The 55,330-nt window shown below is 63.1% G+C and carries 55 protein-coding genes and 2 pseudogenes (1 of these 57 cut by a window edge); 20 read left to right on the top strand and 37 right to left on the bottom strand.

Annotated elements, in window-relative coordinates:
- Positions 1–111 carry the 5' portion of a CesT family type III secretion system chaperone gene (locus ACQ4OD_RS03020; RefSeq protein WP_198753939.1) on the bottom strand. The gene continues 312 nt to the left of window position 1, outside the view, so the window shows 111 of its 423 coding nt (coding positions 1–111); the start codon lies at positions 109–111; the stop codon falls past the left edge of the window.
- Between the two features lie 40 nt (positions 112–151).
- Positions 152–913 carry a helix-turn-helix transcriptional regulator gene (locus tag ACQ4OD_RS03015; protein WP_146022595.1) on the bottom strand — a complete coding sequence of 254 codons (762 nt, stop codon included), beginning with the start codon at positions 911–913 and terminating at the stop codon, positions 152–154.
- A 375-nt stretch (positions 914–1,288) separates the two neighbouring features.
- Between ACQ4OD_RS03015 and ACQ4OD_RS03010 the strand changes: the two genes are divergently transcribed.
- The gene (locus ACQ4OD_RS03010; protein ID WP_139669959.1) at positions 1,289–1,657 is read left to right on the top strand and encodes a CesT family type III secretion system chaperone; all 369 of its coding nucleotides are present in this window, start codon (positions 1,289–1,291) and stop codon (positions 1,655–1,657) included.
- Positions 1,658–1,664: 7 nt separating this feature from the next.
- On the opposite strand, the gene ACQ4OD_RS03005 is transcribed toward ACQ4OD_RS03010, so the two are convergent.
- From ACQ4OD_RS03005 to ACQ4OD_RS02980, 6 genes are all read right to left on the bottom strand, one after another.
- Positions 1,665–2,249, bottom strand: coding sequence for a DinB family protein (locus ACQ4OD_RS03005; protein WP_102684865.1), 585 nt, complete (start codon positions 2,247–2,249; stop codon positions 1,665–1,667).
- A gap of 11 nt (positions 2,250–2,260) precedes the next feature.
- On the bottom strand, positions 2,261–3,361 hold the full coding sequence (gene zapE, locus ACQ4OD_RS03000) for a cell division protein ZapE (protein WP_430943860.1): 1,101 nt from the start codon (positions 3,359–3,361) through the stop codon (positions 2,261–2,263).
- A 65-nt stretch (positions 3,362–3,426) separates the two neighbouring features.
- Entirely contained in the window at positions 3,427–4,575 is a 1,149-nt protein-coding gene (locus ACQ4OD_RS02995) for a PQQ-dependent sugar dehydrogenase (RefSeq protein WP_139669957.1), read from the bottom strand.
- A 21-nt stretch (positions 4,576–4,596) separates the two neighbouring features.
- Entirely contained in the window at positions 4,597–4,917 is a 321-nt protein-coding gene (locus ACQ4OD_RS02990) for a hypothetical protein (protein WP_139669955.1), read from the bottom strand.
- A gap of 231 nt (positions 4,918–5,148) precedes the next feature.
- Entirely contained in the window at positions 5,149–6,114 is a 966-nt protein-coding gene (speB, locus tag ACQ4OD_RS02985; protein ID WP_139669953.1) for an agmatinase, read from the bottom strand.
- Between the two features lie 23 nt (positions 6,115–6,137).
- Complete coding sequence (locus ACQ4OD_RS02980; protein WP_102683281.1) at positions 6,138–7,217, bottom strand: extracellular solute-binding protein; 1,080 nt, start codon at positions 7,215–7,217, stop codon at positions 6,138–6,140.
- Positions 7,218–7,319: 102 nt separating this feature from the next.
- On the opposite strand from ACQ4OD_RS02980, the gene ACQ4OD_RS02975 reads away from it, so the two are divergent.
- Together ACQ4OD_RS02975 and ACQ4OD_RS02970 are read left to right on the top strand one after the other, a co-directional pair.
- The gene (locus tag ACQ4OD_RS02975; RefSeq protein WP_110700892.1) at positions 7,320–8,216 is read left to right on the top strand and encodes a LysR family transcriptional regulator; all 897 of its coding nucleotides are present in this window, start codon (positions 7,320–7,322) and stop codon (positions 8,214–8,216) included.
- A gap of 87 nt (positions 8,217–8,303) precedes the next feature.
- Positions 8,304–8,774, top strand: coding sequence for an LEA type 2 family protein (locus ACQ4OD_RS02970; protein WP_139669952.1), 471 nt, complete (start codon positions 8,304–8,306; stop codon positions 8,772–8,774).
- Positions 8,775–8,799: 25 nt separating this feature from the next.
- Here the strand turns inward: ACQ4OD_RS02970 and ACQ4OD_RS02965 are convergent, their stop codons facing one another.
- Positions 8,800–9,741, bottom strand: coding sequence for a carbon-nitrogen hydrolase family protein (locus ACQ4OD_RS02965; RefSeq protein ID WP_139669950.1), 942 nt, complete (start codon positions 9,739–9,741; stop codon positions 8,800–8,802).
- A gap of 67 nt (positions 9,742–9,808) precedes the next feature.
- Positions 9,809–10,072 carry a hypothetical protein gene (locus tag ACQ4OD_RS02960; RefSeq protein WP_023630897.1) on the bottom strand — a complete coding sequence of 88 codons (264 nt, stop codon included), beginning with the start codon at positions 10,070–10,072 and terminating at the stop codon, positions 9,809–9,811.
- A gap of 131 nt (positions 10,073–10,203) precedes the next feature.
- On the opposite strand from ACQ4OD_RS02960, the gene ACQ4OD_RS02955 reads away from it, so the two are divergent.
- Positions 10,204–10,524, top strand: a complete 321-nt coding sequence (locus ACQ4OD_RS02955) for a DUF883 family protein (RefSeq protein ID WP_031315252.1) — start codon at positions 10,204–10,206, stop codon at positions 10,522–10,524.
- A gap of 1 nt (position 10,525) precedes the next feature.
- On the opposite strand, the gene ACQ4OD_RS02950 is transcribed toward ACQ4OD_RS02955, so the two are convergent.
- On the bottom strand, positions 10,526–11,143 hold the full coding sequence (locus tag ACQ4OD_RS02950; RefSeq protein ID WP_046854995.1) for a tRNA-(ms[2]io[6]A)-hydroxylase: 618 nt from the start codon (positions 11,141–11,143) through the stop codon (positions 10,526–10,528).
- 157 nt (positions 11,144–11,300) lie between these two features.
- Between ACQ4OD_RS02950 and ACQ4OD_RS02945 the strand changes: the two genes are divergently transcribed.
- A complete protein-coding gene (locus tag ACQ4OD_RS02945; RefSeq protein ID WP_139669948.1) occupies positions 11,301–12,164 on the top strand; it encodes a universal stress protein in 864 nt (287 codons plus the stop codon).
- 227 nt (positions 12,165–12,391) lie between these two features.
- Complete coding sequence (locus ACQ4OD_RS02940; RefSeq protein ID WP_139669946.1) at positions 12,392–13,258, top strand: LysR family transcriptional regulator; 867 nt, start codon at positions 12,392–12,394, stop codon at positions 13,256–13,258.
- Here ACQ4OD_RS02940 and ACQ4OD_RS02935 read toward each other — a convergent pair.
- The 5 genes from ACQ4OD_RS02935 to ACQ4OD_RS02915 all read right to left on the bottom strand — a co-directional run bounded on the left by ACQ4OD_RS02935 (position 13,232) and on the right by ACQ4OD_RS02915 (position 17,237).
- Entirely contained in the window at positions 13,232–14,389 is a 1,158-nt protein-coding gene (locus tag ACQ4OD_RS02935; protein ID WP_430943859.1) for an HPP family protein, read from the bottom strand. The two genes, ACQ4OD_RS02940 and ACQ4OD_RS02935, sit on opposite strands and share 27 nt — an antisense overlap.
- A 240-nt stretch (positions 14,390–14,629) precedes the next feature.
- Positions 14,630–15,949, bottom strand: a complete 1,320-nt coding sequence (locus tag ACQ4OD_RS02930) for a sensor histidine kinase (RefSeq protein WP_430943858.1) — start codon at positions 15,947–15,949, stop codon at positions 14,630–14,632.
- Positions 15,946–16,614, bottom strand: coding sequence for a response regulator transcription factor (locus ACQ4OD_RS02925; protein WP_102683274.1), 669 nt, complete (start codon positions 16,612–16,614; stop codon positions 15,946–15,948). The genes ACQ4OD_RS02930 and ACQ4OD_RS02925 overlap by 4 nt, the downstream gene beginning before the upstream one ends.
- Positions 16,615–16,929, bottom strand: a complete 315-nt coding sequence (locus ACQ4OD_RS02920) for a PepSY domain-containing protein (RefSeq protein ID WP_023632694.1) — start codon at positions 16,927–16,929, stop codon at positions 16,615–16,617.
- Entirely contained in the window at positions 16,929–17,237 is a 309-nt protein-coding gene (locus ACQ4OD_RS02915; protein ID WP_139669941.1) for a PepSY domain-containing protein, read from the bottom strand. Before ACQ4OD_RS02915 ends, ACQ4OD_RS02920 begins: the two co-directional genes overlap by 1 nt.
- A 194-nt stretch (positions 17,238–17,431) precedes the next feature.
- On the opposite strand from ACQ4OD_RS02915, the gene ACQ4OD_RS02910 reads away from it, so the two are divergent.
- Together ACQ4OD_RS02910 and queD are read left to right on the top strand one after the other, a co-directional pair.
- Positions 17,432–18,511: a patatin-like phospholipase family protein gene (locus tag ACQ4OD_RS02910; protein WP_430943857.1), complete on the top strand. Its 1,080-nt coding sequence runs from the start codon at positions 17,432–17,434 to the stop codon at positions 18,509–18,511.
- A gap of 53 nt (positions 18,512–18,564) precedes the next feature.
- Positions 18,565–18,921: a 6-carboxytetrahydropterin synthase QueD gene (queD, locus tag ACQ4OD_RS02905; protein ID WP_023630589.1), complete on the top strand. Its 357-nt coding sequence runs from the start codon at positions 18,565–18,567 to the stop codon at positions 18,919–18,921.
- A gap of 114 nt (positions 18,922–19,035) precedes the next feature.
- On the opposite strand, the gene ACQ4OD_RS02900 is transcribed toward queD, so the two are convergent.
- Positions 19,036–19,515 carry a DUF1289 domain-containing protein gene (locus ACQ4OD_RS02900; protein ID WP_046854916.1) on the bottom strand — a complete coding sequence of 160 codons (480 nt, stop codon included), beginning with the start codon at positions 19,513–19,515 and terminating at the stop codon, positions 19,036–19,038.
- Positions 19,516–19,922: 407 nt separating this feature from the next.
- On the opposite strand from ACQ4OD_RS02900, the gene acnB reads away from it, so the two are divergent.
- A complete protein-coding gene (gene acnB / locus ACQ4OD_RS02895) occupies positions 19,923–22,532 on the top strand; it encodes a bifunctional aconitate hydratase 2/2-methylisocitrate dehydratase (protein WP_110700910.1) in 2,610 nt (869 codons plus the stop codon).
- Positions 22,533–22,715: 183 nt separating this feature from the next.
- On the opposite strand, the gene prpD is transcribed toward acnB, so the two are convergent.
- The 6 genes from prpD to ACQ4OD_RS02865 all read right to left on the bottom strand — a co-directional run bounded on the left by prpD (position 22,716) and on the right by ACQ4OD_RS02865 (position 31,251).
- Positions 22,716–24,200, bottom strand: a complete 1,485-nt coding sequence (gene prpD / locus ACQ4OD_RS02890) for a 2-methylcitrate dehydratase (RefSeq protein ID WP_258600358.1) — start codon at positions 24,198–24,200, stop codon at positions 22,716–22,718.
- Between the two features lie 68 nt (positions 24,201–24,268).
- On the bottom strand, positions 24,269–25,459 hold the full coding sequence (prpF, locus tag ACQ4OD_RS02885; protein ID WP_430943856.1) for a 2-methylaconitate cis-trans isomerase PrpF: 1,191 nt from the start codon (positions 25,457–25,459) through the stop codon (positions 24,269–24,271).
- Between the two features lie 164 nt (positions 25,460–25,623).
- Positions 25,624–28,212, bottom strand: a complete 2,589-nt coding sequence (gene acnD / locus ACQ4OD_RS02880) for a Fe/S-dependent 2-methylisocitrate dehydratase AcnD (protein WP_430943855.1) — start codon at positions 28,210–28,212, stop codon at positions 25,624–25,626.
- 156 nt (positions 28,213–28,368) lie between these two features.
- A complete protein-coding gene (gene prpC / locus ACQ4OD_RS02875; protein WP_110700918.1) occupies positions 28,369–29,496 on the bottom strand; it encodes a bifunctional 2-methylcitrate synthase/citrate synthase in 1,128 nt (375 codons plus the stop codon).
- Between the two features lie 151 nt (positions 29,497–29,647).
- Complete coding sequence (gene prpB, locus ACQ4OD_RS02870) at positions 29,648–30,538, bottom strand: methylisocitrate lyase (protein ID WP_038706441.1); 891 nt, start codon at positions 30,536–30,538, stop codon at positions 29,648–29,650.
- Positions 30,535–31,251: a GntR family transcriptional regulator gene (locus ACQ4OD_RS02865; RefSeq protein WP_102683264.1), complete on the bottom strand. Its 717-nt coding sequence runs from the start codon at positions 31,249–31,251 to the stop codon at positions 30,535–30,537. Before ACQ4OD_RS02865 ends, prpB begins: the two co-directional genes overlap by 4 nt.
- Positions 31,252–31,536: 285 nt before the next feature.
- On the opposite strand from ACQ4OD_RS02865, the gene ACQ4OD_RS02860 reads away from it, so the two are divergent.
- From ACQ4OD_RS02860 to ACQ4OD_RS02840, 5 genes are all read left to right on the top strand, one after another.
- Positions 31,537–32,073 carry an ATP-dependent zinc protease family protein gene (locus ACQ4OD_RS02860; RefSeq protein WP_102683263.1) on the top strand — a complete coding sequence of 179 codons (537 nt, stop codon included), beginning with the start codon at positions 31,537–31,539 and terminating at the stop codon, positions 32,071–32,073.
- Between the two features lie 5 nt (positions 32,074–32,078).
- Positions 32,079–33,614 (top strand): inactive transglutaminase family protein, encoded by a 1,536-nt coding sequence (locus tag ACQ4OD_RS02855; RefSeq protein ID WP_198753926.1) that lies wholly within the window; start codon positions 32,079–32,081, stop codon positions 33,612–33,614.
- Entirely contained in the window at positions 33,614–34,594 is a 981-nt protein-coding gene (locus ACQ4OD_RS02850) for an alpha-L-glutamate ligase-like protein (RefSeq protein WP_102683261.1), read from the top strand. Before ACQ4OD_RS02855 ends, ACQ4OD_RS02850 begins: the two co-directional genes overlap by 1 nt.
- Before the next feature lie 180 nt (positions 34,595–34,774).
- On the top strand, positions 34,775–36,118 hold the full coding sequence (gene pabB, locus ACQ4OD_RS02845) for an aminodeoxychorismate synthase component I (RefSeq protein ID WP_430943854.1): 1,344 nt from the start codon (positions 34,775–34,777) through the stop codon (positions 36,116–36,118).
- 113 nt (positions 36,119–36,231) lie between these two features.
- A complete protein-coding gene (locus ACQ4OD_RS02840; RefSeq protein ID WP_139669924.1) occupies positions 36,232–36,966 on the top strand; it encodes a phosphoadenylyl-sulfate reductase in 735 nt (244 codons plus the stop codon).
- Between the two features lie 37 nt (positions 36,967–37,003).
- On the opposite strand, the gene cysB is transcribed toward ACQ4OD_RS02840, so the two are convergent.
- From cysB to ACQ4OD_RS02825, 3 genes are all read right to left on the bottom strand, one after another.
- Entirely contained in the window at positions 37,004–37,978 is a 975-nt protein-coding gene (gene cysB, locus ACQ4OD_RS02835; RefSeq protein ID WP_011533140.1) for an HTH-type transcriptional regulator CysB, read from the bottom strand.
- Positions 37,979–38,104: 126 nt separating this feature from the next.
- Positions 38,105–38,602: a universal stress protein gene (locus ACQ4OD_RS02830; RefSeq protein ID WP_046854907.1), complete on the bottom strand. Its 498-nt coding sequence runs from the start codon at positions 38,600–38,602 to the stop codon at positions 38,105–38,107.
- A gap of 95 nt (positions 38,603–38,697) precedes the next feature.
- Complete coding sequence (locus ACQ4OD_RS02825) at positions 38,698–39,660, bottom strand: putative 2-dehydropantoate 2-reductase (protein WP_430943853.1); 963 nt, start codon at positions 39,658–39,660, stop codon at positions 38,698–38,700.
- 259 nt (positions 39,661–39,919) lie between these two features.
- On the opposite strand from ACQ4OD_RS02825, the gene ACQ4OD_RS02820 reads away from it, so the two are divergent.
- Positions 39,920–40,996, top strand: a complete 1,077-nt coding sequence (locus ACQ4OD_RS02820) for a 3-deoxy-7-phosphoheptulonate synthase (RefSeq protein ID WP_011533136.1) — start codon at positions 39,920–39,922, stop codon at positions 40,994–40,996.
- A 62-nt stretch (positions 40,997–41,058) separates the two neighbouring features.
- On the opposite strand, the gene ACQ4OD_RS02815 is transcribed toward ACQ4OD_RS02820, so the two are convergent.
- Entirely contained in the window at positions 41,059–41,340 is a 282-nt protein-coding gene (locus ACQ4OD_RS02815; RefSeq protein ID WP_031315036.1) for a GNAT family N-acetyltransferase, read from the bottom strand.
- Positions 41,341–41,830: 490 nt separating this feature from the next.
- Between ACQ4OD_RS02815 and oprI the strand changes: the two genes are divergently transcribed.
- On the top strand, positions 41,831–42,082 hold the full coding sequence (gene oprI, locus ACQ4OD_RS02810) for an outer membrane lipoprotei OprI (protein WP_003259780.1): 252 nt from the start codon (positions 41,831–41,833) through the stop codon (positions 42,080–42,082).
- A gap of 229 nt (positions 42,083–42,311) precedes the next feature.
- Here the strand turns inward: oprI and ACQ4OD_RS02805 are convergent, their stop codons facing one another.
- The 3 genes from ACQ4OD_RS02805 to ACQ4OD_RS02795 all read right to left on the bottom strand — a co-directional run bounded on the left by ACQ4OD_RS02805 (position 42,312) and on the right by ACQ4OD_RS02795 (position 44,327).
- Positions 42,312–43,286: a L,D-transpeptidase family protein gene (locus ACQ4OD_RS02805; RefSeq protein ID WP_430943852.1), complete on the bottom strand. Its 975-nt coding sequence runs from the start codon at positions 43,284–43,286 to the stop codon at positions 42,312–42,314.
- 95 nt (positions 43,287–43,381) lie between these two features.
- Positions 43,382–43,663: a hypothetical protein gene (locus tag ACQ4OD_RS02800; RefSeq protein WP_102683256.1), complete on the bottom strand. Its 282-nt coding sequence runs from the start codon at positions 43,661–43,663 to the stop codon at positions 43,382–43,384.
- A 58-nt stretch (positions 43,664–43,721) separates the two neighbouring features.
- Entirely contained in the window at positions 43,722–44,327 is a 606-nt protein-coding gene (locus tag ACQ4OD_RS02795; protein WP_173862436.1) for an arylesterase, read from the bottom strand.
- 10 nt (positions 44,328–44,337) lie between these two features.
- Here ACQ4OD_RS02795 and ACQ4OD_RS02790 point away from each other — a divergent pair, with 10 nt between their 5' ends.
- Both ACQ4OD_RS02790 and ACQ4OD_RS02785 read left to right on the top strand, forming a co-directional pair.
- Positions 44,338–45,021, top strand: coding sequence for an ABC transporter ATP-binding protein (locus tag ACQ4OD_RS02790; protein WP_139669916.1), 684 nt, complete (start codon positions 44,338–44,340; stop codon positions 45,019–45,021).
- Positions 45,021–47,528, top strand: coding sequence for an ABC transporter permease (locus ACQ4OD_RS02785; protein ID WP_198753922.1), 2,508 nt, complete (start codon positions 45,021–45,023; stop codon positions 47,526–47,528). Before ACQ4OD_RS02790 ends, ACQ4OD_RS02785 begins: the two co-directional genes overlap by 1 nt.
- 19 nt (positions 47,529–47,547) lie before the next feature.
- Here the strand turns inward: ACQ4OD_RS02785 and ACQ4OD_RS02780 are convergent, their stop codons facing one another.
- Positions 47,548–48,072: a hypothetical protein gene (locus ACQ4OD_RS02780; protein ID WP_430943851.1), complete on the bottom strand. Its 525-nt coding sequence runs from the start codon at positions 48,070–48,072 to the stop codon at positions 47,548–47,550.
- Here ACQ4OD_RS02780 and ACQ4OD_RS02775 point away from each other — a divergent pair.
- Positions 48,055–49,515 carry a PLP-dependent aminotransferase family protein gene (locus ACQ4OD_RS02775; RefSeq protein ID WP_430943850.1) on the top strand — a complete coding sequence of 487 codons (1,461 nt, stop codon included), beginning with the start codon at positions 48,055–48,057 and terminating at the stop codon, positions 49,513–49,515. The two genes, ACQ4OD_RS02780 and ACQ4OD_RS02775, sit on opposite strands and share 18 nt — an antisense overlap.
- On the opposite strand, the pseudogene ACQ4OD_RS02770 reads toward ACQ4OD_RS02775, so the two are convergent.
- Positions 49,491–49,768 (bottom strand): annotated as a pseudogene (locus ACQ4OD_RS02770) (GreA/GreB family elongation factor); the annotation flags it as partial. The gene ACQ4OD_RS02775 and the pseudogene ACQ4OD_RS02770 sit on opposite strands and share 25 nt — an antisense overlap.
- Positions 49,769–50,231: 463 nt before the next feature.
- Here ACQ4OD_RS02770 and greB point away from each other — a divergent pair.
- Positions 50,232–50,717: a transcription elongation factor GreB gene (gene greB, locus ACQ4OD_RS02765; RefSeq protein ID WP_139669909.1), complete on the top strand. Its 486-nt coding sequence runs from the start codon at positions 50,232–50,234 to the stop codon at positions 50,715–50,717.
- Here the strand turns inward: greB and ACQ4OD_RS02760 are convergent.
- The 5 genes and pseudogenes from ACQ4OD_RS02760 to ACQ4OD_RS02740 form a co-directional block, all read right to left on the bottom strand.
- Positions 50,613–51,008: pseudogene (locus ACQ4OD_RS02760) on the bottom strand (NAD(P)-dependent oxidoreductase); the annotation flags it as partial. The gene greB and the pseudogene ACQ4OD_RS02760 overlap by 105 nt on opposite strands.
- A 289-nt stretch (positions 51,009–51,297) precedes the next feature.
- Positions 51,298–53,034: a GNAT family N-acetyltransferase gene (locus tag ACQ4OD_RS02755; RefSeq protein WP_430943849.1), complete on the bottom strand. Its 1,737-nt coding sequence runs from the start codon at positions 53,032–53,034 to the stop codon at positions 51,298–51,300.
- A 17-nt stretch (positions 53,035–53,051) separates the two neighbouring features.
- Positions 53,052–53,837 carry a class I SAM-dependent methyltransferase gene (locus ACQ4OD_RS02750; protein WP_218571123.1) on the bottom strand — a complete coding sequence of 262 codons (786 nt, stop codon included), beginning with the start codon at positions 53,835–53,837 and terminating at the stop codon, positions 53,052–53,054.
- A 113-nt stretch (positions 53,838–53,950) separates the two neighbouring features.
- Positions 53,951–54,172 carry a hypothetical protein gene (locus ACQ4OD_RS02745; RefSeq protein WP_146022594.1) on the bottom strand — a complete coding sequence of 74 codons (222 nt, stop codon included), beginning with the start codon at positions 54,170–54,172 and terminating at the stop codon, positions 53,951–53,953.
- A 184-nt stretch (positions 54,173–54,356) separates the two neighbouring features.
- Positions 54,357–55,289, bottom strand: a complete 933-nt coding sequence (locus tag ACQ4OD_RS02740; RefSeq protein WP_198753915.1) for a ThiF family adenylyltransferase — start codon at positions 55,287–55,289, stop codon at positions 54,357–54,359.
- Between the last annotated feature and the right edge of the window lie 41 nt (positions 55,290–55,330).

The following is a 55,330-nucleotide window of genomic DNA, read 5'->3' as shown; positions in this document are numbered from 1 at the left end:
CTCGAGCGAAAGGGCACGTCCCTCGATGCACAACTGGTAGCCACCGCGCTCATTGGCCAACCAGGGAGGCATGCCCAACCGTCGGGCCATTTGCTGCAAAAGTGTGTTCATACGGGCATCGTCCGTGCAACGGAGGGAACAGAAGAGTTTGTCAGCCACGGCGAGCATCGCTGGGGGTGCGGCCGAACCGTCGGCGGTAGCTCTGGCTGAAATACGACTGGCTGGAAAAGCCGCTTTCCATGGCGATGTCGACAATGCTCATGCGCGTGTTAAGCAGCAGATGGTGCGCATGGACGATCCTGCGCTCGGTGATCCAGGCCCGGGGCGAGCAGTTGTAGAAGGTGTTGAACAAACTCTTGAACGCCGTCAGGCCCAAGCCGAAGGCCTGGGCGTACTGGTCCAGGCGCCAATCGCGCAGATAGTGCTGTTCCATGAATGCGTGCAGGCGATCGACATGGCGATTGCCCTGTTGCCGCAGTGCCGCCAGCAAGGTCCGCCCCTGCGCTCCGAAAATGAGCAGCAGCAACAACTCCTCCAGGCGCAACATCGCCAGCATCGACGAGGTACCTTCGCCCCCGAGCGCCGCCAGGCGGGTCACGCATTCCTGCGCCATCGTGCAGGGTCGCAGCCGGAGGGTACCCACACCTGGCTCGTCACGGCGTTCGAGGTGGGCAAGGTCATTGCCATGACGTTTCACGAACGCCTGCACGAAATTCACATCCAGCGGCAGCCAGAGCACTTCGCATGCCTGCCATTGGCTCGCCACCAGATAGGTGCCGCGCTTGACGAACAGCAGCTCGCCTGCCTGTAGGTGAATGATGTCGTCCTTTTCGCGAAGCGTCAGCTCCCCCACCATCACCGCGTAGAAGCCTTCCTGCCCCTGGGACGCGAACCCCGCCCCGACAACATCCAACTGCCGACCTTGCACACACCAGCCCTCAACTGGAGAAATCCCTTCCACGCGAGGCCATACTTCCCGTAGGACCCTTTACGCACCATCGAGCAGCAGATCGTGCAAGATTCGAATGACCTTGCAGCCCTTGCCCCCGCGATGCAGCCAGGACCACAGACTACGGCGCCTTCCCACGAATGAACGCAGGGATTGTCCTTGCCGAGAGGGAGGCTATTCGCCATCACTTGTAGGAAATTTATCGACTCTGTAAGGCAATGCGAAGCAAGCCTTCGCCGAACCGCAGGAAGCCCAGCAGTTAAAAAATGGCGACTACACCCAGTATCTTGCAGGGTATGCACTGACTACCGTGGCAAGCCCTTTGATCGAGAGCTCGCCATGTCAGGCACGAACTATGACTATGCATTGACCCAGCTGTACGCTGCCCTGAAGCTGGAGCCCCCAACGACCTTCGAGCCGGTGATCAGCCTGCGGGCAGGGCCTTATGTGTGCAACGTCACCGAGCACCCGGCGGACCACTTGCTGATGTTCATCGAACTTCCCGCAATCGACGACATACGCTGGGGCGAACAAAACCTGTTCTGCCAGGACACCTGCAAGCCTGTGATCGGTGTCGACCCGCTCACCGACATGCAAATACTGTGGAATCGCCAGCCCCTGGCGCAGCTGGACCGCGCCATGGTGCATCACCAGCTGGAGCAACTGGTGCAGGCCGCCCACGATCTGGTGGGTGACGAAACAGCCTGAACGCCGCTCAGTGCTGCCCCCAGACCTGCGCCTCGCTCCAACCCAGCGCAGCAAAATCCTCGGATCGCAGTGAGGCCTCCTCTTCACAGAAGAATTCGTCCAACTGCGGTGGCCTGATCGCCGTATCGCTGAGCATTGCGTGCACCTGGCCGCGATGGTGGATCTGGTGCTCGAACAGGTGTGACAGCAAGCGCAAACGTTGCTCCTGTTGCACCCGGTCCGGTCGCACGATGCTCACATAGCGCCGCAACTGGTCGTCGCGCAATTGCCGGCAATAGGTGATCAGGCGCTGGTCGGCCTGGGCCTGCTGGGCCTGCAGGTCGGTGCAGGTGGCGAAGGGCTGCTCGGGTTGGAAGAAGCGCTCGCCGTCCGGATCCGGCATTTGGCCGCGTTGCTCGCACTCCAGTGCATCCAGATAGAACCAGTCCACCGTCAACAGGTGGTTGAGGGTGGCCTTGATCGACGGGAAGAAACTGCAGCGCGGGGCGACGAACTCGTCCTGGGTCAATTGCAGACAAGCCTTGTACAGGCGGTGGTTGGCCCAGCCATTGTTGTAGGCCTGGGTCAGCAGATGATGCGACAGCGGCTCCATGGTCGGCTCCTTCAGGCGAAGCGTTGCAGTTGCATCTCCCGTAGCCGGCTCAGGGTCCGTTGGTACGGGAACGCCAGATACCCTTGAGTGTAGAGCGCTTCCAGCGGGACCTCGGCCTCCAGGTACAACAACACCCGACGGTCGTAGCATTCGTCCACCAGGGCGATGAAGCGCCGAACGCTGTCATCCTTCGGCGCCAGTGTCGGCAACTGGCGGTCCCCGGCCTCGACGCGGGTGGCCCCATCCTCGGTACCGCGGGCAATTCGCCCGGCCTGCTGGACACCGCCCAGGGCCGGAATGCCGCTGACCAGGATCGCCGGAAAGCGGTCGCACAAGGCCATGAAGTCCATGGCTGCCAGGGGCTGCTCGCACAATGCGCTGAAGTGGCACCAGAGGGCCTGCGTGCTTCGGCGCAGCACGCCGATCCGTCGGGAGCCAAGCTGCAGCGGCTTGTCGTTGCCTGGGTCGTCCGGGCTCAACTGGCCGAACACCGCCTCGAGCGCGCTCGACCGCCCCGGCTGGCCGACCCAGTAGCGCTGCTGTTGCAGGCCGGGGTGCAAGCGGTGATCCTGCTCCCCCGCCACCGCCAGCACGCGCATGTGCCGCTCGATGGCGGCGATGGCCGACAGGAACCGCTCGCGGTTGAAGCCATCGCGGTACAACTGGCCGGGCGGCTGGTTGGAGGTGGCGACGATCACCACACCGTGATCGAACAACACCTGGAACAGACGGCCAAGGATAATCGCATCGCCGATATCGCTGACGAACAGTTCGTCGAAACACAACACCCGTATCTCCTCGGCCAACGCCCGGGCCAGGGCCGCGAGCGGGTCAGCGGTGCCATTGAGCTGGAACAGGCGCTGATGAACCCATGCCATGAAATGGTGGAAATGCTGGCGCCGGGCTGGCAATTGCAGGCTGCGATGGAACAGGTCCATCAACCAGGTCTTGCCACGGCCGACCGGGCCCCAGAGGTACAGGCCTTGCGTCGGCTGGCCCTGACGCAGGGCGTCGAAGCAGTCCTGCAACGCAGCCACAGCCGCTGCCTGGGAGGGATCGGCGACGTAGCCACGCTCGGCCAGCGCCTTGTGATAAAGGGATTCAGGGGTCATGCCGCGCATGGTACGCCATCGCGGGGCAAGCCCGCTGCCACAACCTTGCTCCAGGCGAGGGACGATCAGCCCCCTGTCAGCCCCACCCTCAGCAAGGCACCATCCTTGGCATCGGTCAGCACGTACAGATAGCCATCCGGCCCTACCCGAACATCGCGAATCCTCGCCTTCAGGTCACCCAACAGTCTTTCTTCATGCACGACCTTGTCGCCATCGAGCTTCAGCCGGATCAACTCCTGTGTCGCCAGCGCGCCGATGAACAGGCTGTGGTCCCAGGCCTTGAACGTGGGGCTGTCGTAGAACGCCATGCCGCTGATGCCCGGCGACTTTTCCCACACATGATGCGGGTCGGCCATGCCAGCGACATGCTTGCCCTTGGCTTCGGGAATCGGCAGCAACGAATAGTTGATGCCGTGGGTAGCGATCGGCCAGCCATAGTTCTTGCCCGCCTTGGGGATGTTGATCTCGTCGCCGCCACGCGGGCCATGCTCGTGGGTCCAGAGCTTGCCAGTCCAGGGATTCAGCGCCGCGCCCTGCTGGTTGCGGTGGCCGAACGACCAGATCTCCGGGCGTACGTTGTCGCGCCCGACGAAAGGGTTGTCCTTGGGCACCTCGCCGTCGGGCAGGATGCGCACGACCTTGCCCTGTAGCTTGTCCAGGTCCTGCGACGTGGCGCGCTGGTTGTTCTCGCCCAGGGCGATGAACAGGTAGCCGTCACGGTCGAACACCAGCCGCGAGCCGAAATGGTTGCCTTCGGACAGCTTGGGCTGCTGGCGGAAGATCACCGTGAAGTTCTCCAGGCGCGACCGGTCCTGGGTCAGCTGGCCACGGCCGACGGCGGTACCAGCCTTGCCATCGTTGCCCTCCTCGGCATAGGACAGGTAAACGGTTCGATCCTTGGCGAACTCAGGCGAGAGCACCACATCGAGCAGGCCACCCTGGCCCTCGGCCCAGACCTTGGGCACGCCGGACAGCGGCGGCCCGACCTTGCCTTCAGCGTTGACGATGCGCAGGTTGCCGGGGCGTTCGGTGACCAGCATGTCCTTGCCGCCGGGCAGGAATGCCAGCGCCCAGGGATTGCGCAAGCCGTCAGCGACAGTACTGACGGTCAGTCGGCCCTCCTCGCTGGGGTACTGCTGTTCTGCGGCGGCCTGCGCCAGCAGGGGGAACAGGCTGGCGGCGGCCAGGGTGGTCAACCAGATGCGTGGCGTCATGCTCGCTTCCTTCGCAAGGGCTCACGGCACGCGCGGTGAATCGCGTGGTGGGCGGGTGGGTTCCAGGTTCGGGGTCTGCTGTTCGCGGCGCAGGTTTTCGCCGTTGCCGATGCCGCGATTATCGAGTGTGGGAGGTCGCGGGTTGGGTTGCGTGGACGGGCCGCGCACAGGCGGCATTGCCGGCACGCTGCCCTGACGGCTGTTGGGATTGGCGCGCATGATCGGGCTGTTGTACGGGTTGTTGCTGTCGTTGGCGGCAATCAGCGGCGGCGCCAAGGGAGCGGCCTGGAGTGGCAAGGCCAGCAACAGGCCGAGGCCCAGGATTGGCAGTGTGGGATTCATGCTTCACCTCCGGTACGAAAAGGCGCGCTCGAAGGTTGGATAGCCTACGGCGCGCAGGGTTCGACGCAAAAGGATGAATTTGGGTCCTGATGTTTCAGTATGCGCCCCCTGGGGCTGCCATGCAGCCCAATCGCCGGCAAGCCAGCTCCCACACCGTGCGCACCAGCCTTGAGCCCTACGCCTTCCTGTGGTAGTTGGCGTGCCGGCAATTGCCGCAGCGCGGCCCTGGCGTTACCCGGCCCTATCAACCTTGTGCCGCGCCGCATACAGGCACAGCATCTCCATCGCCAGGGTCGCGCCTGCCAGCGCAGTGATATCGGCATGGTCATAGGCCGGCGCCACCTCCACCAGGTCCATGCCCACCAGGTTGATCCCACGCAACCCGCCGAGTATCTCCAGCGCCTGTACCGTGCTCAGGCCGCCACATACCGGCGTGCCGGTGCCGGGTGCGAAGGCCGGGTCCAGGCAGTCGATATCGAAGGTCAGGTACACGGGCCGGTCGCCTACCCGCTGGCGGATGGCAGCGATGATCGCCTCGGTGCCCTGGCGATGCACCTGGCGAGCGTCGAGAATGGCAAAGCCCTGGCTATCGTCGTTGGTGGTGCGCAGGCCGATCTGCACCGAGCGCGACGGGTCCACCAGCCCTTCCCGCGCCGCGTGCCAGAACATCGTGCCATGGTCGATGCGCTGGCCCTCCTCGTCCGGCCAGGTGTCGCTGTGCGCGTCGAAGTGCACCAGCGCCAGCGGGCCATGCCGACGGGCATGGGCCTTGAGCAGCGGATAGCTGATGAAATGGTCTCCGCCCAAGGTGAGCATGGCGCAGCCGGCCTCGAGAATGTGCTCGGCATGCGCCTCGATGCTCTGCGGCACCGAGCGCGGCGTACCGCTATCGAACGCACAGTCGCCGTAGTCGATCACCGCCAGGTGGTCGAACGGATCGAACGCCCAGGGCCAGTGCCTGGCCCAGGCCTGTTGCACCGAGGCGGCGCGGATCGCACGCGGACCGAAGCGCGCGCCGGGCCGATTGCTGGTCGCGGTGTCGAACGGCACGCCGCTGACCACCACGTCGACACCCCGCAAATCGCGGCTGTAGCGACGCCGGGAGAAGCTGGTGATGCCGGCGTAGGTGCTCTCGGCGGCAGTGCCGTAGAGGCTGTCACGGGTGATGGCCTGGTCGTTGTCCTGGGCGAGGTCCACGGTATATCTCCTGTCGTTGTCATTCACTGCCGGCTGCGGAAGGCGGTCCACAGGCGGTTGCGCTGGCGCAGGTCGGCCAGCGCCATGCTGCGGTCGGCGAACAGGCGCTGGCGCACCGCGGCCGGGGGATAGATGTCCGGGTCGTCGCGGATCGCCTCGTCCACCAGCGGCGTGGCGGCCTGGTTGGCGTTGGCGAAGAACAGCGTGTTGGTCAGCGCCGCCACTGAGTCGGGGCGCAGCATGAAGGTGATGAAGGCGCGTGCAGCCTCGGGATGCGGTGCGTCCTTGGGGATTACCAGGTTGTCCTGCCACACCAGTGTGCCCTCACGGGGGATGCGGTAGATCAGCTCGAATGGCTTGCCGGCGCGGCGCGCCTGGTCGGCGGCCATGGCGGCGTCGCCGTTGTAGGTGAGCGCCAGGCACACACTGCCATTGGCCAGGTCATTGATCTGGCGGCCGTTGGCCACGTAGCTGATCGACGGCTGCAGTTGCTGCAACAGCGCCTGGGCTGCGTCCAGGTCGGCCTTGTCCTGGCTGTAAGGGTCCTTGCCCAGGTAGTTGAGGGTCACGCCGATCACTTCCTGTGGCGAGTCCGGCATGGCGATGCCGCAGTCCTTCAGGCGGCTGGCGTACTCAGGCTTGAACAGCAGGTCGAGGCTGTCCAGGGGCACATCGCCCAGGCGCTGGCGCACGGCCTCGACATTCACCCCCAGCCCCAGCGTGCCCCAGGTGTAAGGCACGGCATGGCGGTTGCCGGGGTCGGCCTCGGCCAGCTTGGCCAGCAAGTCCGGGTCGAGGTTGGCATAGCCGGGCATCGCCTGCGCCTCCAGCGGCTGCAGGGCGCCGGCCTTGAGGGCTCGGGCCAACACCGTGGCCGACGGCACCACCACGTCGTAGCCGCTGCCACCGGTGAGCAGCTTGGTCTCCAGCACCTCGGTGGTGTCGAAGGTGTCGTAGCGGACCTTGTAGCCGGTCTCCTTCTCGAAACGCTCCAGGGTCTGCGGGGCGACATAGTCGGCCCAGCTGTACAGGTTGACGACCTTCTCTTCGGCCTGCAGCGGCAGGGCGATCAGCAATGAAAGCAGGCACAACGTCGAACGCATGGCGGACACCTCGGCATAGGGGTGGATGCCGCCAGCATGCCTGTCGGGTTACATTGCAAAAATGGCAACTTTGCGAAGCTGACATTCACCAGGAGCAATGTGATGCTCGGACAATTGCACGACCCGGACCTACACCTGCTGCGGCTGTTCGTCACTGTAGTCGAGGCCGGCGGTTTCAGCGCCGCCCAAGGTGTGCTGGGGCTCAGCCAGCCCAGCATCAGCCAGCAGATGGCGAAACTGGAGACCCGCCTGGGTTATCGCCTATGCAGCCGGGGCAAGGGCGGCTTCCGGCTGACCGAGAAAGGCGAGTTGCTGTTGCAGGCCACCCGCGGCCTGCTGCTGCAGATCGAGCAGTTCCGCCAGCAGGCCAACGGTGTTGCCGGGCGCTTGCTGGGCAGCGTGCGCATCGGCCTGGCCGAGAACCAGGACCGTGACGTCAGCCTGCGCCTGGCCCAGGCCATCGCGCGGTTTCGCCAGCGTGACGAGAGCGTGCGCCTGGAACTGACCAGCGCGCCACCGGCCGAACTCGAACGCTTGCTGCTGGAGCAACGCCTGGACTGCGCCATCAGCTACTTCTCCGGCAACCAGGCGGCGTTCGACTACCTGCCGCTGTTCGAGGAGCGCCAGAGGCTTTACTGCGGCAAGGGGCACGTCTTGTTCACCCAGGCCCAGGTAACCCGCGAGCAGTTGCTCGAGGCCGACCAAGTGAGCCACCCCTATCGTTTTCTCAAACAGGGCGAACTCTTCCAGAGCCGCCACAGCATGGCGGTGGCAGAGCAGATCGACAGCGCCTTGACGTTCATCCTTTCAGGACGACACATCGGCTTTCTACCGTGCCACTGCGCCGCGCCCTGGGAAGCCCAAGGCCTGTTGCGGGCGTTGGATACCGCGCTGGATTTCGTGGTGCCGTTCACCCTGGCCAGGCATCGCGGGCAAACACCCGGCGAGGCGCAGCAAGCCTTCATGGAAGACCTGCGCATGACATTCGGCTCGCGCTAGGCCCGGAACGTCGGCAGGCCCCGCTTTCATCACCACCGCGCATTTGCGACACTGCCGACTCGCCCGCGCCACGAGGCCTTGATCACCATGTATGCCCGCGTCTGCCTGATCCTGCTGCTGACCCTTGGCCTGAATGCCTGCGCCCTGTTCCAGGGTCGCGACCCGCTGAACATCAGCGTGATCGGCATCGATACCCTGCCCGGCCAGGACCTGGAGCTGCGCATGGCCGTGAAGATCCGCGTGCAGAACCCCAACGAAACCCCGGTGGATTTCAACGGCATCGCCCTCAACCTGGAGGTCAACGACCAGCCCCTGGCGGCCGGGGTGAGCGACCAGCGCGGGCATATCGGCCGCTACGACGAAGCGGTGCTGGTGGTGCCGGTGAGCGTCACCGCCTTCGCCTTCCTGCGCCAGGCCTACGGCCTGAGCCGGGTGGACTCGCTGCAGGGCCTGCCCTATGTATTGCGCGGCAAGCTGGCGGGAGGGCCGCTCGGTACCGTGCGCTTTACCGACAAAGGCAAGCTCGACCTGCCAACGGCCGCAGGCACTGCCTGGTAATCAGCTTTACCGGCAGGCTGGCAGATCACTCACCTGCGCCGGATGAACCGACGAAACGTACTCCGGGCCGCGGACGCTCGTCCACGCTGAGCTCGAACACATCCGGCCGCGCATAGTGGCCGACCACGTCGAAGTCGTAGCGCGCACGCACCAGTTCATCGGTATCGACCTCGGCGCAAAGCAGGCCACGCTCGCCCACCAGCGGCCCGGCCAGTACCTCCCCAAGTGGGCCGACGATCACGCTGCCGCCGTTGATCAATGGCCGTTCGGCCGGCCAGTTGGCCACCTCCAGGCCCAGTGCGGCGGGCGAATCCTGCACCTGGCAGGCGCTGATGACAAAGCAGCGCCCCTCGGCGGCGATATGGCGCATGCTCACCTGCCAAAGCTCGCGCTCGTCCACTGTCGGCGCGCACCACAGTTGCACACCCTTGGCGTACATCGCAGTGCGCAGCAGCGGCATGTAGTTCTCCCAGCACACTGCCGCGCCGATGCGCCCGGCACGGCTTTCGATTACCGGCAGTGTGGAGCCGTCGCCCTTGCCCCAGATCAGCCGCTCGGTACCGGTGGGCATCAGCTTGCGGTGCTTGGCCACCAGGCCGGTGTGCGGCTCGAAGAACAGCACCGTGCAATACAGGGTATTGCCGCTGCGCTCGATCACGCCGATCACCAGGCTCGCTCCGGTACGCGCCGACAAGCCGGCCAAGGTGTCGGTCTCGGGCCCCGGTACATCAATGGCATTGGCGAAATAGCGGGCGAAGGCTTCACGCCCCTCGGGCAGGCGATAGCCGAGCTGGGTGCCGAACCCTTCGCCTTTCGGATAGCCACCGAGCAAGGCCTCGGGCATCACCACCAGGCTGGCGCCGACATCATGGATGGCCTGCTCGTAGTCGAGGATCTGCGCCAGGGTGGCGGCCTTGCCGCCAGGCAGGGAACCGATCTGCAGGGCGGCGACGATGGACTTGGGCATCGAGGGAACTCCAGTCTGGAAGGTCTGTTGGATTCTCCAGCGCAGGCGTTCGGGGTGTTCGCCTGGCTCAGCGGTTGGCGCTGGCGGCGGCCATCATCTTGTTCACTTCGCTGCGCACCAGCTGGTTGAACTCCGGCGGCGACATGCCGTCGAGTTCGGCACGTACCCATTCCGCCCACTTGCCCTTGCGCCGCGGCTTCTCTGCGATCAGTCGCGCCGCCTCGCCCTTGGCCTTGCCCAGGTTGTTCTGCCAGTAGTCGAACAAGCGGGCCTTTTCTGCCTCGATCTGCGCCCGTTCCTGGAAGCTCATGTTGGCCAGATTGAAACTCATCGGGTATTACCTGCCGCTGGAAAATGGGCGCTATCTTACACTGCGTCGACGCGCCACCGGTACGCCACTGCAACTTTCCCGTCACCGTGGCATCCACTGTTCAACGCCCAACCCTTCACGAGGATGTGTACATGGCCAGGAAAACCGCTGCGCAAGGCAACAACGACCAGATCAAGGATCAGGTGTTCAGCGAACTGCAGGCATTGATCGAGGAATCCGAGAAGCTGCTCAGCGACAGCGCGTCGCTGGTCGGCGAGGAAGCCGAAGGCATGCGCGCGCAGTTGGGGCTCAAGTTGCGCCAGGCGCGCGATGCCACCAGCCGCCTGGGCCAGAAGGCGCAGCCGGTGGTCGAGGCGACACAGGAGTATATCGGAGGCCACCCCTGGCAGACCGTGGCGATTTCCGCAGGCTTCGGCCTGGTGGTCGGGTTGCTGCTCGGTCGCCGGCAATAACTCAGGCGGCTTGCGCCTGGGGAATGCCGCTGTGGAAGCGCAGTTCCTGGTCGGGCGAGGTGATCAGCCCGACCTCCGCTTCGCGCACCTGCTCCACAACCCTGGCAATGTCCGCTTCGTCGCCATACTGGTGAGCCAGCTTCAGATAACCTTGATAGTGTCGCGCCTCGCTTTTGAGCAGGCCGTGATAGAAGGTACCCAGCTCCTCGTCCAGGTGCGGCACCAGGGCGGCGAAGCGTTCGCAGCTGCGCGCCTCGATGAAAGCCCCCACTACCAGGGTGTCCACCAGCTTCACCGGCTCGTGCGCCCGCACCAGCCGCCGCAGCCCAGAGGCATAGCGCCCTGCCGACACCGGCCGTAGCGGCACGCCGCGGCGCTTCATCAGACGCAGCACTTGCTCGTGGTGCACCAGTTCCTCGCGGGCCAGGCGCGACATCATGTTGATCAGGTCGAGATGGGTGTTGTACTTGGCGATCAGGCTCAGCGCCGTGCTGGCGGCCTTGAACTCGCAATTCTTGTGATCGATCAGCAGGGTTTCCTGGTCGGCCAGTGCCGCCTCGATCCAGGCGTCAGGGGTGCGGCAACCCAGGAAGGCATCGATTTCAGGAATCAGGGACATGGTACTCACAATCACACGGGACATCGGCGGGACCGGCGATTATACCGGCGGCGGTGGCGAGCGCCAGTGACTATGCTTGATGCAGATCAACCGGCAACAGCCGCCGCGCCGTCTATAGTCAGGCATTGGTCGCCATCCGCGAAAGGAGTTCACGTCCATGCAAGCCGTGCGCAGCATCCTCGTCGTCCTCGACCCCGAGCACGCCCATAGCCGGGCCCTGACCCGGGCCAAACTGATTGCCGGGGTGACCGGTGCGCGCCTGCACCTGCTGATGTGCGACAAGAAGCAGGACCACAGCGCGCTGTTGAGCCTGCTAAGCAGCCAGTTGCATGATGATGGCTACGACAATGTCACCCATGAACAGAAGTGGAAGGACAACCTGCACCAGTCGATCATCCATGTGCAGCAAGCGGAAGGCTGTGAACTGGTGATCAAGGAGCACCGCCCGGAAAACCCCTTGCGCAAGGCATTGCTGACCCCCAGTGACTGGAAGCTGCTGCGCGCGTGCCCCTGCGCGGTGCTGATGGTCAAGAGCGAACGCCCCTGGACCGGCGGCGTGATCCTGGCGGCGGTGGATGTGGGCAACCAGGACGAGGCCCATCGTCTGTTGCACGCCAGCATCATCGATCACGGCTATGACATCGCCAGCCTGGCCAAAGGCCAACTGCACGTGATCAGCGCCCATCCATCGCCGATGCTGTCGGCTTCCGACCCGGTCTATCAGCTCACGGAGACCATCGAGAAACGCTATCGCGAGGCGTGCACGGCGTTCCAGGCGGAATTCGATATTACCGATGACAGGCTGCATATCGCCGAAGGACCGGCCGACGTACTGATTCCCTATACCGAGAAGAAACTTGACGCTGTGGTGACCATCCTCGGCACCGTGGCCCGCACCGGCATCTCCGGGGCGCTGATCGGCAACACGGCGGAAGTGGTCCTGGATGCGCTGGAAGGCGATGTGCTGGTACTCAAGAGCGAAGAGGCCACGGCACACCTGGCTGAGCTGGCACGTGGCTGAACCAGCGCCCCAAACAGGTGCAATAGATCTAGTGTGGTGTTTCACAAATAACGACCATAACTCGCGGCGCTTTTTGCGCTCATGCAGCGTTGTCGCTCCTCGCCGTAGCTGGGCTACGACTCGTCGCGACGCCTTGCCTGAGCGCAAAAGTCGCTCGCGATTTATTGGTCGTATTTGCAAAACACCACACTAGAATAGGCCGCCTCTCCAGCCACAGAAGCAGCACCATGGACATCGATCAGGCCCGCACCTTCCTGGAAATCGTCCGCTGCGGCAGCCTGGTCGCCGCGGCTGAACGGCTGTTCGTCTCGCAGACGGCAATCAGCGCCCGTGTGCAGCGCCTGGAGCAGCAACTGGGCTGCCAGCTGTTGGTACGCAGCCGCAACGGCGCCAGCCTGACCGCTGACGGCGAGGCCTTCGTCAGCTATGCCAACCAGCTGGTGCAGACCTGGGAGGCGGCGCGCCGTGACCTGCCGCTGCCCCAGGGCTGCCAGCTGGTGCTGCATGTGGGCGCCGAAGTGAGCCTGGGCAATCCGATGCTGCTCGACTGGGTCAGCGCCTTGCACAAGGGCCTGCCCAGCCATGCCATCCGCAGCGAGGTCAGCGATGGCGAAGCACTGCTGCGCAAGGTGGAGATGGGCTTGCTCGACGCCGCGCTGGTCTACCAGCCGACCTATGGTCCTGGCCTGCAAGTCGAGCAATTGATGGAAGAGAAGCTGATCCGTGTGCGCCGGGTCGATGCGCCCGATCCGTACATCTACATCGACTGGGGCGAAGCTTTCCGCCGCCAGCACGACGCCGCCCTGCCCGAGCTGTCGCGCCCGGCCCTGAGCTTCAACCTCGGGCCCCTGGCCCTGCAGTTCATTCTCGAGCACGGCGGCAGCGGCTATTTCCGCACCCGGGTGGTCCAGGCCTACCTGCAAAGCGGGGTGTTCGAGCGCGTGCCCCAGGCGCCGGAGTTCACCTACCCGACCTTCCTGGTGCATGCCCGCGAGCGCGACAGCGAGGCGTTGCAGCAGGCCTTCAGCGTGTTGCGCCGGCTGGTGGCCGCTGGCGAAAGCGACTGGTCACAGCGCTGGGACCCGGTGATCTGAGCCCTGCGCCGCGGCAGTGAGCAGGTGCCGCTTGAGGCCGGCGATCAGGTCGGTCTGGGTGATCACCCCCACCAGCTTTTCATCGTCGAGCACCGGCAGGCAGTGCAGCCCCTGCTCACTGAGCAACGGCAACAGGCGCTCCAGCGGATGCTGGCTGCCGACGCTGACCACCCGACGGCTCATCACCTGTTCCAAGCGCACCACCTTGCGCCGGAACAGGCCACGCCAGCTGAAACGCCCACGCGCCATGGCCGGGCCGACCAGGTCGCTGAGGCTGACGACCCCCACCAAGCGCCCCTCTTCCAGTACCGGCAGGGTCTTGAGGTGATGGCCGGACAGCAGCTTCCAGGCCTGTTCGAGGGTGGTGCGCGGCGTTGCCCACTGCACGTCGCGGGACATCACCGAGCTGGCGGTGATGCCGCCCAGGCTACGGTGCAGGGCGTGTTGCTCGGTGGCCAGGATGATCCGCTCCAGCTCGTCACGGGTGACATCGACGAACTCGCCGATCTCCTCCAGGGCCTGGTCCAGGTCTGTGGCGCAGATGCCGACCCGCTCGCCCGGCAGCGCGTCGTGGGTGTGGTGCAGGTCGCGGCGCGGGGTCGCGCCCTTGGGGTAGCGCACGCCGGTCAGGCGGTTGTAGAGCACGGCCACGCCGACCAGGATCAGCGCATTGAGCAATACCGGCTCGAGCAGGTGGTCACCCATGGCCACCAACCCTGGGTCGGCCAGCACGGCGCTGGCCGCCACGCCGCCACCGGGCGGGTGCAGGCAGCGCAGCAGGCACATCGCCAGGATGGCGATGCCCAACGCCGCGGCCGCGACCCACAACCCATCGCCGAATGCGTGACGCATGGCCAGGCCCACGGCAGCCGCCAACGCATAACTGCCCAGTACGGGCCAGGGCTGGGCCAACGGGCCCGAGTGCACGGCGAACACCAGCACCGCCGAGGCTGCCAGCGGCCCCAGCAAATGCAGGGCGATCGATGGCCCATAGGCCAGGCTGCACAGGTAACCCGCAAGAAACAGTCCAAGCAGCGCGCCTAGGCCTGCTCGCAACCATTCTCGGGGAGGGATGTTCAGGGGCGCCGGCAGCAGGCGCTGCAGGCGGGATTCGGGACGCGAGACAGACATCGAGGTGATTTTGATCGTGTTCTTCTGATTGTAAAAAGAAAGCCCAGCGCGACCGGCCTGGGCCCTGTGTTGCGCAATGCAGTGGCGCAAGGGGCTCCGTCCTTGGAGAGATGGAAACCGCAAGGTTTCGTGGCCGGCATTGTGCCGGGCGCGGGTGGCGCTGGGCCAATTCAAAAAACTGCGGCTGTACTGCAATTTTTTTGCAGGCTTGATCCGGTTCCTCGGCAGGAACGGATTGATTCAGCGGACCTTGCGGGGCAGCTCGATACTCACTCGCAACCCGCCCAGTGGGCTTTCCAGCAGCGCAACGCGCCCACCCCAGGCCTCGACGATGTCGCGCACGATGCCCAGCCCCAGGCCATGGCCATCGACCTGCTCGTCCAGCCGCGAGCCGCGCTCGAGCACTTGCAGGCGTTGCGCCTCAGGGATGCCCGGGCCATCGTCATCGACCATCAACTGGTAGCCCTCGGTGGTGGGCGCGATGCCCAGGCGCACCTCGCTGTCGGCCCATTTGCAGGCGTTGTCCAGCAGGTTGCCGAGCAGCTCCAGTAAATCCTCGCGGTCCCAGGGCAGCAACAGGCCGGGCGGCGCGTCGCGTTCGAGCAGCAAGCCTTCACCATGGATCATCCCCAGCGTCGCCAGCAGCCCGGGCAGTTCAGCGTCACAATCGAACTGCGCGCCAGGCAAGGCATCGCCGGCCAGGCGCGCGCGGTTGAGTTCGCGGGCGAGGCGTTGCTGGATCTGCTCCAGTTGCTCGCGCATCTGCGCGCGCACCTCGGGCAGCGCCTGCAGGCGTTCGCTGGCAGCCAGGCTGATCAGCACCGCCAGCGGCGTTTTCAAGGCATGACCGAGGTTGCCCAAGGCATTGCGCGAACGACGCAGGCTGTCTTCGGTATGAGTCAGCAGGTGGTTGATCTGGTCCACCAGCGGTTGCAGTTCGCTGGGCACTTCGGCGTCCAGTTGCGAGCGCTGGCCCTGCTGCAACTGGGCGATCTGCTGGCGCGCCCGCTCCAGCGGGCGCAACGAGCGGGTCACGGTGAGGCGTTGCAGCACCAGTACCAATATCAACGCTACCAGCCCCAGGCCCAGGCCGATCTGTTGCATGCGTCGAAAGCCCTCACGCACCGGTGAGTAGTCCTGGGCCACGCTGATTGAGATGTCCTGGCCGAGCCGCCGGTAGTCCCCGCGATAGGCCAGCAGTTGCTGGCCGTCGGGACCGAGTTCGTGGCCATCGTCCAGGCCGGGCTTGCCAGGCTTGGGCATGTCCATGTCCCATAACGATCGGGAGCGCCAGGTACCCTGGTCGAAATCAATACGGAAGTAGTAGCCCGAGAACGGCTGCTGGTAGGCTGCCGACAGCCGTCGCTCGTCCAACTGCAGGCCGGACGGACCACGCACCAGCGCCACCAGCAGGTTTTCGCTTTCCTTGCGCAGGCCAGCTTCCAGGTAACGCTGCAGGCCCGCCTCGAACAGCCACAGGGTCAACTGCGCCAGGGCCAGCCCAACCACTACCAGTACCGCCACCAGGCCCAGGCTCAGGCGCGCCTGGATCGACTTCACGCGGCGCTCCCGGCATACACGTAGCCCTGGCCGCGGCGGGTCTCGATCACGCTGCGCCCCAGTTTGCGCCGCAGGTGGTTGACGTGCACTTCCAGCACATTGGAATCACGCTCGGTTTCCCCGTCGTAAAGGTGCTCGGCCAGGTGGCTCTTGGACAGCACCTGCCCCGGATGCAGCATGAAATAGCGCAACAGGCGGAACTCGGCGGCGGTGAGCTGGACATCGACACCCTCACGGCTCACGCACTGGCGCGACTCGTCCAGATGCAGGCCGGCCGCTTCCAGTTTCGGCTGGTTGGCCAGCCCCTTGGCCCGGCGCAACAGGGCCTGGATGCGCAGTTGCAGCTCCTCGGGGTGGAAAGGCTTGCTCAGGTAGTCGTCGGCCCCGGCCTTGAGTCCCTCGATACGCTCGGCCCAGGAGCCACGGGCGGTGAGGATCAGCACCGGGGTGGCCAGACCGCTCGCGCGCCATTGCCCCAGTACTTCGAGCCCCGGCAGCCCAGGCAGGCCCAGATCGAGGATGATCAGGTCGTAGGGTTCGCTCTGGCCCTGGTACACCGCATCGCGGCCATCGGCCAGCCAGTCCACGGCATAACCCTGGCGCTGCAGGGTGGCGGTCAGTTCATCGGCCAGGGGGACATTGTCCTCGACAAGCAGCAGGCGCATTCAGTCGTCTTCCTCGTCTTTGAGCAGCGCGCCGGTGCGGGCGTCGAGCTTGATCTCGCGCACCACGCCTGCCGGGGTCAGCAGTTCGACCTCGTACTCGTAGCGCTCGTGCTTCTCTTCCAGTTCCGCCTCCAGCAGCCGTGCCCCGGGGTAACGCCCCAGGGCGGCTTCGAGCAATTGCTCCAGTGGCAGGATGATGCCCTTTTGCCGAAGCTCCAGGGCTTCATCCTGGTCCAGGTCGCGCGCGGCGGCCAGCGAACAGACGGTCAACAGGGCCAAGGCCAGGTAGCGTGCCGTTCGCGGTAGTGCAGGCATCAGTTGTCTCGCTCGTCCTTCAGGACTTCACCGGTCTTGGCGTCCAGGGCCACGTCCCATTCGACGTTCTGGGCATCACGCAGGTCGACCTTGTAGATGTAGCGGCCGTACTCATCCTCGAGCTCCGAGTCGGTCACGGTGGCGCCGGGGTGCTTGGCCACGGCGGCGGCCTTCAGATCGTCCAGCGACTTGATGGTCTTGGCGTTCACCAGCTTGACCACTTCATCGGGCTGCACATCCTTGGCGAAGGCGGCATTGGCACCGAAAGCGAGGGCGGCGGCGGTGAACAGGGCAGTCAAAGTTTTCATGAGGTTCTCTCCTGCGAGATGTGCAATTTGTCTACGGGGTTAAGATTAACCACCGGTCCTTAACTCAACCTGAAAACAGCTGGCCGCATGATAGCGCAGCTTGCGGCCTTGTCGCGGCCACGTGGGGCGGTGATGGCATCGCCGCCTCGCGATAAAGCCCTATACTGCCCGCCTGCCCTGCCCGAGACCCCGCCATGAGCGCCATCCACATCAAGTACCCCGCCCTGACCTTCAAGGCCGGCCAGCGCGCCTTGCGGCAAATTCGCGAGCGCGGCCTGCTGGCCGCCGATGTCGGCGTGCTGCCGGGCGCCGCCGGTGGCCCCAAGCCCTTGGGAATCCAGGGCCTGGACCTGGCGCTGTTCGGTGAATGGCTGCCGACGGCACCACGGCAACGGGCATTGATCGGCGCCTCGATCGGCTCCTGGCGTTTCGCCAGTGCCTGCCTCGACGACCCGGTGGCCGGCATCCGACGCCTGGGCGAGCTGTATACCGAGCAGGATTTCGCCAAGGGCGTGACCCCCAGGGAAATCAGCCAGAGCTGCCAACGCATGCTCGACGACCTGCTGCAGGGCCGCGATGGGCAGATCCTCGCCAACCCGCACTATCGCCTGAACATCCTGGTGGTGAAGAGCCACGGCCAACTCGCCCACGACCAGCGCGCACGCCTGGGGGTGGGGCTGGGCTCGGTGATCGCCAGCAACCTGCTGGGCCGCTCGCGCCTGGCGCGGCACTTCGAGCGGGTGATCCTGCACGATGAACGTGCCGCGCCGCCGCTGGAGGCGCTCACCGACTTCCCCTCGCGCAGCCTGCCGCTGGACCTGGCCAACCTGCGCCACGCCCTGCTCGCCTCGGGCTCGATCCCGATGGTCATGGAGGGTGTGCGCGACATCCCCGGCGCGGGTGCCGGCACCTACCGCGACGGCGGCTTGCTCGACTACCACCTGGACCTGCCCTACCGGGGCGACGACCTGGTGCTCTACCCGCACTTCACCGACAAGGTGGTGCCCGGCTGGTTCGACAAGGCCCTGCCCTGGCGCAAGGGCAATGCCACACGCCTGCAGAATGTGTTGCTGATGACCCCGTCGCCGCAGTACCTCGCCGCCCTGCCCTACGGCAAGCTGCCGGATCGCAACGACTTCAAGCGTTTCATGGGCGATGCGCCGAGCCGCAAGCGCTACTGGTACAAGGCCATCGCCGAAAGCCGGCGCCTGGGCGACGAACTGCTGGAGCTGATCGCCACCGGGCGGTTGCAGGATCAGTTGCAAGCCTTGTAGCGGGCATGCTGGTAGACTGCGCGCATCGTTGATTCACACAGAGTTATGCCAGCGTGGAAATCTTTAAGGAATTTACCTTCGAATCGGCTCACCGCCTGCCCAACGTCCCGGCCGGGCACAAGTGCGGCCGCCTGCATGGCCATTCGTTCAAGGTCGCCCTGCACCTGACCGGCCCGCTCGATCCGCACACCGGCTGGATCCGCGACTTCTCCGAGATCAAGGCGATCTTCAAGCCGATCTACGAGCAACTGGACCATAACTACCTGAACGATATTCCCGGGCTGGAAAACCCCACCAGCGAAGTGATCGCCAAGTGGATCTGGGATCAGGTCAAGCCGCTGCTGCCGGAACTGTCGAAGGTGCGCATCCACGAGACCTGCACCAGCGGCTGCGAGTACACCGGCGACTGATCGAGCATCTGCATGGGCCCTATCGCTGGCAAGCCAGCTCCCACAGGTCTTGCGCACGTTCTTAAGACAGCGCGGAACCTGTGGGAGCTGGCTTGCCAGCGATGAGGGCAACGCTTATTTCTGATCTGCCGCCAAAGCATCACGCAAGAAGCTCGGGGCGATATAGCGCTGGTAATGCGCCTCGGAAAGCAAAAAGAATTCCCGGTCGATGGCGTCGCGCAGCTGTGGCAGCTCCCAGTCGCGGAACTCCGGCAGCAAGGCCATCCCGTAGGCCTCCAGGTCGCGAATCATCCGCGCCCCGCGGGCGATCAGCTGGTAGGCCCAGCAATATTCCGACTGCTGTGCCACATAGCGGATCGAACGCTGTTCGAGCTGCTCGCGCAAGCGCGCTTTGTCGAACACTTCCAGCTTGGCCATCATCACCTGCACCAGCAGTTGCTCCAGGCGCAGCCACACGGCGCGCTTCTGCTCGTCGTCGTAGCCGTTCCAGTGGATCACTTCGTGGTGGAAGCGCTTGCAGCCGCGGCACACCAGGTCTCCATACACGGTGGAGCAGAGGCCGACGCAAGGCGTCTTGATGGATTGGTTGGACATGTAAAAACAACGGCTTGGCGGTGGAACACGCCCCCATGTTAGCCCTTTGTCTAACCAGGGTCACCCGTTAAAGTCTTCTTCGCCGCCTTACTTTCGGCTAATTTTTGCCGTAGAATCACTCCGCCTTTTCAAGGCAACCATGTCCGTTGGAAGCTGTTTTCAAAGCGTCACGAGCACAGTTCATCCGGTAGAACGGCGTTGGCCCTGTCCATGCTAGCGCATGGCCACGGCCAACCCCTCATCAGCCTTCCGTTCTACAGGCGTAAAACTTTGAAAACAGCTTCTGTAAGGATTCTCTGCGACCCTGGCTTGCCGGCTCAAAAAGCCGTCTTCAGCGCATGGGTGCAGGAGAATGCTGGATGAGCGTCCCGGACTCCCTTTAGGGACCACTGATGAGGGTAATAACTGTGCTTGAAGCCTACCGCAAACATATCGAAGAGCGTGCCGCTCTGGGTATCGTGCCCCAGCCGCTGAACGCCGAACAAACTGCAGGCCTGGTCGAGCTGCTGAAAAACCCGCCGGCCGGCGAAGAAGCCTTCCTCGTAGACCTGATCACCAACCGCGTTCCGCCAGGAGTCGACGAAGCCGCCTACGTCAAGGCCGCTTTCCTCTCCGCTGTCGCCAAGGGTGAAGCCAAGTCGCCACTGATCGACCGCAAGCACGCCACCGAGCTGCTGGGTACCATGCAGGGCGGCTACAACATCGAAACGCTGGTCGCGCTGCTGGACGACGCCGAACTGGGCGCCGTCGCGGCCGAACAGCTCAAGCACACCCTGCTGATGTTCGATGCCTTCCACGACGTGGCCGAAAAAGCCAAGGCGGGCAATGCCCACGCCAAGGCCGTGCTGGAATCCTGGGCTGCCGGCGAGTGGTTCACCTCGCGCCCGGCGATCGCCGACAAGTACACCCTGACCGTGTTCAAGGTGCCTGGCGAAACCAACACCGACGACCTGTCCCCTGCCCCGGACGCCTGGTCGCGCCCAGACATCCCGCTGCATGCCCTGGCCATGCTGAAGATGGCCCGCGACGGCATCGAGCCTTCGCAGCCTGGTTCGGTCGGCCCGCTGGCGCAGATCGAAGCGGTCAAGGCCAAGGGCTTCCCGGTCGCCTACGTCGGTGACGTGGTCGGTACTGGTTCCTCGCGTAAATCGGCCACCAACTCGGTGCTGTGGTTCTTCGGCGACGACATCCCGTACGTGCCGAACAAGCGCGCCGGTGGCTTCTGCTTCGGCACCAAGATCGCTCCGATCTTCTACAACACCATGGAAGACGCCGGCGCCCTGCCGATCGAATTCGACTGCACCAACCTGGGCATGGGCGACGTCATCGACGTTTACCCTTACAAAGGTGAAGTACGCCGTCACGGCAGCGACGAACTGGTCACCAACTTCGAGCTGAAAACCGAAGTGCTGCTGGACGAAGTCCGCGCTGGCGGTCGTATCCCGCTGATCGTCGGCCGTGGCCTGACCGAGAAAGCGCGTGCCGAGCTGGGCCTGGCCCCTTCCGACCTGTTCAAGAAGCCTGAGCAACCTGCTGCTTCGACCAAAGGCTTCACCCTGGCGCAGAAGATGGTCGGCCGCGCCTGCGGTCTGCCGGAAGGCCAGGGCGTGCGCCCAGGTGCCTACTGCGAGCCGAAGATGACCACCGTCGGCTCCCAGGACACCACTGGCCCGATGACTCGCGACGAGCTGAAAGACCTGGCGTGCCTGGGCTTCTCCGCCGACCTGGTGATGCAGTCGTTCTGCCACACCGCGGCCTATCCGAAGCCGATCGACGTCACCACCCACCACACCCTGCCAGACTTCATCCGCACCCGTGGCGGCGTGTCGCTGCGCCCGGGCGACGGCATCATCCACAGCTGGCTGAACCGCATGCTGATGCCTGACACCGTCGGCACCGGTGGCGACTCGCACACCCGCTTCCCGATCGGTATCTCGTTCCCGGCAGGCTCGGGCCTGGTGGCCTTCGCCGCCGCCACCGGCGTCATGCCGCTGGACATGCCGGAGTCGATCCTGGTGCGCTTCAAGGGCAAGCTGCAGCCTGGCATCACCCTGCGTGACCTGGTCCATGCCATCCCTTACTACGCCATCCAGAAAGGCCTGCTGACCGTCGAGAAGAAAGGCAAGAAGAACGCCTTCTCCGGCCGCATCCTGGAGATCGAAGGCCTCAACGACCTGACCGTCGAGCAAGCCTTCGAGCTGTCCGACGCCTCGGCCGAACGCTCCGCCGCCGGTTGCACCATCAAGCTGCCGGAGAAGGCCATCGCCGAGTACCTGCAGTCCAACATCACCCTGCTGCGCTGGATGATCGGCGAAGGCTACGGCGATGCCCGTACCCTGGAGCGCCGCGCCCAGGCCATGGAAGCCTGGCTGGCCAAGCCTGAGCTGCTGTCGGCCGACGCCGATGCCGAATACGCCGAAATCATCGAAATCGACCTGGCCGACGTCAAGGAGCCTGTGCTCTGCGCGCCGAACGACCCGGACGACGCCCGCCTGCTGTCCTCGGTACAGGGCGAGAAGATCGACGAAGTGTTCATCGGTTCGTGCATGACCAACATTGGTCACTTCCGCGCCGCCGGCAAGCTGCTGGACAAGGTCAAGGGCGGTATCCCGACCCGTCTGTGGCTGGCCCCGCCAACGAAGATGGACGCCCACCAGCTGACCGAAGAAGGCTACTACGGCATCTACGGCAAGGCCGGCGCGCGCATGGAAATGCCAGGCTGCTCGCTGTGCATGGGTAACCAGGCACGTGTACAGACCGGTTCGACCGTGGTCTCCACCTCGACCCGTAACTTCCCGAACCGTCTGGGCGACGCCACCAACGTGTACCTGGCCTCGGCCGAGCTGGCTGCTGTCGCTTCGATCATCGGCAAGCTGCCGACCGTTGAAGAGTACATGCAGTACGCCAAGGACATCGACAGCATGGCTGCCGACGTCTACCGCTACCTGAGCTTCGACCAGATCGCCGAGTTCCGCGAAGCCGCGGCCAACGCCAAGATCCCGGTGGTTCAGGCGTAAGCAGCTGCAAGTGGTAAGTTACAAGCGGTAAGAAGAAGCCCCGGTAGAGATACCGGGGCTTTTTTGTTAGAGCCGCCGGCCTCATCGCTGGCAAGCCAGCTCCCACAAGATCGCGCAGTGCTCAAGGTCTGCGCTAAACCTGTGGGAGCTGGCTTGCCAGCGATGAGGCCGCAACAGACAACATCAAATCACGAACAGATCGACAAACCTGTGCACGGGCATGGCCTCCAGCCTCGCCTGGTCCTTGCACAACGCCACGATTTCCTCACAGCGCTGGCGCACGTAGCGCGTCGCCAGGTTCTCCTTGAACTTCGCCTCCAGCAACGGCATCCCCTCCTTCCGCCGGCGTCGATGCCCGATCGGGTACTCCACCACCACCTGCGGCGTGTGACTGCCATCCTTGAAGAACACCTGCACGCCATTGGCAATGGAACGCTTGTCGGCCTCCAGGTACTCACGGCTGAAGCGCGGCTCCTCGACGATCACCATCTTCTCGCGCAGGCGGTCGATGCTCGGGTGCGCGGCATGGAAGGCATCTTCGTAGTGCTCGGCCACCAGGTCACCGAATATCAACGGCACCGCCGTCATGTATTGCAGGCAGTGGTCGCGGTCCGCGGCATTGGCCAGCGGCCCTTCCTTGGAAATGATGCGGATCGCCGATTCGTGGGTGGTGATGACGATGCGGTCTATCTCGTGCAGGCGGTTGCGCACCTGCGGGTGCAGGATCACCGCAGCTTCGCAGGCCGTCTGGGCATGAAATTCGGCGGGGAAGCTGATCTTGAACAGCACGTTTTCCATCACATAGCTGCCCAGCGGCTGCGGCAGGCGCAGTTCACGCCGCGCCTCGGGCTTGAGCGCCAGGTCCTTGTTGGTGTGGCTGAACGACACGTCGTAGAACCCCCACTGCCTGGCGGTCAGCGCACCGGGCACACCCATCTCGCCGCGCAGCGCGATATCGGCCAGGCGCACGCCACGACTGGAGGCATCCCCCGCCGCCCACGACTTGCGCGAGCCGGCGTTGGGCGCATGACGGTAGGTGCGCAGGGCCTGGCCATCGACGAAGGCGTGAGAGAGTGCCGAAAGCAATTGTTCGCGGCTGGCGCCCATGAGCTTGGCACACACTGCTGTCGAGGCGACCTTGACCAACAGCACATGGTCCAGGCCAACCCGGTTGAAGGAGTTCTCCAGCGCCAGCACGCCCTGGATCTCGTGGGCCATGACCATGGCATCGAGCACCTCACGCATGGCCAGGGGCGCCTCGCCATTGGCCACGCGCTTTTGCGACAGGTGATCGGTGACCGCCAGGATGCCACCAAGGTTGTCCGAAGGATGGCCCCACTCCGCCGCCAGCCAGGTGTCGTTGTAGTCCAGCCAGCGGACGATGCAGCCGATGTCCCAGGCCGCCTTGACCGGATCGAGGCGGTAGCTGGTGCCTGGCACGCGGGCGCCGTGGGGGACAATCGTGCCTTCGACCAACGGCCCCAGGTGCTTGGTGCATTCGGGAAAGCGCAGGGCCAAAAGGCCGCAGCCCAGGGTGTCCATCAGGCAGTGGCGGGCGGTGTTCAGCGCCTCGGAGGACTCGACGCGGTAGCCGAGCACATAGTCGGCGAGGGTCTGCAGGACCTGGTCGTAGTCGGGACGGGTGTTGAGGTCTACATTTGCGCTCATTCGTGGCTCCTTGATAACAGGGGCCGCAAAGCGGCCCCGCTCAACGAATGCCGAGCACTACTGATGCCTTAGAAACTATCACCGGGCACGCGCACCCAGCCCTCCATCAGCACCCGAGCGCTTCGGCTCATGATTGCCTTGGTCACGGTCCATTGCCCGTCCACCTGACGCGCCTCGGCCCCGACCCGCAGTGTCCCGGACGGATGGCCGAAACGCACGGCACTTCGTTCTCCGCCACCGGCAGCCAGGTTGACCAGCGTCCCGGGAATCGCCGCGGCGGTACCGATGGCCACCGCTGCGGTGCCCATCATCGCGTGGTGCAGCTTGCCCATCGACAGCGCACGCACCAGCAAGTCGATCTCTTCGGCAGGCACGGCTTTGCCACTGGAGGCAGTGTAGGTGCTCGGCGCCGCGACGAACGCCACTTTCGGCGTGTGCTGGCGCCCGGCGGCCTGATCGATATGTTCGATCAGCCCCATGCGCACGGCACCATGGGCACGGATGGTCTCGAAACGCTGCAACGCGGCGGCATCGCCGTTGATGGCGTCCTGCAACTCGCTGCCGGTATAGCCGATATCAGCGGCATTGACGAAGATGGTCGGGATACCGGCATTGATCAGGGTCGCCTTGAAGGTACCGACGCCCGGCACCTCGAGGTCGTCGACCAGGTTGCCGGTGGGGAACATCGCCCCGCCTCCGCCCTCCTCGTCGGCGGCCGGGTCAAGGAACTCCAGCTGCACCTCGGCGGCCGGGAAGGTCACGCCGTCGAGCTCGAAAGCACCGGTTTCCTGCACCTCGCCCTCGGTGATAGGCACATGGGCGATGATGGTCTTGCCGATATTGGCCTGCCAGATCCGCACGGTAGCGATGCCGTTGCGTGGAATGCGGCTTGCATCGACCAGACCGCCACTGATGGCGAACGAGCCGACCGCCGCGGACAGGTTGCCGCAGTTGCCGCTCCAGTCGACGAAGGCCTTGTCGATCGAGACCTGGCCGAACAGGTAGTCGACGTCGTGGTCGGGCTTGATGCTTTTAGACAGGATCACCGTCTTGCTGGTGCTGGAGGTGGCGCCACCCATGCCGTCGATCTGCTTGCCGTACGGGTCGGGGCTGCCGATCACCCGCAGCAGCAGGGCGTCGCGAGCTGGGCCCGAGACCTGCGCGCGCTCGGGCAAGTCTTGCAGCCGGAAGAACACGCCTTTGCTGGTACCACCACGGATGTAGGTGGCGGGGATTTTTACCTGTGGTGCATGTGCCATTGCAGTGTTTCCTGATCTTTTCATTGCGACGCAAAGACTGGGGCTGCTGCGCAGCCCATTCGCCGCGGTTCGTCGTCACGACAAGCCGGCTCCCACATGAGCATGCCGCACCTACTGTGGGAGCCGGCTTGCCGGCGAAAGGGCCGCTCAGCGGCCCCGCTTATTCAGGCCGTGCCTTCCAGGAAGTCCTGGGCAAAGCGCTGCAACACCCCACCCGCCTCATAGATCGATACCTCTTCGGCGGTATCCAGGCGGCAGGTCACCGGCACCTCGACGCGCTCGCCGTTGCGCCGCGTGACCACCAGGGTCAGCGTCGCGCGCGGCTTGCGCTCGCCCAGCACGTCGTAGGTTTCGCTGCCGTCCAGGCCCAAGGTCTTGCGGTCGGTACCCGCCTTGAACTCCAGCGGCAGCACGCCCATGCCCACCAGGTTGGTACGGTGGATGCGCTCGAAGCCCTCGGCGACAATCGCCTCGACGCCCGCCAGACGCACGCCCTTGGCCGCCCAGTCACGGGACGAACCCTGGCCGTAGTCGGCACCAGCAACAATAATCAGCGGCTGCTTGCGCTGCATATAGGTCTCGATGGCCTCCCACATGCGGGTCACCTTGCCTTCCGGCTCGATGCGCGCCAGCGAACCCTGCTTCACGCTACCGTCGTCGTTGTGCACCATCTCGTTGTACAGCTTGGGGTTGGCGAAGGTGGCGCGCTGCGCGGTCAGGTGGTCGCCACGGTGGGTGGCGTAGGAGTTGAAGTCTTCCTCCGGCAGGCCCATCTTCGCCAGGTATTCACCGGCAGCGCTATCCAGCAGGATGGCGTTGGACGGCGACAGGTGGTCGGTGGTGATGTTGTCCGGCAGCACCGCCAGCGGGCGCATGCCGCGCAGGGTACGCTCACCGGCCAGGGCGCCTTCCCAGTATGGCGGGCGCCGGATGTAGGTGCTCATCGGACGCCAGTCGTACAGCGGCGCGACCTTCGGCCCCTTGTCTTCCTCGATGGCGAACATCGGGATGTACACCTGGCGGAACTGCTCGGGTTTGACCGAGGCGCGCACCACGGCGTCGATTTCCTCGTCGCTCGGCCAGATGTCCTTGAGGCGGATTTCCTTGCCGTCGACCACGCCCAGCACGTCCTTCTCGATGTCGAAACGGATGGTACCGGCGATGGCGTAGGCCACCACCAGCGGCGGCGACGCGAGGAACGCCTGCTTGGCGTAGGGGTGGATACGCCCGTCGAAGTTGCGGTTGCCCGACAGCACGGCGGTGGCGTACAGGTCGCGATCGATGATCTCCTGCTGGATCACCGGGTCGAGCGCGCCGGACATGCCGTTGCAGGTGGTGCAGGCGAAGGCGACGATGCCGAAGCCCAGTTGCTCCAGTTCCTGCTCCAGGCCGGCTTCCTTCAGGTACAGCTGCACCGCCTTGGAGCCCGGCGCGAGCGACGACTTGACCCACGGTTTGCGCACCAGGCCAAGCTTGTTGGCGTTGCGTGCGATAAGGCCAGCGGCGATCACGTTGCGCGGGTTGCTGGTGTTGGTGCAGCTGGTGATGGCGGCAATGATCACCGCGCCATCCGGCATCTGCCCCGGCACCTCTTGCCATTGTCCAGCAATGCCCTTGGCTGCCAGGTCGCTGGTGGCCACGCGGGCATGCGGGTTGGACGGGCCTGCCATGTTACGCACCACACTCGACAGGTCGAAGCTCAGGGTGCGCTCATAATCGGCCTTGGCCAGGCTGTCGGCCCACAGGCCGGCGACCTTGGCGTAGGTCTCGACCAGCTGCACCTGCTGATCGTCGCGGCCGGTCAGCTTGAGGTAGTCGATGGTCTGCTGGTCGATGGCGAACATCGCCGCGGTGGCGCCGTACTCCGGGGCCATGTTGGAGATGGTGGCACGGTCGCCCAGGGTCAGCGCGCTGGCGCCAGCACCGTGGAATTCGAGGTAGGCGCCGACCACCTTCTGCTTGCGCAGGAACTCGGTCAAGGCCAGTACCAGGTCGGTAGCGGTGATGTTCGGCGCCAGGCGCCCGGTCAGCTCGACGCCGACGATCTCCGGCAGGCGCATCCACGAGGCGCGGCCGAGCATGACGTTTTCGGCCTCCAGGCCACCGACACCGATGGCGATCACGCCCAGGGCGTCGACATGCGGGGTGTGGCTGTCGGTGCCGACGCAGGTGTCGGGGTAGGCCACGCCGCGGTCGTTGTGGATCACCGGCGACATCTTCTCCAGGTTGATCTGGTGCATGATGCCGTTGCCCGGCTGGATCACATCGACGTTCTTGAACGCCTGCTTGGTCCAGTTGATGAAGTGGAAACGGTCCTCATTGCGGCGGTCTTCGATGGCGCGGTTCTTGTCGAACGCCTGCGGGTCGAAGCCCCCGCATTCCACGGCAAGCGAATGGTCGACGATCAGTTGCACCGGCACCACCGGATTGACCGCAGCCGGATCGCCGCCTTTTTCAGCGATGGCGTCGCGCAGCCCGGCGAGGTCGACCAGGGCGGTCTGACCAAGGATGTCGTGGCACACCACGCGTGCCGGGAACCAGGGGAAGTCGAGGTCGCGCTTGCGCTCGATCAGTTGCTCGAGCGATGCATCGAGGGTGGCCGGATCGCAGCGGCGCACCAGGTTTTCGGCCAGTACGCGGGAGGTATAAGGCAAGCCGTCGTAAGCGCCGGGCTTGATCGCCTCGACCGCGGCACGGGCGTCGAAGTAGTCCAGGGCGGTGCCTGGCAGGTTCTTGCGGAATGCGGTGTTCATATCGTTATCAGGCTCACGGTATTCGGTTTGCAGGTCAGGCCTTGGGGGCGCTGCGCACCCCATCGCCGGCAAGCCGGCTCCCACAGCAACGCATGGACATTGTGGGAGCCGGCTTGCCGGCGAAAGGGCTGCATGGCAGCCCCAGCGGTCGTTGCCTCAGCGCTGCTCGATCGGCACGAACTGGCGCTGCTCGACGCCGGTGTACTCGGCACTCGGGCGGATGATGCGGTTGTTGGCGCGCTGCTCGAACACGTGCGCGGCCCAGCCGGTCAGGCGCGAGCAGACGAAGATCGGGGTGAACAGCTTGGTCGGGATGCCCATGAAGTGGTACGCCGAAGCATGGTAGAAGTCGGCATTGGGGAACAGGCGCTTCTGCTCCCACATGGTCTTGTCGATGGCTTCGGAGACCGGGTACAGGACCTTGTCGCCCACCTCGTCGGCCAACTGCTTCGCCCAGCCCTTGATCACTTCGTTGCGCGGGTCGGACTCTTTGTAGATGGCATGACCGAAGCCCATGATCTTGTCCTTGCGTTCGAGCATGCGCAGCAGCTCGGCAGTGGCTTCCTGCGGGCTCTGGAAGCGCTCGATCAGCTCCATGGCGGCTTCGTTGGCGCCACCGTGCAGCGGGCCGCGCAGCGAGCCGATGGCGGCGGTGACGCAGGAGTACAGGTCGGACAGGGTCGAGGCACAGACCCGGGCGGTGAAGGTCGAGGCGTTGAATTCGTGCTCGGCGTAGAGGATCAGCGAGACGTTCATCACCTTGACGTGCAGCTCGCTCGGCTTCTTGCCGTGCAGCAGGTGCAGGAAGTGGCCGCCGAGGGTGTCTTCGTCGCTGCTGCAGTCGATACGCACGCCGTGGTGGGTGTAGCGGTACCAGTAGCACATCACCGCCGGGAACAACGCCAGCAGGCGGTCGGTCTTGTCGCGCTGGGCGTCGAAGGTCAGCTCCGGCTCCAGAGTGCCGAGCACCGAGCAGCCGGTGCGCATCACGTCCATCGGGTGGGCATCGCGCGGAATGCGCTCGAGCACTTCCTTCAAGGCTTGTGGCAGGTCGCGCAGGCCCTTGAGCTTGTGCTTGTAATCGGCCAGCTCGGCCTTGCTCGGCAGCTCGCCGTAGAGCAGCAGGTAGGCCACTTCCTCGAACTCGGCGCCTGCGGCCAGGTCGCGCACGTCATAGCCGCGGTAGGTCAGGCCGGCACCGGCCTGGCCGACGGTCGACAGCGCGGTCTGGCCGGCCACCTGGCCACGCAGGCCCGCGCCACTGAGTACTTTTGCTTCGGCCATGGTGTTTCTCCTTTCTTGAATTTGTTATCGAAGTCTTTCTGGCTAATCCGGGTGGCTGTACCGGCCTATCGCCGGCAAGCCGGCTCCCACAAAAAGCAGGCTTGCGCAATCCTGTGGGAGCTGGCTTGCCAGCGATGAGGCCCTCACGGCCTCAACCTTTTTTCTGGGCGAACAACGCATCGAGGCTCTGCTCGAAGGCGTGATAGCCGATGGCATCGTAGAGCTCCATGCGGGTCTGCATGGTGTCGATCACGTTCTTCTGCGTGCCGTCGCGGCGCAGCGCGGTGTAGACGTTCTCTGCCGCCTTGTTCATGGCGCGGAAGGCCGACAGCGGGTAGAGCACCAGCGACACGTCGACCGACGCCAATTCCTCGGTGGTGTACAGCGGCGTGGCACCGAACTCGGTGATATTGGCTAGGATCGGCGCCTTCACCCGGTCGGCGAAGGTCTTGTACATGTGCAACTCGGTGATCGCCTCGGGGAAGATCATGTCGGCGCCGGCCTCGATGCAGGCGGCGGCGCGATCCAGCGCGGCGTTCAGGCCTTCCACCGCCAGGGCGTCGGTACGGGCCATGATCACGAAGCTGTCGTCGCTGCGTGCATCCACGGCCGCCTTGATGCGGTCGACCATCTCCTGCTGCGAGACGATCTCCTTGTTCGGGCGGTGACCGCAGCGCTTGGCGCCGACCTGGTCCTCGATATGGATGGCGGCGGCGCCGAACTTGCTCATCGACTTGACAGTGCGGGCGACGTTGAAGGCCGAGGCGCCAAAGCCGGTGTCGACATCCACCAGCAGCGGCAGGTCGCACACATCGGTGATGCGCCGCACGTCGGTAAGCACGTCGTCCAGGCCACTGATGCCCAGGTCCGGCAGCCCCAGGGAGCCGGCGGCGACACCACCACCGGAGAGGTAGATGGCCTTGAAGCCGGCGCGCTTGGCCAGCAGGGCGTGGTTGGCGTTGATGGTCCCGACCACCTGCAGCGGATGTTCGGCGGCGACCGCGTCACGGAAACGCTGGCCGGGCGTGCTCTTCACTGTCATGACTCACCTCGTGGGCTATTGTTGTCGGCACCCTGGTAGTGGCGCTCGATATTGCGTTTGGACGCGCCGATGTGGCGGCGCATCAGGAGTTCTGCAAGTTCACCGTCGCGGGCTTCGATCGCATCGAGGATACGGTGGTGCTCGGCGAAGGCCTGGCGCGGGCGGTTGGGCGTGGAGGAGAACTGGATGCGGTACATGCGCACCAGCTGGTACAGCTCGCCGCAGAGCATCTTGTACAAGGTCTGGTTGCCGCTGCCCTGGATGATCCGGTAGTGGAAGTCGTAGTCGCCTTCCTGCTGGTAATAGCCCTGCCCGGCCTGGAACGCGGCATCGCGCTCATGGGTATCGAGCACATGGCGCAGCTCGTCGATGGCGGCCTGGCTCATGCGCTCGGCGGCCAGGCGGCAGGCCATGCCTTCGAGCGATTCGCGGATTTCGTACAGCTCGATCAGCTCGGCGTGGCTTAGCGACACCACTCGAGCGCCGACATGGGGCACGCGCACCAGCAGGCGTTGGCCTTCGAGGCGGTGAATGGCTTCGCGCAGCGGGCCACGGCTGATGCCGTAGGTACGCGCAAGCTCAGGCTCGGAAATCTTGCTGCCGGGGGCGATCTCGCCCTTGACGATGGCGGCCTGGATACGCCGGAAGACATGCTCCGAGAGGGTCTCGGTCTCGTCCTGCGGCAGTGCCACGGCCTGGGATGCATCCAGCATGATTGTCGACACCTTTAAAATCAATTACGGCAAAACTAGCTAAACAGAGAGCCACAGTCAAAGACAAAAAGAACATTGTCGACAATCGTCTAATAACGAACTAACCAAGCCCACCCGCGGTCAGATCGCGGGCGCGCTGGCGTCAAGGCACCGGCGTGATAGAATGCCGCGCTCCTTCGGGAGCATGGATAGTGTGTCTGTCATCCTTTCATGCCCATGACAGATCAATGAGGACGCTTGGCCAGTCGCCTTGCCCTGAACTTTGCACAGCACCGCGCCAGGATTATGAGACTCAAACCCGCTTCATTGCTGCTCTGCCTGACCCTGCTGCCGGCACTCGCGCCCGCGGCCGAAAAGACCGTGTACGGTCTCAATGAATACGCCCGCCTGGGCGACCTTGACCTGGAAGTGGCAGCCAAGCTCGACACCGGCGCCAAGACCGCCTCGCTCAGCGCCCGCGACATCAAGCGCTTCAAGCGCAACGGCGAGAGCTGGGTGCGCTTCTACCTGGCCATCGACGCCGCGCACAAGCACCCCATCGAACGCCCTCTGGCCCGCGTCAGCAAGATCAAGCGCCGCGCCGGGGACTATGACGCCGATTCGGGCAAGGCCTACACTGCCCGCCCGGTCATCGAACTCGACATCTGCATGGGCCAGACGCGACGCACCATCGAGGTCAACCTCACCGACCGCAGCGCCTTCCAGTTCCCGCTGCTGATCGGCTCCGAGGCGCTCAAGCACTTCGGTGCGCTGGTCGACCCAAGCCTTAAATACGCGGCCGGCAAACCTGCCTGTGCCACCGAAGCTACCAAAGCAGAGTAATTCCGATGCGCTCTCTTACCCTCCACCTGAAAGTCCTGATCACCATCCTGGTGGTGCTGGGCATCGCGATCACGGCCTACCAGATCTTCGCCCTCGGCATCCCGGTGACCGAGGACGAGACCGATGACCTGTGGAACATCGACGCCAAGGTCGAGTTCGTTGCCAGCGCCAAGGACCCGGTCAAGGTGCAGATGTTCGTGCCCCCGCTGAACCGTGACTACGTGAGCCTCAACGAGAGCTTCATCTCCAACAACTACGGGGTCAGCGTCAACCGCGCCGACGGCAACCGCAAGGTGACCTGGTCGGCCCGTCGCGCCAGCGGCAACCAGACCCTCTACTACCGCCTGGTGCTGACCAAGCGCTACAGCAACGAGAAGGCCAAGATCAAAGGCCCGACCTTCCGCGACAGCCTGGCCGTCGAAGGTCCGGAGAAGATTGCCGCCGAGGCGCTGATGGCACCGATTCGCCAGCATTCGGCTGACGTCGAGACCTTCGTCAGCGAGACCATCAAGCGGGTCAACAACGCCAACGACGACAACGCCAAGCTGCTGCTGGCCGGCGACAACTCGCCGCTGAAGAAAGCCCAGGTCATCGACCTGCTGCTGTCCATCGCCCACGTTCCGCTGGAGAAGGTCCACACCATCCGCCTGGTGGCCGACACCCCGCAGAGCCCTGAGCTGTGGCTGCGCAGCTTCAACGGCAACGACTGGCTGTACTTCAACCCGGAGACCGGCGAACAGGGCCTGCCCAGCGACCGCCTGCTGTGGTGGACCGGCGACGACAACCTGATCACCGTCGATGGCGGCAAGAAGGCCACCGTCACCTTCAGCATGAACAACAGCGAGATGAACGCCATCCGCCTGGCCAAGCTGACCGACGAGAACACCGACGCCGACTTCCTCGAGTACTCGCTGTACGGCCTGCCGCTACAGACCCAGCAGACCTTCATGATCATGGTGATGATCCCGATCGGCGTGCTGGTGATCCTGGTGCTGCGCAACCTGATCGGCATCCAGACCCTGGGCACCTTCACCCCGGTACTGATCGCCCTGGCCTTCCGCGAGACGCAACTGGGCTTCGGCATCATCCTGTTCACGGTAATCACCGCCCTGGGCCTGTCGCTGCGCTCGTACCTGGAACACCTCAAGTTGCAGATGCTGCCGCGTCTGTCGGTGGTACTGACCTTCGTCGTGGTGCTGATCGCCGCCATCAGCCTGTTCAGCCACAAGCTGGGCCTGGAGCGCGGGCTGTCGGTGGCGTTGTTCCCGATGGTAATCCTGACCATGACCATCGAACGCCTGTCGATCACCTGGGAAGAGCGTGGCGGCGGCCATGCCATGAAAGTGGCCGTCGGCACACTGTTCGCCGCCTCCATCGCGCACCTGCTGATGACCGTGCCGGAAGCCGTGTACTTCGTCTTCACCTTCCCGGCGGTGCTGCTGATCCTGGTGGGCTTCATGCTGGCGATGGGTCGCTATCGCGGCTACCGCCTGACCGAGCTCGTGCGCTTCAAGGCATTCCTGAAGAAGGCTGACGCCTGATGTTCGGCCTGATCAAGACGTGGAAAGCCCTGGAGGCCCGGGGCATCATGGGTATCAATCGGCGCAACGCGGACTACGTGTTGAAGTACAACAAGCGCCACCTGTACCCGATCGTCGACGACAAGATCATCACCAAGGAGCGCGCCTTGGCGGCCGGGATCCATGTGCCGGAGATGTACGGCATCATCGAGACCGAGAAGCAGATCGAGAAGCTCGACGAGATCATCGGCGGGCGCAGCGACTTCGTCATCAAGCCGGCCCAGGGCGCCGGTGGTGACGGCATCCTGGTGATCGCCGACCGCTTCGAGGACCGCTACCGCACGGTCTCGGGCAAGATCATCAGCCATGAGGAGATCGAGCACCAGATCTCCAGCATCCTTACCGGCCTGTATTCGCTGGGCGGGCACCGCGACCGGGCGCTGATCGAGTACCGGGTCACTCCGGACCAGATCTTCAAGAGCATAAGCTACGAGGGGGTGCCCGACATCCGCATCATCGTGCTGATGGGCTATCCGGTGATGGCCATGCTGCGTCTGCCGACCCGCCAGTCCGGCGGCAAGGCCAACCTGCACCAGGGCGCCATCGGCGTCGGTGTGGACCTGGCCACCGGCCTGACACTGCGCGGCACCTGGCTGAACAAGATCATCAGCAAGCACCCCGACACCACCAACGCAGTGGACGGCGTGCAACTGCCGAACTGGGACGGTTTCATGAAGCTTGCGGCCAGCTGCTACGAGCTGTGCGGCCTGGGCTATATCGGCGTGGACATGGTGCTGGACCAGGACAAGGGCCCGCTGATCCTCGAACTCAACGCCCGCCCCGGCCTGAACATCCAGATCGCCAACGACTGCGGACTCACGCAACGCACCCACGCCATCGAGGCGCATCTGGAGATGCTGGCCAAGGAAGGTCGCAGCGAGGATGCCGAGCAGCGCGTGAAGGTCTCGCAAGGCCTGTTCGGACACGTTCATCCAGGCTGAAACCTCGTAGGAGCGGGCTTGCCCCGCGATTGGCATAAAGGCAGCCTGCGCTATCGCGGGGCAAGCCCGCTCCCACGACCCCGTCTTTGCGCAACATCTAAATGTCGCTGCCAGCGCTAGGCGCATCCCCCCCACAGGTCTACAATCGCCCTCCTCGCTTTTTCATCGCCGTCCACTCTGATGCCGACCTGTACGCTGCACCCCCTGCCCTACCAGCCCGACCCCGCCTTCTACTTCGAACGCCTGCGCCGCGCGCCCGGCGCGATCCTGCTCGACAGCGCCCGCCCAAGCGCCGAACGGGGTCGCTACGACCTGCTCAGCGCCTGGCCCCTGCAACAGCTGCAGGCACGCACCGATGAAAACGGCCAGGCTTATCTGCAACGCCTGCGCCAGTCATTGGTGGACCTGGGGGAAGCCCAACTGCCCGACGGCATCGAACTGCCCTTCGCCGGCGGCTTGATCGGCTACCTGAGCTACGATTTCGGCCGGCGCCTGGAGCATCTGCCCGCCTTGGCGGCCGACGACCTCAAGCTGCCTGATGCGCAGCTCGGGCTGTATGCGTGGGCATTGGTGACCGACCATCGACTGGGCAGCAGCCAACTGGTGTTCCACCCCAGCCTGCCCCAAGCCGAACGGCAGCGCCTGATCGCGATCTTCGAAGCCAGCCCCTCGGCCGAATCGACTGACTTTCAGTTGCTCGCGCCGATGACCGGCGATCTTCACGCCGCGCAGTACCGGGCAGCGTTCGACCAGGTCCAGCGCTACATCCAGGCCGGCGACTGCTATCAGATCAACCTTACCCAACGCTTCCGCGCCCCATGCCAGGGCGACCCGTGGCACGCCTACCAGGCCCTGCGCGCCGCCTGCCCAACGCCTTTCTCCGGCTACCAGCAGCTGGATGAAGGCACGGCGCTGCTGAGCTTCTCACCCGAGCGCTTCATCCGTGTCAGCCAGGGCGAGGTCGAGACCCGCCCGATCAAGGGCACTCGGCCGCGCTCCGCCGACCCGCGCGAGGACGCCCGCAACGCCGCCGAATTGCTGGCCAGCGCCAAAGACCGCTCGGAAAACCTGATGATCGTCGACCTGCTGCGCAACGATATCGGTCGCACCTGCCAGACCGGCTCGGTGAAGGTCCCGGAACTGTTCAGCCTGGAGAGCTACCCCAACGTCCATCACCTGGTCAGCAGCGTGGTCGGCCAGCTGGCCGCCGGAAAGGACGCCCTGGACCTGATCGCTGGCAGCTTCCCCGGCGGCTCGATCACCGGCGCCCCGAAGATCCGCGCCATGCAGATCATCGACGAGCTGGAGCCGACGCGCCGGGCGCTGTACTGCGGCTCGCTGCTGTACCTCGACGTGCGCGGCGAGATGGACAGCTCGATCGCCATCCGCAGCCTGTTGGTCAAGGACGGCCAGGTCAGTTGCTGGGGCGGTGGCGCGGTGGTGGCCGATTCGGATTGGCAGGCCGAATACGAAGAGTCGATCGCCAAGGTGCGCGTGCTGATGGAAACGCTGCAAGCCTTGTAGAACTCCGTTGGAGCGGGCTTGCCCCGCGATCGCCAGGCGTCTGCCCCGCCATTTTTTGTTACCATCTGACCACTACGAGCGCACAGCGCCACTCACCCGATGGAAACCGCCTGATGAGCCAACCCTTCGACGTCGCCGCCCTGGCCGCGACCTACGCCAGCAAGTCCCCGCAGGAGATCCTCAAGCTCGCCTTCGAACACTTCGGCGACGACCTGTGGATCTCCTTCAGCGGTGCCGAGGATGTGGTGCTGGTGGACATGGCCTGGAAACTGAACAAGCAGGTCAAGGTGTTCAGCCTCGATACCGGTCGCCTGCACCCGGAAACCTACCGCTTCATCGACCAGGTGCGCGAGCAGTACAACCTGCCGATCGAAATCCTCAGCCCGGACCGCACCAAGCTCGACCCGTTCGTCAAGGAAAAGGGCCTGTTCAGCTTCTACAAGGACGGCCACGGCGAGTGCTGCGGCATCCGCAAGATCGAGCCGCTGCGCCGCAAGCTGGCCACCGTCAGCGCCTGGGCCACCGGCCAGCGCCGCGACCAGAGCCCGGGCACCCGCAGCCAAGTGGCTGCGTTGGAGATCGACAGCGCTTTCTCCACCCCCGAACACCCCCTGTACAAGTTCAACCCCCTGGCGCAGATGACCAGCGAGGAAGTCTGGGGCTACATCCGCATGCTCGAGCTGCCCTACAACAGCCTGCATGAGCGCGGCTTCATCAGCATTGGTTGCGAGCCGTGCACCCGCCCGGTGCTGCCGAACCAGCATGAGCGCGAAGGACGTTGGTGGTGGGAGGAGTCGACCCAGAAGGAATGCGGGCTGCACGCCGGCAACCTGATCAGCAAGGCATAAACGACTGGGGCCGCAAAGCGGCCCCAGTTATTTCAGGTCAGTGCACCGGCAACTCGACGCCCTCGAACAGCTCTTCGAGCTCCTGCTTGTTATGACACTGGATCGCCTTGGCCATCACCTCACGGGTCAGGTGCGGGGCGAACTTCTCGATGAAGTCGCACATGAAACCACGCAGGAAGGTGCCGCGACGGAAACCGATCTTGGTGATGCTGGCTTCGAACAGTTCGCTGGCATCCAGGCACACCAGGTCGCTGTCGAGCTTCGGGTCCACCGCCATCTTGGCCACGATACCCACGCCCAGGCCCAGGCGCACATACGTCTTGATCACGTCAGCGTCGGCCGCGGTGAACACCACCTTCGGTGTCAGGCCACGGTGGTTGAACGCCTCGTCGAGCTTGGAGCGACCAGTGAAGCCGAATACATAGGTGACGATCGGGTACTCAGCCACCGCCTCCAGGGTCAGCTTAGGCAGCTTGGTCAGCGGGTGCCCCTGAGGCACTACCACGCAACGGTTCCACTTGTAGCACGGCATCATGATCAGGTCGCCGAACAGCTCCAGCGCCTCGGTGGCGATGGCAAAATCGACGGTGCCGTCAGCCGCCATCTCGGCGATCTGCATGGGCGAGCCCTGGTGCATGTGCAGGGCGACTTCCGGGTATTGCTTGATGAAATTGCTGATCACCGGCGGCAGCGCATAGCGCGCCTGGGTGTGGGTGGTGGCGATCGACAGGGTGCCCTTTTTCTCGTTGGAGAATTCCTGGGCGATCTGCTTGATGCTCTCGACCTTGCGCAGGATCTCGCCGGCAGTATTGATGATGCGCTCGCCCGCCGGGGTGACACGGGTCAGGTGCTTGCCGCTGCGGGCGAAGACTTCGACGCCCAGCTCATCCTCGAGCAGGCGGATCTGCTTGCTGATCCCGGGCTGGGAGGTATAGAGGCTCTGCGCCGTCGCGGAAACGTTGAGGTCATGGTGCGCCACTTCCCAGATGTAGCGCAGTTGCTGAAGCTTCATAGATATCCCTCAAAGGCGGTAGGTCACCGGCGCGCCGGCAGCAACGAGTTATAACTATATTAGTGGCTAGAGAAATAAATCTAGAACTATTTTGTTACGTTCGCAGGAAAAAACCTACCGCCACACTCACACCTTCCTACGCCCAAGATGCTGGGCCAACGGCACCATGTACACCGGCACCGGCGACAGCTGCAGCAGCCGCACCGCCGTGCGACCGATCGGCACGTCCACCCCGGCCCCCGCGCTGTGGCTGCCAAAGATCAGCAAGTCGACCGCCAGGCGCTGGGCCTGTTCAAGGATCACCTGCGCCGGGTCGCCTTGACGCACCCGTACCGCACGGATCAGCGCCAGATCGGCGACCTCGCCCAGTTCCTCGCGAAAGTTTTCCAGCACCCGCTGCTCGATATTGGCCATGACCGTAGTCACGCCCTCACTGTGCAATGCATCGAGAGTCTGCTCATCGAGGTAGCTCTGCAGCAAGGATTCGGCGAACTGGCCCATGGGCTCCACGGCATGGATCACATACAGCTCCGCGTTGAAGGTCCGCGCCAGGGCCAAGGCGTGCTGCATGACGAAGGGCGCGTAAACACCGAGGTCTGTAGCGAACAGCATGGAACGGATCATTCGACCTCCTCGACTGCCGCTTCGGCAGAGCAAGCTTGAGCTTAGCAGCGCCATGGGCCGTCGCCTGGCCGTCCGGCGCACAGCCGCTGCGGCTTTCAGGCCTGCCGGTTACGCCGGTCGAGAAACGCCAGTGCCTGGTACAACGCCTCCATGCGCGGCAACTCGCACCCCGCCGCGCGTGCGCGGGCCAAGGGCTCGGCGTAGATCGCCTGCAGCTCCAGCGGCCGCTGCAAGGCATGGTCGTGATACATGCTTGGCCAATAGTCCGGCATCTTCTCGGTAACCCGGAACAGGTGTTCGGCATAGCCTTGCGGCAACTCAAGGCCACAGGCCCTGGCGCCGGCCACCACTTCCGCCATCAGAGCCTGGATCAGCGCACGGCTGTCGGCATCGCCCATCAGGGGTGTGGTGCTGGCCTGCAGCAGCACCGAAAGGCCGTTGTAGGGCACATTCCACACCAGCTTCTGCCAACGCGCCTGGTCGAGGTCGGCCATGGCCTGGGAGTCGATGCCCGCGGCCCGGAACAGGGCCGCGCCCTCCTCCGCCACTACCGCTGCGTCACCCTGTGCAGGGCCACTGTGATAGCCCAGGTTCACCGCGCCCAACGACTGGTGACGAATCACCCCGGGGCGCTCGCGGTTGACACAGATGAAGCACAGCCCACCCAGCAGGTGCATGTCCGGACGCAAGGCCGGGCGCAGTTGCTCCTCGACCCCAAGGCCATTCTGCAGCAAGACCACTCTGGCCTGCGGCGCTGCGGCTTGCACGATCAAGGGCGCCAGCTCGGCATTGCTGGTGGCCTTGGCCCCCACCAGCAGCCAGTCGCAAGGCGGCATGTCGGCGGCAGAGGCGTAGGCCTGCACGGGCATGCGCACCTGACCATGCACGGCGCTGTCGAGCTGCAGCCCCTGCTCATGCACGGCCTGGTATTCACTGCGCAACAGAAAGTGCACGTCGAAGCCGGCGCGGGCGAGCATCAGGCCATAGAAGCCACCGATTGCGCCGCTGCCAATGATGCCGATACGGGGATTGCCAACCTGAGGGTCGAGGGACGCCATGCCGTGCTCCTGGTCAAGAGTCATTGTTATGGGTCAGCACTATACGCAGGTGTTGCTGCCACGGTGAAATCGTCCCGCCAGGCCGCAAGCTCGCGCCCAAATGCCGCTTGGCGGGCAAAAACCCCGTATCGACGGGGCCCAGCCCATTGTCGCGCCCCCGCTAACGCGCTAAGGTTCGGCCTCCCCGCTGCGAACAATCTGCTGCTGGGCCGCACGGGGATTGCTGGCGGCCGGCACCCGTGACCTGACGAGTAACACGATGGCTGATTTACCGATCGATGACCTTAACGTTGCCTCCAACGAGACCTTGATCACCCCTGATCAGCTCAAGAAGGAAATCCCCCTCAGCGCCAAGGCCCTGCAGACCGTGACTGCCGGCCGTGAAGTGGTGCGCAATATCCTCGACGGCAAGGACCATCGCCTGTTCGTCGTGGTCGGCCCGTGCTCGATCCACGACATCAAGGCCGCCCACGAGTACGCCGAGCGCCTGAAGGTATTGGCCGAGGAAGTTTCCGATACCCTGTACCTGGTCATGCGCGTGTACTTCGAGAAGCCACGCACCACCGTCGGCTGGAAAGGCCTGATCAACGACCCGTACCTCGATGACTCGTTCAAGATCCAGGATGGCCTGCACATCGGCCGCCAGCTGCTGCTGGACCTGGCCGAGAAGGGCCTGCCCACCGCCACCGAAGCGCTCGACCCGATCTCCCCGCAGTACCTGCAGGACTTGATCAGCTGGTCGGCCATCGGCGCACGCACCACCGAATCCCAGACCCACCGCGAGATGGCCTCCGGCCTGTCCTCGGCGGTCGGCTTCAAGAACGGTACCGATGGCGGCCTGACCGTGGCGATCAACGCCCTGCAGTCGGTGTCCAAGCCGCACCGCTTCCTGGGCATCAACCAGGAAGGTGGCGTGTCCATCGTCACCACCAAGGGCAACGCCTACGGCCACGTGGTGCTGCGCGGCGGCAACGGCAAGCCCAACTATGACTCGGTGAGTGTCGCCCTGTGCGAACAGGACCTGGCCAAGGCGAAGATCAAGCCGAACATCATGGTCGACTGCAGCCACGCCAACTCCAACAAGGATCCGGCCCTGCAGCCACTGGTCATGGAGAACGTGGCCAACCAGATCCTCGAAGGCAACCAGTCGATCATCGGCCTGATGGTCGAGAGCCACCTGAACTGGGGCTGCCAGGCCATTCCGAAGAACCTCGACGAGCTGCAGTATGGCGTGTCGGTCACCGACGCCTGCATCGACTGGGCCGCCACCGAGAAGACCCTGCGCAGCATGCACGCCAAGCTCAAGGATGTGCTGCCCAAGCGTCAGCGCGGCTGAGAAATCGCGCAAACGAAAACGCCGGGCAATGCCCGGCGTTTTCATGTGTGCGTGCTGCCAGGTCAGGCCTTGCTCGAATGACGCTGCTGGCGCTCCATGTAGCGCTCCACATAAGAGCACGACGGGATGACCGTATAGCCCATCTGCTCGGCGTACTCCAGGGCCTTTTCGGTCAGCGCGGCGGCAATCCCGCGCCCGCGCAGGGCGTTGGGAACGAAGGTGCGATAGATGTCCAGCGTCTGCTTGCCCAGGTCCATGTACGTCAGGTACGCCCGGTGACCGTCCACGGTGGTCTCGAACTGATGACCGGCCTGGTCATGGTGGATGGTCAGCGTTTCGCTCATCACTACTCCTCGCAGGTCTTGTCGGCAGACCCTTACCTTACCGATGTGGTTTATCCGGCGGAGGAACCTCCACGCCACCTGTGCCCCTTGGACAGCAGCACGATTTGGATCGTTCTGCGTCGATGGCACCCTCAAATAGTAGGCGGCGCCAGCAAGAATGCTCAAGCTGCCCTGAATGAAAATGCTGACAGCAACGCCTGCACCGCCTGGCAACAGCATCCGGATGTTGTAGGGCTAAGACGCTGACAGACAGTTAAAGTCACCCTTAGTTCAACAAAAAAGTTCCTGTACTACAATCGCTTGCGAACGCTGCCCATGGTTTTCACACTTTGTTTACAAACCCTGTCGCCAGAGCCCTCGGCAGCATTTTTTTTGCAGTTCTTGCGCTCAGTCAGTTTACTTACTACAAGTAATGGGTACTATGTACGCCGGCCAGTTTCTCTTTTCCGAGAGATGGCTATTTAATAGAAAGTCCTTGAAGGGGAACACGATGAACAACGTTCTGAAATTCTCTGCTCTGGCTCTGGCCGCAGTTCTGGCTACCGGTTGCAGCAGCGTATCCAAAGAAACCGAAGCTCGCCTGACTGCTACCGAAGACGCAGCAGCTCGCGCCCAGGCTCGTGCAGACGAAGCCTACCGCAAAGCTGACGACGCTCTGGCAGCTGCTCAGAAGGCTCAGCAGACCGCTGACGAAGCCAACGAGCGCGCTCTGCGTATGCTGGACAAAGCCAGCCGCAAGTAATAATCCTCACGGATTGTTATGGAGCCGACCCACTTGTGGGTCGGCTTTTTTATTGCCTCGAAGAAAGCCTGTTGCTGCAAGGCCAAACAACAGGGGCCGCCTTGCGTCCCATCGCGGGGCAGGCCCACTCCTACAGCGCAGCGCACGCCTACCTGTAGGAGCGGGCTTGCCCCGCGATGGGCCGCAAGGCGACCCCTAAGTGCCCCGCTAGTTAACGGCGGGTAATCGCTTACTGCAATTCCGGTGGAATGCTCGACACCATCGGCACGCTTGCACCATTGGCAGGCACGGCGATCTCGACCGGCATGCCATCTTCGGCGGCGACCACATCGCGAACCATGTCCCAATTCATGCGCAAGTTGTTGGCCAGGTCTTCACGCTTGAGCAGCGCGTTGATGACGGCGGTGTGCTTGTCGACCACCGACGGATTGCCTTGATCGTCCAGCGGCGTGTGGGCTTCCAGATAGACTTTGCCAGCACTGATACCGAACTTGTACGGCTCGTTGATGATACGTACCGGGGTGCCCACCGGGACCATCTTCGACAGCGTCAGCACATTGTTGTTGAGCATGCGGAAGCAACCGTGACTGGTGCGCATGCCGATACCGAACTTCTTGTTCGAGCCATGGATCAGGTAGCCCGGCACCCCAAGGGTGAACTTGAACGGCCCCAACGGGTTGTCCGGCCCGGCCGGCACCACGGACGGCAGGATGTCGCCATCGGCGGCGTGCTCGGCACGGATCGAGGCCGGCGGGGTCCAGGTCGGATTAGGTGTCTTGGCGGTGATCTTGGTGTTCGCGATCGGCGACCCCCAACCCTCGCGACCAATACCCAGCGGGAAGGTATGCACCACGTTCTGCCCTTTCGGGTAGTAGTAGAGGCGGTACTCGGCCAGGTTGATGACAATGCCTTCGCGCGGCCCCGGCGGCAGGATGTAGCGGGTCGGCAGGATGATCTCGGTACCGGCGCCCGGCAGCCACGGGTCGACGCCGGGGTTGGCGGCGATCATCTCCAGATAGCCAAGGTCGTTGGCGGTGCCGATATCGGCGAAAGTGTCTTCGTACTTGGCCTGGATGGTGTGGACCTGACCGACGACGTCCTCACCGGGGGGTGGCAACGGCAGTTCCAGCGCAACAGCGGGGCCTGTCGCCAGCAAGGCGGCCAGGGTCAGGCTACGGGTGACGGCGGGAAAGCGCGGCAACATCCGGGAAATCCTTCGAAAGGTCAGTCAAGGGAATCGATTGTACACCCGCGCCGAAACAAGCGGGAGGCGCAAGCATTTCAGATGATGAAAGGCGCTCAGAGTTCCGGCCACACCGGGCGCATGCCACGCCGCTGGGCATCGAGGATTGCCTTGCACAACTCACACAGGCGCTCGTCACGGTAGATGGCCCGCTCGACACTCGACCAGCGCGGCTGCGCGGGCAGCAGGCCACCGCACAAGGTGCGGTCGACAGGCACGCCGAGCTCGAGCTGGCGGGCGGCGAGGTGGATGCGCACTTCCTGGCAGGCAAACAGGTCGAGCTGCTCGTCGGGCTCGATCAGTTGGTAGGCGTACAGGGACCAGGCAGGGCGCGGCATCGGGGGCACTCGAAACGGGGGGCGCAACATTAGCCGAAAGCGGCCCCCGATAAAAGCATCACAGCAAGGGTTTTATCGCCGGCCAGGCATTTTCCAGCAAGCGCTGCTGGGCGGCGGCTGCAGGGTGGATGCCATCGGCCTGCATCAGCTCCGGCACCCCGCCCACGCCTTCCAGGAAAAACGGCACCAGCGGCACCTTTTTCTCCGTGGCCAGTTGCTCGTAGACCTGGGCGAACGCCGTGGTGTAGCGCACACCGTAGTTGGGGGGCAGGCGCATGCCCAGCAGCACGACCTTGGCCCCCGCATCGCGGGACTGGTCGATCATTGCCGCAAGATTCTGTTGCAATTGCTGCGGTGGCTGCCCGCGCAGGCCATCGTTGCCACCTAACTCCAGCACCACCAGGTCCGGCTTGTGCGCTGCAAGCAGCGCCGACAGCCGCGCCTGGCCGCCCGCGCTGGTGTCGCCGCTGATGGAGGCATTGACCACCTGGTCGTCAAAACCCTCCTTGCGCAGTTGCTGTTGCAGCAGGTTGACCCAACCCTGACGGGTATCCAGGCCAAAACCGGCGCTGATACTATCGCCCACGACCAGCAATGTTCCCGCTGCCGCGCCCTGGGCCAGGCAACACAGGGCCAGACCGGCACTCAACCACCACATTCGCATCGGATTCTCCATGAGCCCCAGCATTCTCGTTGCGCAGAACCTTAGCAAAGTGGTCCCCAGCACGGAAGGCGACCTGACCATCCTCCACGCCCTCTCCCTCGACCTCGCCCAAGGCGACAGCCTGGCCATCGTCGGTGCCTCCGGTTCCGGCAAGTCCACGCTGTTGGGCCTGCTCGCCGGGCTCGACCGGCCGAGTGCCGGCAAGGTGATACTGGCCGGACACGACCTCGGCCCCCTCGACGAGGACCAGCGCGCCCGGGTGCGCGCCGAGCACGTCGGCTTCGTGTTCCAGTCGTTCCAACTGCTCGACAGCCTCAACGCCCTGGAGAACGTCATGCTGCCGCTGGAGCTCGACGGTCGCCGCGATGCCCGCGAGCACGCTCGCGATCTGCTCGAGCGGGTCGGCCTGGGCAAACGCCTGAGCCACACGCCGCGCCAGCTCTCCGGCGGCGAGCAGCAGCGGGTGGCGATCGCCCGCGCCTTCGCCGCGCAACCGGCCGTGCTGTTCGCCGACGAGCCCACCGGCAACCTCGACAGCCACACCGGCGAGCGCATCAGCGACCTTTTGTTCGAACTGAACCAGGAGCGCGGCACGACACTGGTGCTGGTAACCCACGACGAACGCCTGGCCAAGCGCTGCCGCCGCCTGATCCGCCTGGATGCCGGACGCCTGGTGACGCCCCTGGAGCCCTGATGACCCGCCTATCGTTCCCACGCCTGTGCACCCTTGCTCTGCGCCAGTTGCTGCGTGACGCGCGCGCCAGCGAAGTCCGCGTGCTGTTCTTCGCCCTGCTGGTTGCGGTGGCGGCCAGCACCGCCATCGGCTACTTCGGCGCTCGCCTGAACGGCGCCATGCAGTTGCGCGCCAGCGAGTTCCTCGGCGCCGACCTGGTCCTGCAGGGCAGTGCCCCACCCGCCGCGCAGCAGATCGCCAGCGGCACCGCGCTGGGCCTGCGTCATGCGCGGGTGGTGGAGTTCACCAGCGTGGTTGGCGGCGACAGCGGCATCCAGCTTTCCAGCATCAAGGCGGCCGACTCCGCCTACCCGCTGCGCGGCCAATTGCGCAGCGCCCCGGCGCCCTATACCGCAGAGACGCCCGGTGGCGGCCCGGCGCCGGGAGAGGCCTGGGTCGAACCGCGCCTGCTCGCGGCGCTCGGCCTGGCCATCGGCGACAGCATCGACGTCGGCATGAAGACCCTGCGCATGAGCCGCGTGCTGACCTACGAGCCCGACCGCGCCGGCAACTTCTACAGCCTGACCCCTCGGGTGCTGATGAACCTCGCCGACCTGGACGCCACCGGCGTCATCCAGCCGGGCAGCCGGGTCAGCTACCGCGACCTGTGGCGCGGTGATATCGACGCCTTGCAAACGTACCGGCAGGCGGCGGAAAAAAGCCTGGCCGCCAACCAGCGCCTGCTCGACACTCGCGACGGTAACCGGCAGATCGGCGGCGCACTGGGCAAGGCCGAGCGTTACCTGAACATGGCGAGCCTGGTGGCGGTGCTGCTGGCCGGTGTCGCCGTGGCCTTGTCAGCCAGCCGCTACGCCGCGCGGCGCCTGGATGCCAGTGCCCTGCTACGCTGCCTGGGCCTGTCCCGGCATCAGGCCCTTGGCCTTTACAGCCTGCAACTGGCAATGCTCGGTGTCGCCGCCGCAGTCATCGGCGCACTGCTCGGCTGGCTCGCCCAGCTGGGGTTGTTCCGCCTGCTCGAAGGGCTGCTACCCAGCCAGGTGCCGCCCGGTGGACTCACCCCGGCGCTGGCCGGCATCGGCACCGGATTGGTAGCCCTGGCCGGCTTCGCCTTGCCGCCCCTGGCAGCCCTGGGTCGCGTGCCGCCGCTACGGGTCCTGCGCCGCGACCTATTGCCACTGCCACCGAGCAGCTGGTTGGTGTACGGCGCCGCACTGCTCGCCCTGGGCCTGATCATGTGGCGCCTGAGCCTGGACTTGCTGCTGACCTTCGCCCTGCTCGGCGGCGGGCTGATCGCCGCCTTGCTGCTGGGGGGGTTACTGTTGCTCGGCCTGCGCAGCCTGCGCCGGTTGCTGGCCGGCGCGCCGCTGGCCTGGCGGCTGGGGCTCGGGCAGTTGCTGCGTCACCCGCTGGCCGCCGCCGGCCAGGCCCTGGCCTTCGGCCTGATCCTCCTGGCAATGGGCCTGGTCGCCCTGCTGCGGGCGGAACTGCTCGACACCTGGCAGGCGCAGTTGCCCAAGGACGCACCCAATCATTTCGCCCTGAACATCCTGCCCGACGAGCGCCAGCCTTTCGCCGAGCGCCTGGCCCAGATCAACGCCACCGCCGCGCCGCTGTACCCGGTGATTCCCGGCCGCCTGACCCATATCAACGAGCAGCCAGTGCGCCAGCTGGTCAGCAAGGAGTCCACTGGCGAGCGCGCCATCCAGCGTGACCTCAGCCTGACCTGGGCCGCCGAGCTGCCCCAGGGCAATGCCCTGAGCGCCGGCCAATGGTGGCAGCAGGCACCCGCCAACGATGAAGCCCCCGGGGTTTCTGTGGAAGCGGAGCTGGCGCAGAGCCTGCACCTGCAACTGGGCGACCTGCTGACCTTCGACATCGGCGGCCAGCAACGCCAGGCCCGGGTCAGCAGCCTGCGTAGCGTGCATTGGGACAGCTTCCAGCCAAACTTCTACATGATCTTCCAGCCGGGCACCTTGCAAGGCCTGCCCACCACCTACCTCACCAGCTTCTACCTGGCGGCGGGCCACGACCAGGAAATCGTCGCGCTGTCCCGGGCGTTCCCGGCGGTGACCGTGCTGCAGGTCGATGCGCTGCTCGCCCAGCTGCGCAGCATCCTCGCCCAAGTCACCCTGGCGGTGGAGTACGTGCTGTTGTTCGTGCTGGCTGCGGGGCTGGCGGTACTGTTTGCCGGCCTGCAGGCGACCCTCGACGAACGCATCCGCCAAGGTGCCCTGCTGCGGGCCCTGGGAGCGGCACGCCCGCTGCTGGTAAAGGCACGACGCATCGAGTTCGGCCTGCTCGGCGCCGCCAGCGGCCTGCTCGCGGCACTCGGCTGCGAGCTGATCACCTTCGGCCTGTACCGCCATGCCTTCGACCTGGCCTGGGCGCCGCACCCGGCGCTGCTCCTGTTGCCGCTGCTGGGCGCGCTGCTGATCGGCGCCGCCGGTGGCTATGGCACCCGGCGGGCACTGAACAGCAGCCCGCTGACCGTGCTGCGCGAGGGTTGAGCCCTGTGCAGGCCAGGGTTCAGGGCTGGCTGGCCTGTAGGCGGCCGCGCAGGCGCAGCCGGCCCACCACCCCCGCCATGAGTACTATCGGGGCAGCGACGGCGATCGCCAGATGGTTCAGGTCCAGCGGCGGGATGCAACTGAGGAACAGTGAGTACAGGGCGCCGGCCATCATCTGCAGAAAGAAGAACTGCCCCGACGACATGCCGACGTCCTGGCTGACGCAACGCAACAACCCTGCCTGCGTGATCGGAATGACCATACCGGTACAGACCAGCAGCGCGATTATCGGCAGCAGGAACACCAGCGTCCCCGGCCCCACCAGCAGCAGCCCCAGTGACAGGCTTATGCAACCTCCCAAGCCGATCATCGCGGCGAGCGCCAGCAGCGCGTCCAGGTCGTGGGTCTGGCTCAGGCGCCGCGCGATGGTGCTGCCCGCCACATAGCCACAGGCACAGGCGCCGATCAGCGCGCCATACTCCAGCTCACTGAAACCCAGCACCTGCTGGAAGGCATGGGACCACTTATGGCCAGAGGCAAACAACCGCTTGCCCTTGACCTTGCCCTGCCGTTCGAGCTGTCCGCCAAACCTTCGGCCCGCAAGCACCAGCTGCTCTATGCCTTCCTGCAAGATCTGCTCGCCGGTGGCCATCTGGCGCCCGGCACACGCTTGCCCTCCACCCGCACCCTCGCCCAGCGGTGGGGAGTGGCGCGGGGCACCGTCGAGCTGGTTTTCGAACAACTCGCCCTGGAAGGTTGCATCCTGCGCCGACAAGGCGCGGGCTCAGTGGTCGCACCGCTGCGTCCCGATGCGCTGATCGCGGCCAACGACCAGCCCCTGGCCACGCTCGCTTGCCCCCACGAGCCCGCGCCTTGCGCCAGCCCTGCCGCCCTGCCAGAAGCCTGGCTGCAGACGGGCGTGCCCTTCGTCGCCCGGCTGGCAGACCCGACGCTGCTTGAACAGCGTCATCTGCAACTGGCCGCCGATGCCCTTGCGGCGATCACCGAGAGCGTTCCGCACGCGGGTGACAGGTTGCTGCGCAAGGCTATCGCAACTCACATCCGCCTTTATCGGGGCATAGAGTGCGACGTCGAGGATATCGTCGTGACCCAGGGCATTCGCCACACACTGCACTTCATCAGCCAGTGGCTGGATAAGGACAACGCCATCGCCCTGGAGGATCCGGGCTACTCCTGGGCCGCACGCATGTTCGAACAGACCGGCAGGCGGGTGATCTGCGTCGCCGTGGACCAGGCAGGCCTGGACGTAGAACAACTGGCCAGGCACGACAACGTCCGCGCAGTGCACACCACCCCCGCGCACCAGGCTCCGCTGGGCATCTGCATGAGCGTCCAGCGACGCCAGGCGCTGCTGGACTGGGCACAGACCCGAGATGCCTACATCGTCGAGGATGATTACGACAGCGAATACAACTATGCCTGCGCGCCACTGCCGGCGATCAAGGCGCTCGACCAGCATGACCGGGTGCTGTTCTGCGGCAGCTTCAACAAGACATTGTTCAGTGGGCTGAGGCTGGGCTTCGCGGTTGTACCGCGAACCTTGCGCGCACGGCTCATCGACTGGTTGGCGGCAACAGGGCAGACGCCGGGGATCATCGCCCAGCGGACGGTGCGCCAGTATCTGCTGCGCGGTCACTATGAACGGCACCTGCGCATCGCAAGGCAGACCTACCAACGCCGCCGGGACCTGCTGCTCGAGCGTCTCGCGGCAGAGCCAGGCATGACCGTCAGCGGCGAGCAATCCGGCCTGCACTTCGTCCTCTGGTTGCCCAACGGCGTCAGTGAGCAGGCGTTCTGCGAGCGGGCCCGGCAATGCGGGCTGGTGTTGCAGCCGATCGGTCTGTTCTGCCGCAAACACACCTGGCCCGCCGGCGTGCTGATCGGTTATGCAGCGCTCACCGATGAGCAGATCGCAGCAGCGGCACAGGTGCTGGTAGAGGTCTATCGGGCATCGCTACCCGGGTAGCTGATGCGGTTGACGTACCAGGTTGCCTCACCCGGGGGGGGGGCACCACCACCTCGTCGCCCTCCTCCTTCTTGAGCAACGCCCGGGCCATGGGCGAGTCGATGGAGATATAGTCGTTGCGCCCGTGGATCTCGTCATAGCCGACGATGCGAAAGCGCAACGAGTACTCGACCACCTTGACGTCTTCCAGGCGCTTGCGCAGGTAACGCACGCGGCGGTCGATCTCGCGCAGCAGCTTCTTGTTGTACTGGTATTATCACCCCAACCCCAGAACAGCATTAGCGATCCAACCAAGCAGCACTTCCACACTGGACGTACCCCGCACCTGCCGAATCCATCCAAGCAGCCTGAGGCGGCTTCACCCTGCCCGCATATTCTGGCGCACCAGAGAGATCACGGAGGGAGAACTGTTAAGCCCACCTTTGCAGCAACAGACGAACACCCATTCAGCAGCTCCGTTCGCCCCAAACAACCGGTCTCATAGCAAAGCCGCTGCGTCACTCAAGAAGCGGCGCCTCAGAAGCCACCCGGAAAGTCCTAGGCATAGGCCCTAAGTACTGCCCTAACGGAAGCTGTTCAAACAGCAATCCAAGGCGTGGTAGTCTCGCTTGGATTTGACTTGGATCATCATCTCGGCGGCGATTGCCTAAGGACATCTCCTGGCGGCTCCGTCCCCATTGATCCAGGTGCCACCGTATCTGTATCAGGAGTAGAGGTTGCCGACCAACATCATCACCAGAGAAGGGCACGCTGCTCTGAAGGCTGAACTAGACCACCTCTGGCACACCTACCGTCCCGAAATCACTCAGAAGGTTACCTGGGCCGCCTCTCTAGGGGATCGGAGTGAGAACGCGGATTACCAATACAACAAAAAGCTTCTTCGAGAGATTGATCGTCGGATCAGATACCTCCGGAAGCGGTTGGAGGACATCCGGGTTGTCAACTATGCCCCCGAGCAAGAGGGCAAAGTCTTCTTTGGCGCCTGGGTTGAGATCGACAATGAAGATGGTGAGAGCAAGCGATTCCGAATCGTCGGGTACGATGAGATCTACGGTCGGAAGGACTACATCTCGATTGATTCCCCCATGGCCCGCGCCCTACTGAAGAAAGAGGAAGGGGACGAGGTCGTGGTGCAGACTCCGACGGGCGAAGCGACTTGGTTCATCGCTAGCATTTCCTACGAACAGCCTGCCCACGGGTAGCCCCTTCCACCAGGATTCGGCAGCCTTGCTTGCACCACGGGGGAGCCAGCGCCTACAAACAGGTCGGACAGGATTGGTTGTCAGCAAAGATCGATCCTCGAAGGCAATTTGGCCCGCCTGAAGCGCGCTCAAAAACGCTTGCTGATCAACCAAACCGCTGTGGGCGGTATTGATCAACCACGCATGGGGCTTCATTCGCTGCAGCTCAGCACGCCCCACGATGTTTCTGGAGCGCTCGCTGAGCACCATATGGAGGATAGCGATATCCGCCTGCTCAAAGAGGGTGTCCTTGCTGACCCGCGCCCCCCAATGATCTGCCCGTCCAGGACGCCATCGAGCAGATCAGGCGCTTGGAAAATGGTTATGGCGCCTGAGAAATCTTCGCTCCAATAGATGAAGCAGAGAGAGACGATGGCTAATCGGCCAGACCGAGCCGACCCCAGCTTTGCGCCCCAAGGCTCTGGTCACACGCTGTTGGCCCGACCACCGCTTGATCGCTTAAGATCTATCAGGGCATCAAAGCCTCTTTGCTCGACAGGCCGTCTTTCAGCAGTGTTGCTAACAACTCTGCGTCAAGCGGTTATAGAACCAACGCATATATATTTTGATCAAGAAACTCATCCCCTATACGCTCTGCTTTTTTAAGTGTGCCCTCATAACTGAAACCACAGCGCAATGCCAGCGCATTGCTTTTTCCATTTTTTACGGCAGCCTTGATAACGAAGCGGCATATCTGGCTTTTTTCCACATAAGTTTCAATCAGTTTTTTTACCGCAGCTGATAGAACGCCCTTCCCTTGCATATCAACATCCAACCAGTAACCTAAATAAGCGGTTTTATTCACGAGATCCATCGAATTAAAAGACAGAACACCGCAGGGCTTACCTGACTCACAAAGTATATAAGTTTTGGAGATATCTTCTTGATGTTCCTTTGAGCATGAAATTAAAAATTCCTCTACGTCTTTCGGACATCTTGTGTTTCTAGGCCAGTGCATATACTTTTCAAAGTTTTTTTTATTTTTTGTTATGAGTTCAAACAAGTCCTTAGCGTATGAAGGTTTAGAGTTGACCAAAGATAGAGTTTCTGTAATTTTAATGTCTTCGGATACGCAATAAATGTCGTCAAGCACCAGACAATTGGGCTTGGATGGCGACCGACATAAACCAAGACGTCTGTCGTCGTATTTATAAACCACAGGCTTACACCTGACCCACTGAGTCATAGTTTGAAGGTCATACGCCCCACACCCTTTTATAAGAAAATGATCATTTTCCTTGAGAGAAAACGTTTCCCCGAGAGCTGTAATATAATCCGCTTCGAAGCAATTAAAACCCACTAAGTACTGAGCGTGACGCGTCGGCGCTTCTGGAAAATTTGATACAGGTACGATCGAATGAGCCCACTGATGGATTGAGGGAACCCAGTTTGAAGCCACGTTTGTTTGGAGAAGCTCTATGCCATTACGCCACTTAGTACTAAAAACCCTACCGCAGAGATAGCCATAATCCTCACTGAGGCATCTACCCGGCTCAAAGATGTAACGCCAATGCTGATTTACTTGCCCAAACAATGCTTGAGCTTTTTGAGCGATTTCTTTAAAAAAAATATCAGCAGAGGGTGTTTTGATGTTGATATCTTTTGAGAATGAGTCTGCTGGGAAACCGCTTCCCAAGTCTAGTATTCCTCGCTCCGGCATATGTTTGACTAGGAAAGAAGCCCATAGCGCCAGCGTGTCAGTTATGGCTGTCGTCGCCGGCAGATTTGACCCAGCATTAAGATGAAATCCGACATGCTCTATGCACTCGTACCTGCGAAGGCAGGGCAAGAGAATTTCTTCAAACTCATTTGATGTACAGCCGAAGCGGGAATATCCCGTGTCTCGATAAAGATGCGATAAGCGAATTATGATCTGGCATTTCTTTCTGATGTTCGAACATATAGACCCTAGCCTCTCGACTTCACTAATGCTATCAACCTGCACCAGCACCTCGTGCTTAACAGCGAACAACAGTTCGTCATCGAGCTTAAGCGGGCCATCAAAAATTATTTGGTTGCTTTCAAAGCCTGCTTGTAACGCTAAATTGATTTCCTCTATTGAACAGGCCTCCACCCAGTAATGGTTATCTTTGAGCATTTGACAAAATGCCCCTAAATTACACGATTTCAACGAAGCCGCGAGCACGACCCCATCAAAGTGCTTTTTTGCAGAACGCATAAAGCTTTCCGCTTTCGCTCGGGCACTTTCAAGATCAAAAATGAAAAAAGGCCGATCAGGGCTGGCCTCCTCTAAGATATGATTCCGGACAGTCTCCATGAATCTTTCCGGGGGAGCTATTTGTGCCATGTCTGGAAAGCCACTCCTTGAAAATCTTTCTGAGCGTTCAAGCTTTTTCGAATTTCAAAAAAGTGACTATATAAAGCTTCTTGTTGATCCGTCGCCATAGCTCTAGTTCCAGGATTTTCTTGACATAAATAACGCCTTACACGCATTGCCAGTGCATCCTCACTTTCAGCAAACAGTTCGTACGTAAATTCGGAGCCGAGGGTAAATCCATGCCCCGTAAAAAATTCCTTCCAATAATCGTATGTCCAAGAGGGTTCTGGACGCCAGCCTAGTGCTTTCTCGACCGCATTTAGTATAAATTCCGGGGGCGTCAACCTGAAAAAAAAGTTTGAGATGCACAAGATTCCAGTATGCTTTAGAACTCGATGGCATTCTGACAATGCGCGCTGGCGATCCTGGATGAAACCAAAGTTACAACCACCTAGCACATGAGTGAATGACTCATTTTCGAATGGCAATGCGCAAGCATCGGCCACTAAGTATTGTAATTTATCGGTCGCATTTAGTTCGTTTGTTTTTTCATTAGCAACGCTGACTGCCGCACTACTTGTATCAATACCTACGGCCCGGCTTCCTACCTGCTCATAACAATACCTTGAACTAAATCCTGTAGAGCAAGCTAAATCTAGAAGATAAGAGCCAGAGGTAACAGTCGACGCCTCGATCAAATAGTCGAGCGCATGACTTGCACCAGGAGGTGTATTCTCTTGCTGCATGAATGCTACAAGATCAGGATAGGTCATAGAACTGAAGTCTACGCGCTTGGTGTTCACGAGATAATCTTCCGAGAAAGCATGATTAGAGATAGATGCGAAGACAAGCTTCGCATCTATTTAGAGTCAAGCTGGTGCAGATCCGCTTAAAGACCTACAGCTTTAGACGAGCTCTAATTGCACATCGAATGCTGGTGAGCACTCGGAAGTGTGCAGACGCTGGCAAGAGACTCCTTGAGTTGTTCATGTTTAGTAAAGGGTGCGACTGGTTGGCCCGCTGCATTGACTTGAAGCTGCGCCTCAGTCTCAACCGGTGCCGGTGGCAAAGCAGTAGCCTGTACGGCAGGCGAACTTGCCAAGATAACTGAAGCGATACCAAGCAATTTCTTATCCATGTTACATTCCTTTGTTTTCCGTGAGAACGATTATCGCTCCTGGTTATGGTTGCGACTTATAGCTCTTTTGTCAAGCATCTTTTTAAAGTCGCGTAATAATTCTACCTCTCCCATGCAGACAGCTTAAAATGTTAACTCACCTCGCTTACTTGCCACTCCCTAAACACCGGATGGATAGTCAAGCTTACAGGATCATTCTAGAGCTATCCCAGCGCTCTATTCTGGATTCAAATCCTTTGAATGTGTGTGTTGCCAGTGCAGAAATCAAATTGCTGCTTAGCATCGACGCAAGACTGAAATTTACTGGGCCGTAGCTCGGCATTATGCCGCTTGGCAACCTTGTGAGTGGTGCCGATACGTCACGCCTGACGCTGGGCGCAAGGTTTTTCGCATCGCTTGGATTAAATAGGAGCGATGTACTGAAGCAATGAAGATATCCACCAGATACAACGGGTATATCGAACTCCTCTGCGATAAAAACACCATCTCTCGCGAGAGTAGGAGGATCGTCAGCAGTTATAACAGCGCCTTGAACATCTGAAATAAGTTCCCTCAGCAACTCAAGTGAGCAGGGTTTCACGTGAGTTACTACGCTCAGATTTTCAAACCTTGCAGTCAGCGCCTTCTTGAGCACGTCCACTTTATAGTTTCCTACATCTGCAAGCGTCCAAAAGAGCTGGCGATTCAAGTTACTCTTTTCTACCACGTCATGATCGGTTAGTATTAGATTTCGTATACCCGCACCTGCTAACAGCATCGCCACTGAACTTCCGATTCCTCCACAACCAGCAATTATAATTTTGGAGTTTTTCAGTATTTCCATGTCGGCTATTACATCTGCACACTGGCGTGCAACACTCAAGAAGTAGCTCGTCGTTCTGCTGGTTACAGGATCTTGAAGAAGCTGCTTCACTTGTTCAATTTCATCGTGCGCACCCTGGATTAAAGCTCCACATTCCTTCAGGGCCTGCTCCAGCGATTGTTCGTCTCCACTTCTGAAACTCGAAATTCCTTTAGGGCCATTTATAATGGTCTCATCGGATTCCCGGGAAAACAGTACGGAGGGCGCAATAATGGCAACCGGCTTGCCGTGTTTGTAGTAAACTAAATCGTCCATGACTACCTCTTATGTCCGCATGACGCTTTTGAAATAAACGA

It is taken from the genome of Pseudomonas sp. WC1 (assembly GCF_050586565.1).
In the GTDB taxonomy this organism is placed as follows: Bacteria; Pseudomonadota; Gammaproteobacteria; order Pseudomonadales; family Pseudomonadaceae; genus Aquipseudomonas.
Note: the sequence above shows the minus strand (reverse complement) of the source record. Positions and strands in the feature narration are given on the sequence as shown.

Bases quoted from the DNA above. Each gene is read 5' to 3' on its own strand.
- ACQ4OD_RS02840 (WP_139669924.1), top strand. From the start codon at position 36,232: ATGAGCCAACCCTTCGACGTCGCCGCCCTGGCCGCGACCTACGCCAGC.
- acnD (WP_430943855.1), bottom strand. From the start codon at position 28,212: ATGAACACCGCATTCCGCAAGAACCTGCCAGGCACCGCCCTGGACTAC.
- ACQ4OD_RS02915 (WP_139669941.1), bottom strand. From the start codon at position 17,237: ATGAAAACTTTGACTGCCCTGTTCACCGCCGCCGCCCTCGCTTTCGGT.
- ACQ4OD_RS02805 (WP_430943852.1), bottom strand. From the start codon at position 43,286: ATGTTGCCGCGCTTTCCCGCCGTCACCCGTAGCCTGACCCTGGCCGCC.
- ACQ4OD_RS02790 (WP_139669916.1), top strand. From the start codon at position 44,338: ATGAGCCCCAGCATTCTCGTTGCGCAGAACCTTAGCAAAGTGGTCCCC.
- ACQ4OD_RS02990 (WP_139669955.1), bottom strand. From the start codon at position 4,917: ATGAATCCCACACTGCCAATCCTGGGCCTCGGCCTGTTGCTGGCCTTG.
- ACQ4OD_RS02980 (WP_102683281.1), bottom strand. From the start codon at position 7,217: ATGCGTTCGACGTTGTGCCTGCTTTCATTGCTGATCGCCCTGCCGCTG.
- ACQ4OD_RS02740 (WP_198753915.1), bottom strand. From the start codon at position 55,289: ATGGACGATTTAGTTTACTACAAACACGGCAAGCCGGTTGCCATTATT.
- ACQ4OD_RS02865 (WP_102683264.1), bottom strand. From the start codon at position 31,251: ATGCTGGATGCATCCCAGGCCGTGGCACTGCCGCAGGACGAGACCGAG.
- ACQ4OD_RS02920 (WP_023632694.1), bottom strand. From the start codon at position 16,929: ATGCCTGCACTACCGCGAACGGCACGCTACCTGGCCTTGGCCCTGTTG.
- ACQ4OD_RS02855 (WP_198753926.1), top strand. From the start codon at position 32,079: ATGCGCTCTCTTACCCTCCACCTGAAAGTCCTGATCACCATCCTGGTG.
- ACQ4OD_RS02960 (WP_023630897.1), bottom strand. From the start codon at position 10,072: ATGAGTTTCAATCTGGCCAACATGAGCTTCCAGGAACGGGCGCAGATC.
- ACQ4OD_RS02935 (WP_430943859.1), bottom strand. From the start codon at position 14,389: ATGTCTGTCTCGCGTCCCGAATCCCGCCTGCAGCGCCTGCTGCCGGCG.
- prpB (WP_038706441.1), bottom strand. From the start codon at position 30,538: ATGACAGTGAAGAGCACGCCCGGCCAGCGTTTCCGTGACGCGGTCGCC.
- ACQ4OD_RS02785 (WP_198753922.1), top strand. From the start codon at position 45,021: ATGACCCGCCTATCGTTCCCACGCCTGTGCACCCTTGCTCTGCGCCAG.
- ACQ4OD_RS02955 (WP_031315252.1), top strand. From the start codon at position 10,204: ATGGCCAGGAAAACCGCTGCGCAAGGCAACAACGACCAGATCAAGGAT.
- ACQ4OD_RS02900 (WP_046854916.1), bottom strand. From the start codon at position 19,515: ATGTCCAACCAATCCATCAAGACGCCTTGCGTCGGCCTCTGCTCCACC.
- ACQ4OD_RS02745 (WP_146022594.1), bottom strand. From the start codon at position 54,172: ATGGATAAGAAATTGCTTGGTATCGCTTCAGTTATCTTGGCAAGTTCG.
- prpF (WP_430943856.1), bottom strand. From the start codon at position 25,459: ATGGCACATGCACCACAGGTAAAAATCCCCGCCACCTACATCCGTGGT.
- ACQ4OD_RS02975 (WP_110700892.1), top strand. From the start codon at position 7,320: ATGCTCGGACAATTGCACGACCCGGACCTACACCTGCTGCGGCTGTTC.
- prpD (WP_258600358.1), bottom strand. From the start codon at position 24,200: ATGAGCGCAAATGTAGACCTCAACACCCGTCCCGACTACGACCAGGTC.
- ACQ4OD_RS02850 (WP_102683261.1), top strand. From the start codon at position 33,614: ATGTTCGGCCTGATCAAGACGTGGAAAGCCCTGGAGGCCCGGGGCATC.
- prpC (WP_110700918.1), bottom strand. From the start codon at position 29,496: ATGGCCGAAGCAAAAGTACTCAGTGGCGCGGGCCTGCGTGGCCAGGTG.
- ACQ4OD_RS02950 (WP_046854995.1), bottom strand. From the start codon at position 11,143: ATGTCCCTGATTCCTGAAATCGATGCCTTCCTGGGTTGCCGCACCCCT.
- ACQ4OD_RS02945 (WP_139669948.1), top strand. From the start codon at position 11,301: ATGCAAGCCGTGCGCAGCATCCTCGTCGTCCTCGACCCCGAGCACGCC.
- ACQ4OD_RS02925 (WP_102683274.1), bottom strand. From the start codon at position 16,614: ATGCGCCTGCTGCTTGTCGAGGACAATGTCCCCCTGGCCGATGAACTG.
- ACQ4OD_RS02940 (WP_139669946.1), top strand. From the start codon at position 12,392: ATGGACATCGATCAGGCCCGCACCTTCCTGGAAATCGTCCGCTGCGGC.
- ACQ4OD_RS02825 (WP_430943853.1), bottom strand. From the start codon at position 39,660: ATGGCGTCCCTCGACCCTCAGGTTGGCAATCCCCGTATCGGCATCATT.
- ACQ4OD_RS02965 (WP_139669950.1), bottom strand. From the start codon at position 9,741: ATGCCCAAGTCCATCGTCGCCGCCCTGCAGATCGGTTCCCTGCCTGGC.
- ACQ4OD_RS02815 (WP_031315036.1), bottom strand. From the start codon at position 41,340: ATGAGCGAAACGCTGACCATCCACCATGACCAGGCCGGTCATCAGTTC.
- ACQ4OD_RS02995 (WP_139669957.1), bottom strand. From the start codon at position 4,575: ATGACGCCACGCATCTGGTTGACCACCCTGGCCGCCGCCAGCCTGTTC.
- ACQ4OD_RS02775 (WP_430943850.1), top strand. From the start codon at position 48,055: ATGGCCAGAGGCAAACAACCGCTTGCCCTTGACCTTGCCCTGCCGTTC.
- ACQ4OD_RS02800 (WP_102683256.1), bottom strand. From the start codon at position 43,663: ATGCCGCGCCCTGCCTGGTCCCTGTACGCCTACCAACTGATCGAGCCC.
- ACQ4OD_RS02860 (WP_102683263.1), top strand. From the start codon at position 31,537: ATGAGACTCAAACCCGCTTCATTGCTGCTCTGCCTGACCCTGCTGCCG.
- ACQ4OD_RS02795 (WP_173862436.1), bottom strand. From the start codon at position 44,327: ATGCGAATGTGGTGGTTGAGTGCCGGTCTGGCCCTGTGTTGCCTGGCC.
- ACQ4OD_RS02755 (WP_430943849.1), bottom strand. From the start codon at position 53,034: ATGGAGACTGTCCGGAATCATATCTTAGAGGAGGCCAGCCCTGATCGG.
- zapE (WP_430943860.1), bottom strand. From the start codon at position 3,361: ATGACCCCTGAATCCCTTTATCACAAGGCGCTGGCCGAGCGTGGCTAC.
- ACQ4OD_RS02970 (WP_139669952.1), top strand. From the start codon at position 8,304: ATGTATGCCCGCGTCTGCCTGATCCTGCTGCTGACCCTTGGCCTGAAT.
- ACQ4OD_RS03005 (WP_102684865.1), bottom strand. From the start codon at position 2,249: ATGGAGCCGCTGTCGCATCATCTGCTGACCCAGGCCTACAACAATGGC.
- ACQ4OD_RS02830 (WP_046854907.1), bottom strand. From the start codon at position 38,602: ATGATCCGTTCCATGCTGTTCGCTACAGACCTCGGTGTTTACGCGCCC.
- pabB (WP_430943854.1), top strand. From the start codon at position 34,775: ATGCCGACCTGTACGCTGCACCCCCTGCCCTACCAGCCCGACCCCGCC.
- ACQ4OD_RS02910 (WP_430943857.1), top strand. From the start codon at position 17,432: ATGAGCGCCATCCACATCAAGTACCCCGCCCTGACCTTCAAGGCCGGC.
- ACQ4OD_RS02820 (WP_011533136.1), top strand. From the start codon at position 39,920: ATGGCTGATTTACCGATCGATGACCTTAACGTTGCCTCCAACGAGACC.
- cysB (WP_011533140.1), bottom strand. From the start codon at position 37,978: ATGAAGCTTCAGCAACTGCGCTACATCTGGGAAGTGGCGCACCATGAC.
- oprI (WP_003259780.1), top strand. From the start codon at position 41,831: ATGAACAACGTTCTGAAATTCTCTGCTCTGGCTCTGGCCGCAGTTCTG.
- ACQ4OD_RS03010 (WP_139669959.1), top strand. From the start codon at position 1,289: ATGTCAGGCACGAACTATGACTATGCATTGACCCAGCTGTACGCTGCC.